Raw genomic sequence first — 44,215 nt, forward strand, 5'->3', positions numbered from 1 at the left:
TCTCGCTTGTGCCTATATCTGGCTGAAATTATGAATGTTCAACACGCCCTAATAAAAGATTAGAGTATTTTAGAATTATTAAGTTATAACAGATAAGTATCTGCCTGCTATCTCTAAAAAATACTGAGAGCAATTTAAAAAATATCAGAATAAAAAACTAGATATTAGTTTTGTACGTGTATCTTATTTGTACTGTCCAGTCATATTCGGGAAATAAAGCACTTTAATTGTTGTTTTAGTGTCAAAAAGGCATTAGTATTCATCTCAGGACACGACTTTTATAATCATAAAGTTATGCGCAGCAATGCTAAATATTGATTATTTAAGTAGTAAAACAACAAGGACGTTTGGAGATACACAATGCGCAATACTTTTCATTTAAAAACCCTTGCAGTAGCGATTGCCGCTTTTTCTGTAGCTAGCGTAACCAATGCTGCTGGTCTTGACCGTTCAGGTCAGGATGTCACAGCCTTCCTCCAAGATGGCACCTATGCTGAAGCTGTTTACACCTATATCGATGCTGATGTTAGTGGTTATGATAATGGCCGTGTCGCTACCGATGATGCAGGTTATGTTCAAGGCAATAAGACTGGCGATATCGCTGAGTATTACGATTTCTTCCGTTATGGCGTAAAAGCGGATGTCAACGATACGTTTAGTGTCGGTATTTTATATGATGAGCCATTTGGTGCAGCAGCAGCTTACACTGGAGATAGTAACTTTACAGGTGCTCCAACTGCAGCAATAGATGGGCTTATCGCCTCACAACTAAACGGAAAAGTTCCTGGGCAAACAATTACTAGCGCTGAAGGTCTCGATACATACGTTACAGGGGTTCAACAACAATTAGAGACGGGTAGAGAGCAAGTTAGACAAGCTGAAGCAGCCATTGCAGGAAACCCGGCTCTTGAACCAGTTTTACGTCCACAGATTGATGCCGGTAAAGCACAAATTGCAGCCGGTGAAGCACAGCTAGCTCCTTTAGAAGGGTTAAATGGTTATGCTGCTGGTCAGCTTGCTAATAATGAAGGCACGAACGTTGAAGTACGTTCTGAAAGTATCACGGCTATTTTAGGTGCCAAATTTGGTGCTAATAAAGAGTTCCAAGTTTATGGCGGCCCCGTTGCTCAGCGGATTCAAGCTGATGTCAAATTGCGTGGCAGTGCATATGGACCTGCCACTGGTTATACCTCACATATTAGTCCAGATCAAGACTATGGTTATATAGTAGGTGCATCATATAGCAAACCTGAAATTGCTTTAAAAGCGGCGTTGACCTATCGTTCAGAGATTGATCATAGTATGAAGATCGCTGAAACGTATCCGTTAGCAGGTTTATTAGCGGGTGACCCAGCAGCAGCCAGCCAAACTACGGCCATGGAAATCACTACACCGCAGTCAGTAAACTTTGATTTTCAAACCGGTATTAACCCAACAACCTTAGCCACTGCCAAAGTACGCTGGGTACCATGGAGCGACTTTTCTATTGTACCGCCGTTATATAATCAAGTAAGTAAAAACAACCCTACCTATGGTCCTGATGGATTAGCACTCGTAGAATATGATGATGATCAATGGCAAGTAGAGCTTGGTCTTGCCAAGCGTGTTGCGCCAGCGCTTGCAATTAGCGGTACCGTTGGTTGGGATAGTGGTGCTGGCAACCCTGTCACTTCGTTAGGTCCTATTGAAGGCTATTACAGCGCTGGTTTGGGTGCAAAGTATAACGTGACAGAAAACTGGGCAGTATCAGCGGGCGGCAAATACTTATGGTTTGGTGATGCAAAAGGTCAGTTACCGACTAAGCAGATAGTTGGTGATTTCCAAGATAATGATGGATATATTTTTGGTGTGAAATTATCTTACCAAGATAATTAATAGCTATTGATTGTCATTAATGATGGATAAATGAAAGAGCGACTCTCAGTGGGTCGCTTTTTTAATGGATGATCAAAATAGGAGTTGATAATAAATATTTTTGTTGATGCTATGAAAAGTCTGCTAGCAACAGACATAACCATAATTGCCATAAAATAACATCAAATCAAAAAAAATAAAGTGTTCATAAACTTTTAAGAGAAGTAACAGGTTCTTTTGACAGCTTTTTTTAGACGATTTCTAAGACGGCAGTGATTGGTTTCTTGCCCGCAATTAAACGATATTTGCCTCAAACATAAGCCACAACATCATTGAATTATTACGATCATAAGTATATTTCAGCTGAAATATACGCTTCTTGAAACACACTTAAGTCCAAGACTCATTGACCTCTCAGCGCTAACAGTATGTCTTCTTATAGGTGATCTTATACATCGATGTCTTTATGGCGCTCAGTACTTTGCCGATGCTAATAGACATTATAACGGCAATATCTCTAACTTATTAGCCGTACATTAGTAGTTATGCTTACCATCGCTTTTTATACCATTTTTCTTCAAGTTCAGACTGGGAAAGTCGACGCAGTTGCTATCTATTGGGGTTTTAATTACCCCAGGCTGTGAGCCTTCCTTTATTACCTCAGAATACTTTCTCATACAGCATCATGTTTTTTTAAAATATAACTGTATATTGAATGGTTATAATTTAATCATTTATTTACCTTCGAGATTTGAATTGCGTTATCAATTTATGTATTAGAGCTAATAGCTCTCAATAAAAAAACCTCGCCAATGATGGCGAGGTTTTTTTATAGTGATAATTATATCGATAAGCTTATTTATTTAAATTGAGTTCCATTTCTTTAAATTTCGCAGTAACAGAGGCTTTTGGACCGCCTGTCATGATACTTACCGCAAAAATGGCGATTGTACTTAAGATAAAGCCTGGAACGATAGCATATAACCAGCTATTGAGTGCCATGCCGTTCATCTGGAAAGGACCGTAAATCCATAGAATAACCGTCAATGCACCAACGACCATACCAGCAACTGCACCATTACGGTTCATACCGCGCCAGATTAGGCTGAAAATAACCAACGGTCCAAATGCGGCACCAAACCCTGCCCAAGCGTTAGAAACCAAATTCAATACTGAGCTTTCTGGATTAGACGCCAGTAAAATGGCAACAACGGCGACAATGATTACGGAAATGCGGCCGACCAATACTTGACGCGCCTCAGGTGCATCTTGATCAAAAAACAACTTATAGACATCTTTAGTCAATGAGCTTGATACCACCAATAGCTGTGATGAGATGGTACTCATAATCGCAGCTAAAATTGCCGCTAATAAGAAGCCTGAAACCAATGGATGGAATAAAAACTGCGTAAATACTAAAAAGATGGTTTCAGGATCATCTAAAGTCATCGCTGTCTTTTGCACATACGCACGACCAGCAAAACCTGTCATCAGTGCCCCGATAAGGCTGACAATCATCCAGCTCATACCGATGTTACGAGCAGTAGGGACATCTTTGACTGAGCGAATGGCCATAAAACGTACAATGATGTGTGGCTGACCAAAATAACCTAAACCCCATGCCATCAATGACACAATACCAAGGATACTCATACCATTAGTAATGTTAAGCAAGCTCGGATCGATATTTCTAACCGCTTGAGTGGTGGCTGAAATACCACCCAAATCAGTGAAAGCGACGACAGGAACAATGACCATCGCAAATAGCATGATGATACCCTGTACAAAGTCAGTCATTGAAACGGCTAAGAAACCACCGAATAACGTATAAGCAACGACAACGCCAGCGGTGACCCATAGACCAGTGCTATAAGAAAGATTGAGCGAGCTTTCGAAGAGTTTACCACCGCCTACTAGGCTTGCAGCAGTATAAACCGTGAAGAATAAAATGATAACCACGGCTGAGATAACACGCAGCATGTGCGACTTATCTTCGAAGCGGTTGGCGAAATAATCGGGTAGAGTGATGGCATTGTCAGCCACTTCGGTATAAACGCGAAGGCGCGGTGCCACGATAAGGTAGTTTAAAAATGCACCAAGTGTCAAACCAAGTGCGATCCATATACTCACGACACCGTCAGCATACATATAACCGGGCAAGCCAAGTAGTAACCAACCTGACATATCTGATGCACCTGCCGATAGTGCAGTGACTGCTGGACCTAAACTGCGTCCTCCTAACATATAGCCTTCAGTATCATTGGCTTGCTTAAAGTAAGCATAAATGCCAATACCAATCATCACTAAAAAATAGGCGCCAAGTGATACCAGCACGCCACTAGAAACTCCGTTCATATAAATTGTCCTTAACCAACATGGTTGGCGGTAATTATTTTAACTATAAAGATTAAGTGTTATAAGACGATGTCCCAAACAATATCTAAAGACGAAAAAAGCCATTAAGTAGGACATAATGGCTTTTATTCAATATCTGCTGTTAGTTTTATATGATTGATGCTGTTCTAGGGCTAATACGAATTCGCAGTGTTTAGAGGTCAATAAGAATGTCATATTACATCATATCGATTGCTCGCATTTGCGACTCATTTATCAGTATCGGCCACCTATATAACCAATCATTTAAAACCATTAAACCTACTATTAACCATCATATATTACTCGAAGTGTTCAATATATGACTATCAGTGTTCTTATAGTAAATTTTTGTTATAAAAACAACGTCAAGCGTATTATAACGCATGAGGGTCATAAATGCGAATAGCGTGCTTTTTAGATTCCATAGCACGCTCTAATCATCGTTTAGCGAGAGTCTTATTCAATAGGCGCTAACAAGTCTAACAAAGCTGTAACGCTGCTAGATTGCGTCAATTTCGGATTGATAACCACACCCAAATAGCGTTGTAACTCTATATTGTCTGCCATATCGATACGTTCTAAATCTTGACTGATCATCGTTTGCGGTAATACAGACCATCCCAGACCAACAGAAACCAACATGCGAATAGACTCAAGAGGATTGGTGCTCATCGTGGCATAGGGTTTCAGATTGTGCTTAGCAAATTCAGCCAAGGTAATTTGACTGGTAAAGGTGTTGGCAGACGGTAAAATAGCAGGATAGCGTGCCAATTGCTCTAGTGTCACATTAGATTTGGTCGCTAAAGGCGATAGCGTACCTGTCATAAAGTAAAGAGGGTCTGACCATAGCGTATGATAGGTCAAGCGCTTATCATAAACGGGCGGCAGTGTTAAAAATGCTAATGATAAATCGCCATCGAGTACGGCTTTGTGCGCTTTTTCTGAATCAACAAAATGTACTTCTAGTTGTACGGCAGGATAAGCTTGGATAAAATGCTTAAGTACAGGCGCTAAATGGTGCAAGCCAATATGATGACTGGTACCGATCACTAATTTGCCAGATACGATATGCTGAGAGTGTTGCAGATTAATCTTAAAATTCTCATAATCTTCTAGCCAACGCTTGGCGTGCGGCAGCATTTCATTGGCTGCTTGGGTCGGTACAATGCCGCGTCCCACCGTATCAAACAAAGTAATGTTGAATTCATCTTCCAAATTTTTGATGCGTTTACTGACGGCAGGCTGTGTGATAAACAGTTTTTCTGCGGCACCTGAGATGCTGCCAGTGTGCATAACGGTAACGAATGTCGTCAAGTTTGTGGTGTTCAAACGGATGTCCTTAGCTACTTTGCGAGCTATAAATAAAAGTTGGCTGACCCAATCACAATGTATTAGAAATAAAAGTTTGCGTCTGGGCAAAAATCATCAATTATTATTATAGGATTAGCCTGCTATAATCACAAGACATCAAGACGTATTGTGACATATTTATTCTATTAAATTGACTATTCGCAGCTCATCGCAGGTTTTAAGCGCTGATAATGGTCATCAATGTAAAATCACCAATATAAAAATATCGATTTTGATACAAGCGCCGCTGACGATGCCGCTGCGTATAAAATTTTTACCATAGACTATAGTCGAGTCAACTTAAAAGTAGTACAAGGCAACCGAGTGTAGATGTATATTTAATACTTCAAGCGAGGTTAACGCAGTAATACTTTTATAGTGGAATGACTATAAGCAAGTAAAAAAACCAGTAATTAGTAACTAATAAAGGATAGCAACATGGCAGGTCAAACGTTATATGACAAACTTTGGAATGCTCACGAAGTCACCAAGCGTGACGATGGTTCGAGCCTGATTTATATCGACCGCCATCTGTTGCATGAAGTGACCAGTCCGCAAGCATTTGAAGGCTTGGAATTAGCCAATAGAGCACCGTGGCGCCTGTCGGCTAATATCGCCAGTCCTGATCATAACGTACCCACAGTCACTAAAGAGCGTTTAGAAGGCGTGCCTGGAATTAAGGATAAAGTATCACGCTTGCAGGTAGTAACCTTGGATGAAAATTGCGCCAAATTTGATATCGCTGAGTTTACGATTAATGATGCTCGTCAAGGCATTTTACACGTCGTTGGCCCTGAGCAAGGTTTGGTGTTACCGGGTATGACGGTTGTTTGTGGTGATTCTCATACCGCTACTCATGGCGCGCTGGGCTGCTTAGCGCACGGTATCGGCACATCAGAGGTTGAGCATGTATTGGCAACGCAGTGCTTAATTCAAAAGAAATCAAAAAATATGCAAATTCGTGTCACTGGTAAGCTTGGTGCTGGCGTGACTTCAAAAGACGTGGTACTTGCTATCATTGCAAAGATTGGCACGGCTGGCGGGACAGGTCATGCTATCGAATTTGCTGGGCAAGTATTTGAAGACATGAGTATGGAAGGTCGCATGACCGTTTGTAACATGGCGATCGAAGCGGGTGCTCGCGTGGGTATGGTTGCGGTCGATGACACAACCATCGAGTATGTCAAAGGTCGTCCTTATGCGCCAACCTCTGAGCAATGGGCGCAAGCGGAAGCTTACTGGCGTACCTTATATTCAGATGATGACGCGGTATTTGATACTGTGGTTGAGTTGGATGGTAGCCAAATAGCGCCACAAGTCTCTTGGGGAACCTCTCCTGAAATGGTTGTTGATATCACGCAGTCAGTACCAACTCCTGACCAAGCCACTGATGAAGCGCAAGAAGAGGGCTGGTTACGTGCTTATACCTATATGGGTTTAGATGCTGGGCAAAAGATTACCGATATCCAGCTTGATCGTATTTTTATTGGTTCATGTACCAATTCGCGTATCGAAGATTTGCGTGATGCCGCCGCAGTCATTAAAGGTCGTAAAGTCGCTGACAATATCAAAGAAGCCATCGTTGTGGCAGGTTCTGGGCAAGTGAAGTTGCAGGCTGAAGCAGAAGGCTTAGATGCCTTGTTTACTGAGGCTGGATTTGAGTGGCGTGAGCCGGGTTGTTCGATGTGTCTTGCCATGAATGCGGATAAGCTTGAGCCACAAGAGCACTGCGCTTCAACGTCTAACCGTAACTTTGAGGGCCGTCAGGGCAATGGTGGTCGTACGCATTTAGTCAGTCCAGCGATGGCAGCAGCGGCAGCATTGGCGGGTCACTTTGTCGATGTAAGAACGTTTTAACTTTGCATTTCTATAGAGCATAAAAATGAAAATGCTGTTTGTTTTATTTTGCTTATTGGGTAGCTCTCAGCTAGCGATGGCTAGTGATTACTGTAATGGAAGATTTGCCTATTGTGTCGATGTGCCAAATCAACTGATATGGTTGCCTGAGGCAGATAATGGTGATGGTCGTCATTTTAAGTTACCCAATTCTAATGCCACTATTTTGGTCTTTGGGAGTAATACACCAACTGTTTTCTTTTATACCGATAGTGATTATCTAAAAGAGAAGCAGCATCGATATAAAACAGGAATGACAGTTACTTACGAGCTGTTAAAAGATAAAACCTATACAGCAAGCGGCTATAGAAAAGACGGTCAAGTTTTTTATCATGTTATTAAAGTTAAGGATGGTCAGGAAGCAGTATTACATCTGAATTATCCTGAAAGTGAAAAAACTAAAATGACAAGTATTGTTAAACAAATGGCACGCTCTTTTGAGATTCATTAGACCGTCAAAAAATTTTACGTTAGTAATTGATACTTTAAGGAAAACTCATGCAAGCTTATAACACTCAAACGGGTATCGTTTGCCCATTAGATCGTGCAAACGTCGATACCGATCAAATTATTGCCAAGCAGTTTTTAAAGTCTATTAAACGCACAGGTTTTGGCGTCAATCTTTTTGATGATTGGCGTTATCTTGACGAAGGCTATCCGGGTCAAGACAATAGCACCCGCGTTATCAATCCAGAATTTGTGCTAAATAAGCCGCGTTATCAAGGCGCGACGATTTTGCTGGCACGCCGCAACTTTGGTTGTGGTTCTAGTCGTGAGCATGCGCCTTGGGCGTTGTCTGAATATGGTTTTCGTACGGTGATTGCACCAAGCTTTGCCGATATTTTTTATAACAATTGCTTTAAAAATGGCATGCTACCAATTGTCTTGGACGAGGCAATTGTAGATACATTAATGAAAGACACGCTTGCTAATAAATGCTATGAGCTAACCGCAGATCTTGAACGCCAAGTCGTCGTCACCTCAACAGGTGAAGAATATGCATTTGACGTAGATGCTTTTCGCAAACATTGCTTGTTAAATGGGCTTGATGATATTGGTTTAACCTTGCAGCAAAGCGATGCCATTAAAGATTATGAGCATAAGATGATGCAAAAAACACCATGGATATTTAACGATGTACGAGCATAAATCATGAATCTGCAAGCCATTACTCATAAAACTGCTGAACAGTAATAATGTAACGTTGAGTTATGGCGGTGAACTGGCTAAAATGAAGGGTAGTTTTTTTACGATATTTTATTATTTCTCTCATAAATAGTAGCCGCCATTATGAATAAAAAACGTTATGTTTTATGGACAAGTACGGTTGTTGCCGCAAGCTTATTATTGTCAGGCTGTCAGCTATTGACTGGGTATCAGAAAATAGATGAGGCAGAAAACGCCAAAGCATGGGCAGGTAAGATTCAACCGATTGCGGGTGAAGTCAATATTGCCTGTATAGGAACTTATCATTGTGAAATCGCAAGGATAGATAAGACACGAGTGATAGGGGCTGATACGCATGAGCCTATCAATCCTGCCATGCTGGTCGCGATGAAAGATATGAGTGCAAAGGGCAAAAGTCATACCAGCAGTCATACCAACAATAAGCATGCACAAACATCAATGCATGCAAACATAGATATGACACCACTCGCTCATAAAAATGAGATTAAAATTGTACCTTTGTCTGCCTCAGGCATGCCGGGTCTAACCAATTATTATGCGCGGGTAAAACCTGCAAAACGCGAAGTACAGGTGAATTTCTATCCAGAAAACAATCTGGGCTATGTTGAGCGTTTTACTTTAATTCACGATTTTATTGAGGCGGATACTTATCAATTACGGGCTTATCAGAAAAAGTCTAACGATAATTCTGGCAGTTTATTAGACACCGCTTCACCACAGCCGCTATGTGTTGATCTGTATCAAGGCAACACTGTACAGCGCCGATTTTGTAAAGAGCTGTCTGCTGAGCATCAAGGAGAGTTTGTAGAAACTCGTATCGTGAAAGCATTGCCTGCATCATCGAAAGTAAAAGCCAAAGCTTAAAGCCTATTTGATTTTCAAAAATAGTAAATTGATCACGATTTTTTGTGCTATTGAAGGCACTAAAATCGTTTTTAGGAAAATATCGTAAATTTGTAGTATTAGGGTGAGTCCTCAATCCAATTGATTATCCTCTAAATGAGTTAAAAATGGCTAAATTTTGCCAAACATCGTTGAATAGCGTATCAATATCTCGATATTATTTGCGCTACTTTCCTTGTTTGACGGCAATTTTTATCACCATTTTTAAAATGAGGATATGCCCTAACATAAATAAAAAACTACCTACCCACAAGGATTAGTATGGCAACGATTTTAACATTAGCGGGCGATGGTATCGGTCCCGAAATCATGACTCAAGCCATTGACGTACTGAATGCGGTCAATAAGAAATTTGCGTTAGATTTGACACTTGAATCTGGATTGATTGGCGGTGTGGCCATTGACGCAACGGGTGAGCCTTTGCCAGATGAGACGCTAGACCGTGCCCGTGCAGCAGATGCGGTATTGTTAGGGGCGGTCGGTGGTCCTAAATGGGATGGTATTGAACGCAGCAAGCGCCCTGAACGTGGTTTACTTAAAATACGTGGTGAGCTTGGTTTGTTCGCTAATCTACGTGTGGCAAAGCTTTACCCGCAGTTGGTCAATGCGTCTAGTATCAAACCTGAGATTATTTCAGGCTTGGATTTGCTTATCGTTCGTGAGTTAACGGGTGGTATCTATTTTGGTGAGCCACGTGGAATCCGCACACTAGAGAATGGTGAACAGCAGGGCTACAACACCATGGTCTATAGCACAAGCGAGATTCAGCGTATCGGTAAAGTTGCTTTTGAATTGGCAAAAACGCGTGCGCAAGCAGCAGGCACAGCAGCGAAAGTTTGCTCAGTGGACAAGGCAAACGTATTAGAAGTCACCGAACTGTGGAAGCAAACGATGACCCAAATGCAGCAAGCAGATTATAGCGACGTGGCGTTATCGCACATGTATGCTGACAATGCTTGTATGCAATTGATCAAGAATCCTAAGCAGTTTGATGTCATGGTGACAGGCAATATGTTCGGTGATATCTTGTCTGATGAAGCTGCTATGCTCACTGGATCTATCGGTATGTTGCCATCTGCCAGTCTTGATGAAGCAGGCAAAGGCATGTATGAGCCCTGTCATGGTTCAGCGCCTGACATTGCTGGGCAGGACAAAGCCAACCCATTGGCGACTATTTTATCGGTTGCGATGATGCTGCGTTATACTTTTAAGCAAGAAGCAGCGGCACAAGCGATTGAGCAAGCAGTGAGTGATGTCCTTGATGACGGTTTGCGTACGCTTGATATCTTGGACAGTAGTGAAGCTGGATTGAAGCAAGTAGGGTGCCAAGAGATGGGTCAAGCAGTGTTGGCTAAATTACTCTAGTCCCACTATGGTGATATAGATTGAATTTTCCCCTGTTTTATTTCGATAGGGAAAAATTCTCATATTTGTCGTTTATCGTCGTTCTAAACCCATAGTTTGCTCAGCAAATTATGGGTTTTTTTATGTTTATTATTAATCGCTTTCCAGCGGTAACATACTAAACCAGATAGTTGTAAAAAAGTACTTGTTTTAACACAGACACCGCAGGACAAGGGCTTTATTAACATAAAGCTGTTATATGCTCACAAGGTAATATGACACTATTAACAGCTTACAAACCACTAGAATCTCAGACTTTCACGTTAGAAGAGAGCTGATGAAAAGGTGTTTGAGTAAAGTTGGTTATGAAGGCGTTACAACTCAAAATAACAAGCCTTGATGACAACATAACAAAATAAAACTTATTATTTTTATAAAAAATTAGGAGCATGAGGTGTATCAATTAAAAAAAATCAGCACAGCAGTAGCGATGATTGGTTTTTCTACGGCAGTTTTCATGGGGCAGAGCGTTGCAGCACCACTGGATAGTGTCAATGCTAACAATCAAGCAACGACCAATAACTCTGACAACCAAACACCGACCAATAACGATGAAGCCAGTATTAGCAAAAATAATGCTAATAATGCTAATAAGGCGAATGCTAATGCTATTGAAGAAGTCAGCCCTGTGACCAATGGCGTTAGCCAAAAGCTAGCACGTGATAGCAAAACCGCAAATGCTTCGAACAAATTCCTACCTACTATCAAGTATACGACAGACAATTTATCAGTTGCTGCGCAAAAGGTGAATGATGCCACTTGGAAAAAGGGGATGAATATCGACCGTGTCATTGGTACTAAATTGCAAGCCTTATTAAATTGGCATCACAATGGTGTAGGCCCTGTTGATGGTTATTGGGGCAAAAATACCCGCAAGGCCATGCAAGCGTTTCAACAAGCAAATGGTTTGGCAGTCACTGACACGCTAAACAATGAAACATGGCAAGCGCTGACAAAGAATGAAGAGCTCACGGTGCAGCCAGTGCTAGTCAGCTATCAGATAACTGATGCGGATGTTAATATTAAAATTACAGAAATACCAGCTGGTGCTGAAGCCAAATCCAAACTTGAGGGATTGTATTACGAGAGCATCATAGAAGGGCTAGCAGAAAAATTCCATATTAGTGAAAGCTATCTCAAAGCGTTAAACCCTAAGGCTAGCTTTACGGCGGGTGAAACCATCACAGTTTATAATCCCGGCAATCCAAATACCAAGCCTGTCAGTCGAGTCGTTGCTGATAAAGCCACTGAAACGCTATATGCCTATGATGATAAAGACAACTTAGTTGCCAGCTATCCGACCACAGTAGGTAGTACGGCAACACCGTCACCAACAGGGACACATACGGTAGAGGTGAAGGTACATGAGCCTAATTATACTTATACTGCTAAAGACGGTAGCAAATCTATTCTTCCACCTGGCCCTAATAATCCAGTGGGCTCGGTATGGATTGGGCTTAGTAAGCCTTCTTATGGTATTCATGGCTCACCAGATCCTGATCGTATTAGCCGTCAAGCCTCAGCGGGTTGTATACGCCTGACAAATTGGGATGCACTTGCTTTGCTAGGGGTGATTCAAAACGGTGCGACTGTTGAGTTTAAATAGTGCCTCACTACTTCTCAATCATGCTACTTATTAATCATGATTTGGAAATTTAAAAGTAAGTCAACTCATAAAATTTAGACAAAAAAATACCGCTGAAATTTAGCGGTATTTTTTATGATAAAAACAAATAACTAAGACTGAATCACTAAAATATTGATAGGCAATAATGAGCAGGTTAGCATTTTCATTATTATTATCAGTTAAACCACCCAAGCGTCTATACCAGCTATCAGCGAAAAGAAGCCATTTAGCAACCGGCTGTATTTATATAAATGCTTTTATAACCATTTTAGTTTATAAGAAATTAGTTTTTGCCACGATAAGTAATACGACCTTTTGATAGGTCATAAGGTGTCATTTCGACCTTAACTTTATCACCTGTCAAGATACGGATATAATGCTTACGCATCTTACCTGAGATGTGAGCAATGATTTCGTGTCCGTTTTCTAAACGAACTCTAAACAGGGTATTCGGAAGGGTGTCAATGACTTCGCCTTCAAATTCAATAATATCGTCTTTTGCCATAGTTGGTATCAATCAATTAAAAATAAGCCCATATTATACGTAAGTTAGCGGATTAAAGCAATACAGCACTAGGTTTTTACTTGACAGCCTGTAACCGTTATGTATGCCAACTTCTATTTATTCAGTCAGGTAAATTTAGCCAAATGGGGGTTAAAGGAGCATTTGGCAGTCGTTGTTGAAAATGTTCAGGATAGTAAGCATTGATAAAATATAGACCATCACCAGAGGCAGTAGGCGGTGCGATAGTACGATCTTTTTTGGCTAAAATATCTAAAAAGGCTTCTGGCTGCAACTCGTGTCGACCGATGGCATACAAGGTGCCCATTAAGTTACGAACCATATGATGCAAAAATCCATCTGCTTGAATATCAAAAACGATAAACTGACCATGGGCAAAGAGTCTTGCGTGACTGACTGAGCGTACCGGTTGATTAGACTGGCAAGCAGCGGCGCGGTAGCTACTAAAATCGTGAGTACCGACGATCTCAGCCGCCGCCAGTTGCATCGCTGCTAAATCGAGCGGTTCATAGATATGAGTGACTTGGTGATTCAAAATAGCAGGGCGCTGTGCTTGATTCAGCGTGATGTAGCGATAGCGACGGGCAATGGCACCAAAACGCGCATGAAAGTCGTCAGGCATAGGTTGAATCCAGCGCAGGGCGATATCATCAGGTAATAGGCTGTTTACTCCGCGCAGCCAGTTATGAGTAGGACGATAGGCACGTGTCGTAAAGTGGGCAATCATATTGCTGGCATGAACGCTTGCATCGGTACGACCAGCCGCGACGACCTCTACCGCCTCATTTGCGACTTTACCGATAGCGGTTTCTAATGCTTCTTGTACGCCTAATACTTCTCGTTGCCGCTGCCAGCCATGATAGCGCGTCCCCAAAAACTCAATTGCAATGGCTAATGTATAGGTTGGGGGCGTTTCAGCGTTGATGCTGTTAATCTCGGACATGTTAATCTCGGACATGGTTGGTATTGGACATTTTCGTATTGGCGCTTATAAAGTAAACATATTTAATGATAGTCTAACGTTTTTTGATAGTGGTGCTCGCCTGATTGACATTGTTCAACCAGCGTTGTCTGCGCCGAGTGGGATTGTCATAACGCAGCAATAGCCATAATAATCGTGCATAGATAGCGGGAATCGTTAAGCGTCCGCCAGCAATCACATGATACTCATATTGCCAACTACCAGCCGCATAGCTGTCACTGACACCACCAAATGGAGACTGGCTAGCGCATATCACCATGTGGCCGTTTTTATAAGCAAGCTCTAGTGCCTCTGCTAGCGCTTGAGAATAAGGAACATTACCTGCGCCAAATCCTAACAGGATAATGCCACATGGCGGCTGTGATAATAATGCCTGTAGCTGGCTAGTCATTACCTCAGTGTCGTTTGGCAAGCAATATAAAGCATGAATGCGTGCTTGCTCAGCTCGAGATCCGATATGGTCAATCATTGCTTGCTGATCATCGAGCCAATGCTGGCGGCGGGTATCCGGTAAGTTTTTGATATAACTATTGGCAGGATAGGCGGCTCTGGAGTGACCCGTAAATGCCATCAAATCATGGCTATGAATTTTTTGTACCGTTTGCGCAGGCCAAGACTCACCGCCAAAAGCAATCTTCACACCCGACTCACCAGCAGCAGCCAGTTTTAATGAATCGCTGAGATTATACCATGCGTCGCTATGGTCATCGATATCATAGGAATGTATCACCTCGCTGTCTAACAATGGGCGCATACTACCAGTGACGACTATACAAATATCACTGCCAGCAAATGCTTCTGCTAAAAACGCACCCAAATAACTCAAAGTATCTGTACCAGTGATGAGCACAAAACGCCTGTCGCCTTGTGCATAGGCTGCTAGCAAAAGCTGATAAAAATGTACAAAGTCGTTAGGGGTAAGTTGGCTACTGTCTTTAATTAAGGCATTATCCAGCCATGAGATTTGAGGCAAGTGGTTAGCGTTATCTTGGTCAGTCAATAGCTTTTGTAAAGTCGGTAAGAATATTTCTGCTGATAACGGTGCTAAGGGTCGTCCATAGCTACCAAAAGTACCGCCAGCATAAATGAGTTGGACAGGATTGGATAATGTATTTGTCATAGCAGAAAATGGCATAGTATGAGCCGTAATAAAGAAGTATGTGATAAAAAAGAGAGTTTAAGGTTGGATGCTAATAGCTAATAGCGCTCAGTAATAATAAATAGTATAAAGGTTAAATGCAAAAAAAATCAGCAAGTATTCTTAGTGTTATAGAATACTTGCTGACCAAAGAACGATGGGGCTTTTACGCAGTACGATCTAGTAATACTTTTGCTTGGTTCTGTTGATCAATAGTGCCCTGAATTAATACCTCGTTCAATAAGCGTTTGGCACTGTCGTATTCGCCCAATTGTAAATATTGGCCTGCCAAATCTAGCGTAACTTGAGTGCTATCTAATGATTTGACAAAGTCAAAGTCGGCCGCAAAGCGCGAGGAAAAGTCTTCTGCTGTTTCAGCAGCATCTTCGGCGGTAAGGGTACACTCGTCCTCAATTGGAGCAACTGGGCTGAGTGCTGTGGAAGAATGAGTATCAAATTCATTGTCTAATAAAGAGTTATCACCGAATAGCAACGGGGCTGTCGGTGTGACACTAGATTCTTCAGCAATAGCATATTCTGAATCATTATTATCAAGCGATTGTGCTTCGAGATTAATATTTTCAAAGCTTTCAGTCTCAAAGCTCTCAGTTTCGAAACGATCTTCTTCAATAATGAAGTTATCAATATCACTATTTTCTTCAAGTACAGGCGCTTCGCTTTCTGTTAATGTTTCTATGTTGTTTGGCGCATCGAGACTGTCTAAAGACAACGTGAAATCATTTTCTTCGTCATTCTGGACAGTGTTGATAGACAATGCTTCAGCAGTTTCTTCAACACCTTTATCGACATCAGTTGCTAGATCATCAAAGTCTAAGATGAACGCGTCATCTTCTAGCGTCATTTCCTCGTCAATACTATCAGGGCGTTCTGGAATGACAGAATCTGTTGCCTGCGCATCAGTTTCTTCAGATGAATCAAAGCTGAAGTCAAAATCACTAAGATCATTGAGATCATTATCTTCTGCGGACACCGCGACATCATTATCAGTTCTGTCGATATTGGCAGTGTTTAGGCTTTCATCATCTGTCATCTCTAATGATGACGTGACTGGTGCCGTATCAGTCGCCTCAGATGCGCTAATATTACTCTCTAAATCACTCAGCGTAAGATCAAAGCTATCTTCTACATCGTCGCTAGTAAGATTGGCCTCATAAGATGTGTTTGTCACTGCCGAATTAGACATGCTGTCATCTATCAGCGTACTAGGGTTATCTTCAGAGGTTGCTGGCTGATCAGATAGCGCGTTCTTACTATCGATTTGATTAATCGGTAAGTCAAAATCTATGCTTTCAAAATGGCTATTATCTTCTACGGGTGCCTCTTTTGCTGCGACTTGATTCTGCTCTTCCGAAAATAAAGCTTTTAACTCATCAGCTAGCGCAAGACTTTTTGAGTCGCTTTGCGTCTTGATGGCATCATAAACTTTGTTAAAGTTCTCTGGCTGATTAATAGTCGCGTAAATGCTGAGTAATTTAACAGACAATTGACCATCATTCGGTTTTTCGCTTAGGCCGCGACTGAGGGTTTCAATGGCTTTGTCATAACGCTGTTGATCCATGAAGCGCTGGGCAATCGTAATATGATCAAACTTATTGTCATCATCTTTGTGGCTTTGGGCAGGAGTGTTAAGATCCGTTTTTGGCATCGCAGCTGGCGTAGTGGTACTCATTCCCGGCTGCGCTGAGGGCTTTTGCGCTTTCTTTTTGTACAATAGTAAACCGGCTACTATTAGAATAAGTACCAATCCGGCGATGATATATAGCATATTGTCCATAGTTACTCCCACGCCTATGATCACAGCACACTGCGTTGATCAGTTAGGCAATTATTGATTGCGTAGTTTTTTGAGACGAGCTTGGAGCTCAGCCAGTTTTTGGTTTTGTAATTGAATTTTTCTTGTATAGCTATCAAGTGCACTGCTGGTTTTTGACAGCTGCTGAGCTTGAGCTGCTGTACTTTGCCTTGAGGCCTTGAGCGTGGCTAATATATCTGTGCTGAGACCATTACCTGTTACCGCTGCTGATGTTGCTTGGGTGCCATCTGCGTTGCCATTACGACCAGGTGCGAGCACTGAAAATTGTGCTTTTGGCAGCGTTTGTGTTTTAGTAATCATGGGTTTTTTACGCTGTTTAGCGACTTGATTTGTTTCAGACGGTTTTTTAGAGGGTGCTTTTGCGGCCTTTTTTACCACAGGTGTGTTTGCTCTGCGGCTATATTGTCTTTGCGCCTGAATCGCCGCTTCTAGTTTTTGTTGTGATGGTACAACATCGTAACTGGGCAAGCTAAGCTTGGCATCCGCTTTGAGTTGACCCGCGTCTTTATTAATAAAGGCATCAGGGTTTTGTGTCTGAATCTGCTTCATTACTGTTTGAATGTCTAAGTCATTTTCTTGCGCAATTTGCTGTGCAATAACCCATAGACTGTCGTTGCGCTGTACTTGATATTGGGACGCAGTAGTAGTGTTGGCAGCCGTACTGATAGAGGCGTTGTTGGTGACACTAGATGGGACAGTGGCGACAGCTGTATTGCTAGTGTCAAGACTGGCTTTTGGTGTACTCGCTTTGTTGTCACTCGGCGTTGGCATAATAGGAGAAGCAGTCATCATGCCAGCTTCTGATTTGCTACTTGGCTGTATCTGGCGAGTGACTTGAATATTCAAAATATCGAGCTGCTTATCAGTGACAGCTGTAGCTGATAGACTATTATCTATTGGCATGGTCTTGTTATTGACTAGGGCTGTATCATTCGCTACATTCTTAGCAGAATTGAGGTCGATATTGCTGTTACCCATTGTGGTAACGTTGCCATTTACACTCAAGCGACCATTGTCTAATCGACTGGTTGGATTACGAGCATTGTCGTTAGCGTTAAGAGTATTGTTAACGTTGTTTAAACGACCATTATCTAGCCGGCTAGGCGCATAAGCAAGATTGTTGCCTTGCGAAGTAGGAGTCGTTGTAGGTGCTTGGATATTAGGTGCTGGCAATTTAGACGCCACCAACTCGCTCGTTGACGAGTGAGTAGTCGCTAGTATAGGTGATAATGTTAATGGCGGCGGTGCACCTTCTCTAACGGTCAACGGTTTAGCCGTATTAGAGGACACACTGGGTAGATTGGGTTTCTTTGCGCCAGTAACGATATTTTTAGGCGCGTCAATGGGCAAACGGCTATTGAGCGGCATCAACAATGTCTTGGGAATGACGTTGCGTTGACCCTTATCATTTATGTTTAAAACCACATCAGCAAAAGGTGTGGATACAGGTTGTGAAGTAGTAATAAATACTTGACCGCTGGTCGCTGAGGTAGGTTTAAAACGTACGGTCATCGAATCAGTTTGGGCTAAGCCCATTTGCTGATAAATAGTAGAGTTTGCCAAACTTGCTGAAAAGTCAGCGGCTCGAATATCACTGACCACAATGCTCGCAGCTAGCGGCTCATGCTGGGCAGAGGTCACAACAGTCTTACCAATCGTTGCAGCTTGTGCACTCGATGCGAGAGCCGCATAGCCTACGGAACAAAGTAGTGCCATCGAGACCGCGCGATGTACCGTAGTCAACCGATGAGATAAATGACAAGACATGTGCAGACCTTTAAGATATAAGTTATCTGTGCTGTTATAACAAAATACCATTTAGTTTACCAGTTTATTTCAAAACTGTTGTGGACAATACAAAAAATGTTTGAGTATTGTCTAATCTCGCTTTCTGTCGAGCAGCATTGCATCGCCATAACTAAAGAAGCGATACTGTTCTTTAATCGCATGTTGATAAGCATGCTCAATGGCATCTTTACCCGAAAATGCCGACACCAGCATTAACAACGTTGATTTGGGTAAATGGAAATTGGTCAACAGTCGATCTATCACACCAAACTTAAACCCTGGGTAAATGAATATATCGGTGTCACCTGACCAGCTGGAGAGGGGCTGCCCATTAACGGCTGTTTTTTGATAAGCCGTTTCGAGCACGCGTGTGACCGTGGTGCCAATAGCGATGATTTGTTTACCATTCGCATGGGTTTGATTGATGAGCTCAGCAGTTGCTTGTGGTAAATGTGCATATTCACTATGCATGGTGTGATTGAGCAAGTTGTCCGTTTTTACTGGCGCAAATGTACCAGCGCCAACGTGTAAAGTCACAAAAGCCGTACGAATACCTTTTGCCGCAAGTTTGCTCAGTACCGATTCATCAAAGTGTAAGCTTGCAGTCGGTGCAGCCACGCTCGCAAGCTTGGTTGGATCATGAAAAACCGTTTGATAACGAGTATTGTCTGTCTCATCCGCATGACGTTCAAAGTAGGGGGGAATAGGCAGCTCACCATAAAGCTCTAAATGCGGCAAGATCGGCGCATCAAATGCTAAAATAAATAAGTTGTCTTGACGACCAATCATCACCGCCTTCATATGACCGTCAGCAAGCTGCAAGTGTTGTCCAAGTTTGAGCGCTTTACTGGCTTTAACATGGCAAAGTGCAATATGTTCTTGATTCAGGGGTTTGTCATTTGCAGCTTCTACAGATTTTTCAGCCTCTACATATAAAGTCGCTGTCTCTAAATCTGAGATATCAACCAAACGTTCAATCAATACTTCAAGCTTACCGCCAGTATCCTTTTGTCCGAAGAGGCGTGCTTTCATCACCTTTGTATCATTAAATACAATCAAATCACCTTCATTTAATAAGTCAGGTAACTCAGTGAATAAGCGATCTTCTACAAGCGTAGAGTCTTTTTGATTATTGGCGGGCAAATACAAAAGTTTTGAGGCAGAACGCTGTGAGAGAGGATAGCGTGCAATCAGGCTATCTGGCAGCTCATAATCATAGTCATCAACGCTCAAATAATTCAAATCATTGTTGTTTTTTTTGGCATCAATTGAGGCGGCAGTAGTAGAATCTATAGTGTGAAAATCGGTCATAATCAATCTTTAAATGAATGTAAATTTTGGCGTAATTGTAGCAGAAACGAGGTCATGAAAGGACAGTTTAGTAACGACTCATGCGCACAAAACGGTTTGTATATTAAATAGCCTAAGCATTAATTGTTAGAATGAATCATCAACAAAAGCGATAAGCGTCAGTATGTTATTCAAACAAATTTAACTGCGGCAACAATTGGGCGGCAGGTGCTAATGAAGAGAAAATAACACCGACTAAGCGGATAGGTAGCTCACGAGGGATGTCTAAAAACAGTTTGTCTAACCAATAATGGGCAGAATCAGCACTGTTAAAGGCAGTCGATAGCGTGTGTGAGCGGGTGATTTGAGTGAAGTCTGCGTATTTAACTTTTAGAGTAATGGTATAGGCGACCAGCTGTTTTTGTTGCAGTTGATGAAAAGCATCGGCATTCTGTTCATAAATTTGTATACGTAATTCATGGTTATCACTTAGATTGTCTTTGAATGTGGTCTCAGAACCCACAGATTTATGCGCGCGCTCAGATTTGACAGCACGCTCATCACGCCCATGGGCAATATCGTGATAAAACTGCCCACGCTTGCCGAACTCCTGCACCAAGACAGCCGCTTGCATTCGCTTGAGATCGGCGCCAGTACTTACACCCATCGCATGTAAACGCTTGGCAGTGGCTTTGCCAATACCATGAAAGCGCTCGATAGGTAGCGTACTGATAAAGGCATCAGCATCCGCTGGTGTGATAATTGCCGTACCATTAGGCTTATTGATATCAGAGGCAATTTTAGCCAGCATCTTGTTAAACGACACACCTGCTGAGGCCGTTAATCCAGTATGCGCTAGTATTTGTGCCCTTAGCCAGTTCGCCATCAAGGTCGCTGAGCCTTTATGAACATGTAGCCCTGTAACATCGAGATAGGCCTCATCTAGAGACAATGGTTCAACATGTGGCGTTAAGCGGTACATAATTTGGCGGATATCGCTACTAACTGCGCGATAAACCTCAAAACGTGGCCTAACAAAAATGACTTCTGGGCAACGTTTACGCGCCTCATAACAAGACATGGCAGAGCGTACACCAAATTTACGCACCTCATAGCTGGCTGCTGCGACCACACCGCGACCACTTGGATCGCCACCAACCACCAATGGCTTACCGCGCAGTTCAGGAAAGTCACGCTGCTCCACACTGGCATAAAAAGCATCCATGTCTATATGAATGATTTTACGGGGGCTAGCATTTATAGAAGTTGTCATACTCACTATTTTACCTGATTCAAGCGCTTTGATTGAGTATCAAAATTTAAATTTATCGATAGACTCCTTTGCTAGGTTAGTAGAACGCTAGCAATGATATATGAATAGTTTTATATGTCATAAATCTTATATATCATAGAGTTAGTTAATGATAAACAGAGGTGTTAATTCAAAAAAATCGTATTTAGCAAACATGTTTTTGCTCTTGAATGATCTAGGTCTACTGTAAATCAAACTCATTTGTACTCTTGCACCACCTGTCGTATCCACCTCACCGTTTGTCATAAATCTCACATTTAGATGTTACAGTTTTGATTCTGGTGTTTTACAATATAGTATCCGCGCTAATGGATGACTGTAAAACAGTAAGTAATGCCTTGTGCGCCTCTATGACCATGTAAAAAAGACATTGCTTATCGCTCATGCCAAGATCGAAAATGGAGTTTTGGTAAAATTAACTCTTTAAGGACTTGATATTAGAGAGTTTAGAATGACTAAGGAGCTGATGATGAATAATGAACTAAAAGGGAGCGATTTAACAAGAGCGATGCTAGCACGCGGCGATAAAAAAGTATGGTGTGCGGTTTGTGATGATAGTGATGAGCAAGCAATGATGGATCATTGTGGTAATGATTTTACGGCTTATATCGTATCATTCCGTGACGGACATTTTTATTGTAATGCTGGCATGCCGTGGGAGTTTGCCGTGCCCATTAGGATAATTGCGGTGCTGCAATCTGAAATAGAGAAGTAAGTATAGCAATAATATTACCGGCACAAAAAAACCTCCTAATGAGGAGGCTGATTTGTTACTAATATTGGTACCAGTGGTCGGACTCGAACCGACACGCTTATTAGGCAACGGATTTTGAATCCGTCATGTCTACCAATTCCATCACACTGGCATGTTAGAAGATAAGGTCTATTAGATAGAGATTATCGAATTGGGCTACAGGGTTAACTCTGTATAGGCTGCGTATTATAGCAGCCTATTTTTATCCGTCAAGAATTATTTGATATAATTTTCAATTAAATCAAAAAAAATGGTTTAACCTACAAAAGCGCGTTCAACGGCATAATCTGCTTGGACACCCATGCGTGGTGAAACGGTCAAACCAAAATCGTCCAAAATCGCTGAAACTTCAGCATTAAATGGCATGCTACCGCAGATCATGACACGGTCGTCTTCTTTATTCATCGGTGGTAAGCCAATGTCTTCAAAGAGCTTTCCTGAGGTCATTAAGTCAGTCACGCGACCTTGATTTTTGAAATCCTCACGAGTCACTGTTGGGTAGTAGATGAATTTTTCACGGTACCATTCACCAAAGATCTCGTCGTTAGGTAACTCATTTTCAAACATATCACGATACGCCAAATCATCGACATGGCGCACACCATGTACCAAGATGATTTTTTCAAAGCGTTCATAGACTTCAGGATCACGTGCCAACGATAAAAATGGCGCCAGTCCAGTGCCTGTAGAGAGCATATAAAGGTTTTTGCCGGGCAGTAAATCATCTAGTACCAAAGTGCCCGTTGGTTTTTTGCTGACCAACAGCTCGTCACCAACTTTAATATGCTGCAAGCGCGAGGTTAATGGACCATCTTGAACCTTAATAGAAAAGAATTCCAAGTGATCTTCGTAGTTCGGGCTAGCAATCGAATAAGCGCGCAATAGCGGTCTGCCATCGACAACGATTCCGATCATCGCAAATTCGCCATTACGAAAGCGCAGGCCATCGTCGCGAGTTGTCTTGATGCTAAATAGAGCGTCATTCCAGTGATGAACCTCTGTGACCGTTTCGGTGCGAAGTTTTGACATAAAGTCCTCGTTAATAAGTTGCTATCGGTTTTATTAAGTTTAAATGAGTGTTAAATTAAAATTTTCAATGAAAAAGGGTATAGAAGGGTAGTAAATTTTCAATCACTATTGGAACAGCTAATCGTTTAAAACCTCTATCATGCAAAGTAAGTAGCATAGCCGATGTTTTAACCAATGTGATGGGGCGATATTCTAACACCTTATTGAGCATTTAAAATCAGGAGAGGGACTGATAAGGTCTAAGGATAGATACGACTGAATCTGTCACCTGCCAAACCACGACAATGGCTGTTGCTGGCTTATAAGGGTTGAAAAATAAAGGCTCTCATCGAATTTATGGCTCATAATACCAAAATTTAAAATAAAAATCCGTCTGGCAGCGACGATGGGGCATGATAAAATGGAATATCGTTAGTGAGTAATTTTGTATCACTAGATAATATGTGCTAAACGCTCTCATAAAAGCAGATGCTTACTATTGAACGGTTTTTTGGAGAAACATGATGTCCGATGATAATATCTCTTTGGCGGGTTACCACCATGCGCCAATGATTGGCTACCATCGCGCGCCGCTATCACAGAAATTTGGTGCGCCACGCCAGCCGAACTTGGTTGCGCTCACCAGTATCATTGAGATGATAGCGCCTTATGACTCGCCAGCAGCATTTGCCGGTTTAGACGCGTTCAGCCATATCTGGATCAGTTGGCAGTTTCATCATAACTATACCAATAAAGACAGTCACATTGGCAAAAGCGGCACTGACTTTCGTGCGCAAGTCCGCCCACCAAGGCTCGGTGGCAATCAAAAAATAGGGGTGTTTGCCAGTCGCAGTATGTATCGACCCTCAGCGCTTGGGTTATCTGTCGTCAAGCTTGAAAGTATCGAGGTTTGTGATGGGCGCGTGTTACTTATTATTAGCGGTGCAGATATGATAGATGGTACGCCGATTATCGATATTAAGCCCTATGTCGCTTATAGCGATGCGCTCAGCAATGTAAAAAGCGGGTTTGCGCCAACTGCGCCAGATTTATTAGAGATAATTATCACGGAGTCTGCTTACGAGCAATTTATGACGTTGGTTGATGCTGGACGATGCGATAAAAATGACAATGAGACTGAAAATAAAAATAATAAGAAAGCTATTCATGCAAAAAATAATAGTGTAGCGACGCTTATTCGACAAATGCAAGAGCAATTGCTCATTGCTGATATCGAGACTATTAAAGCATTAATTGCGCAAGACCCGCGTCCAGCCTATCGTCGCGCGGAGATCAATACGCCGTTTGTCATGCGTTATAAGTCTGTCGATGTGAGCTTCCAGTTGATAGAATCAGGGCAATTGCAGATAATGGCTGTTGTGAAAGTGAGCTTGTAGCGCCCAGTGACGCCATTACTGCCGCATGAATTATCCATAAATCACTCCTCAATAAATAACGCATCAATAATAAAAGAAGAAAAATATGTCTGCTCAGAAATATTCAATCGTGATTGATTTACGTTGGTGCTTAGATGAACTATTGGCAGATAAGGTAATTGATCAGCGTGGCTACAATTTAGTGATGACGAGCCGCCGTGATAAAGCGCAGCATCCACTCCTGACCATCAGTGAATTTGGTCTGCCAAACGGTCATGCACTCGATAAAAACGTTGAGCATAAATTGACTTTGGTATGGTTGAATCAATGGTTGGCTGCCAAAGCAGGCATGGCACTTGTCCGTATTGATCCATTAAAAGTCGATGTCCCAGCCGTGACCCAACTGATGTCCTTTGAATATGCCCGCTCACAGCATATTTTGCCCATTGAAGTGACGAATGATGAAGTCGTCATCGGTACAGACCAGCCGTTTTGTACGGAGTGGCAGACAAGTATCGAAAAATTAATCAAGTCTAAAAGCTATCGTACGGTTTATATCAATCCTGAGCAAATCAATCGCTACCGTCAAGAGTTTTACCAAGTCACCCAAGCGATTGCAGGAGCAAATAGTGTCCATAAGCGGGCGGCGGCTGATGTCACCAATGTTGAGGCATTATTGCAACTGGGCGACAATACCAACCCTGATGCCAACGATCAACATATTGTCAGAGTTGTCGATTGGTTGTTGCAATATGCTTTTGAGCAGCGAGCCAGTGATATCCATTTAGAGCCTCGCCGTGAGACGGGTAAAGTCCGTTTTCGTATCGATGGCGTGCTACATACCGTCTATGAGATGCCTTTGGCAATCATTGTCGCGGTGACGGCGCGGATTAAAATATTAGGACGACTGAATGTGGCAGAAAAACGCAAACCACAAGATGGTAGGTTGAAAACCCGTACGCCAAAGGGTCTAGAAACTGAGCTGCGCCTATCGACGATGCCGACAGCCTTTGGCGAAAAGCTGGTGATGCGGGTATTTGACCCTGAAGTGCTGGTGCGCTCGTTTGCTCAGCTTGGTTTGTCAGGTAAACAGCTCGATACTTGGCATGAGCTGACAGCGCATCCCAACGGTATTATTTTGGTCACAGGGCCAACGGGTTCAGGTAAGACTACGACGTTGTACAGTACGCTTAAGCAGCTCGCCACAGAACAAGTTAACGTTTGTACGATTGAAGATCCTATCGAGATGATTGAACCAGCTTTCAACCAAATGCAGGTTAATCCAGGGGTTGATTTGCACTTTGCCGATGGTATTCGCTCTTTGATGCGCCAAGACCCAGATATCATTATGGTTGGTGAGATTCGCGATGCCGAAACCGCCAATATGGCAGTACAAGCATCACTCACTGGACATTTGGTACTCTCGACGTTGCATACCAATGATGCACCAAGCTCACTTACTCGCTTGCATGATTTGGGCATTCAGCCGTTTTTAACCTCAGCGACGATATTAGGCGTCATGGCGCAGCGTTTGCTACGCACCTTATGTCCGCATTGCAAAAAAGCTCTAGACGTAATCCCAGACAGTGAAATTGCTATTCAGTGGCAGGAATTGGTTCAGCCTTGGCGTGCGCCCGCTCCAGCGCAAATTTATACGGCGCAAGGCTGCGAGCATTGTCGCCATACGGGCTATCAAGGTCGCGTTGGTCTGTACGAGATCATGCCGTTGTCAAATGAGCTAAAAAAACTGGTCGCCGCCGATGCCAATTTAGATGTGCTTAAGCAGCAAGCGTACCGCGAAGGTGTGCAGCCATTGCGCTTATCGGGTGCAAAGCGTATTAGTGAAGGGCTGACGACCATAGAAGAAGTAATGCGAGTGGTGCCATTGCATTGACATCAAACGGCTAACGCTCGCTGTAGTAAAACGTTGCCTTGTAACTTAACTCTTTAACGCTCCCAGCGTACATTTTGGCGAATAATTTTGGCTGGTGTACCAGCAATCATGCAGTTGGGCGTCTCAACTGGTTTATTGACAAATGCCCCTGCTGCAATAATACAACCACTGGCGATAGAGACGTTCTTAGAAATGGTCAAATTGGCGGCAATCCAAATATGGTCTCCTAAACTGACGTCTGTATGTGCCTTATTCACTCGCGCGTTAGTGTCTATATCATAGACCTTGTGAACGTCAGTCGCTCGAATTTCGATACCACGTGATATCATGCATGATTGACCAATGGTCACACTTTTATCGCGCGCCAAAATATAGCAATCAATAGCGGTGGTATTATTGCCGATATAAATATGCAGATGATTACCGACAACCAATAATCGCCCCGAGAATTTAACGTGCTCTCCAATCGTGACTTGATTGTGATTGCCGTTGATGTCAATTTTTAACTGATTAAATTTGCCGCCTTTACCGATAGTAATTTGATTGTCATGACCTTTACGAATAGTGATGGTCGAATTGCCAATGATGCGTGCATCTTTGGCGATATTGATATGATTATTGAGCCCTTTGTCTTGTAATAAAAACCGCTTTTTATAGAGCTGTTTGGGTAATAATGTTTTTATAATCGGAGAAAGGCTGATGGTTTTTTTATGGTTCATAATGATGGGCTTATGAAAAGTGAGTAGAAGGTGTAATGTTTTTACTAGCGATGACTTTTATGATTGATTGGCTGTTTTAAATATGGTTGAGGAGCGTGTTGATAGTGTACCGCTAAACTTTGCTTGAAAACAGCTGCCTTTGGAGCAATCAATACTCTAAGGTTTTAAACCTAATATTTTTTATTCATTCATGTTTATTAACGAGATTACTTATGTTTACTGATAGCCATTGCCATCTTAATCGCTTAGATTTAACCAAGTATGATGGTCAATTGTCTGGCGCGATTGACGCGATGAAAGCTGCCAATGTCACTCGGGCAATGGCAATTATGTGTGATTTTGCCGAATATGATGAGATTGCTCATATTGTCAGCACCTATAGCGATGAGGCGCTAAATCTTGGCATGAGCGTCGGTATTCATCCTTGTGAGGACATTAGTGTCTTACAATCAGCGACGGTTGAGCGTTTGATCGAAACCGCTGATGCCGACCATGTATGGGCGATTGGGGAGACAGGATTAGATTATTACTGGTCAACGGAAAACAAAAAAGAGCAGCAAGCCAGTCTTGCTCGTCATATTCATGCCAGTCAAAGCCTGCAAAAGCCACTCGTCATTCATATGCGTGATGCTAAAGAAGATACGATTGATATCCTAAAATCAGAAGGCGCTGAACACGGTATTATTCACTGCTTTACCGAAGATTGGGAGACGGCCAAGCGTGCACTTGACTTAGGGTTTTATATATCATTTTCGGGCATTGTTAGCTTTAAAAGTGCTCAAATGATTAAAGATGCAGCAAAAAACATGCCTAGAGACAGACTGCTTATCGAAACTGACAGTCCTTATCTAGCACCGGTGCCTAAGCGTGGTAGACCGAATGAGCCTGCCTACGTACCGTATGTCGCCAGTTGTTTGGCAGAGATGTATGGCTGTAGTAGCGATGATGTTGGGGTATTAACTGCAAAAAACTTTGAGAATTTACTGGCACAGTATCACTAAAATGGTTATGCTATGACCACTCAGTCATTTATGATACAGTCCTGTTGCTTTAGGTTATTTGCACTTATGATGTGGAGCATAAGCCTATGATTATCAATGACTATTTAGCAAACATAAGCATATCTCCTTTGGTGGTTTTCGAGCAGACTTTGTATGACCTTATACGCTTGTCGCCGATGCATTCATCCACAAGATGGTCATATGCTTAATCTTGTCAGGTTTTAGGAGAGATTATGAGTCGTCAGCATCAGTTCAAGGCACGAGAAGAGAATATCTTAGCAATGGCAGAGCAATTGCTACTTGAGTCGGGCGATGGTGATATTACTTTAGACAGTTTGGCAGACCAGCTGGATCTGGCTAAAGGTACACTGTACAAGCATTTCTCCAGTAAAGATGAACTCTATTTGCGTATTATTATCCGCTATGAAGAACAACTGTTTGAGATTAATCGTATTGATGATTGTCCATCAGCAGGCGTTGCTCGTATGATCTTTCAGCAGTTATTTAATCCACAAAAAGCCATGTTGCTCAATCAAATCGAAGAGCGTTTGGCTGCATCAGTGACGGGTCTTAATCGTTTATTTGGTGAGCTATATGATATTCGCCGTCAGCGTATGAAACGCTTGATTGACATTATCAGTGCGTATTTACAAGAGCAGCACAGTAGTTTGAGCACGCGCGACTATTTGTCCTCGATTTGGGCGATGGGTCAGGGCGGTGCTGGACTATTAAATTCAAGCTTTTACCAGCGGTATTTGGGTCGCCGTGATACCCTGCGTTATGCCTTCGTTCAGCAAATGCTTGAGTTGCCGAGCCATTATCCTGCGGCCGACGATGAGGTGATGGATGAAGATATGCAGGAGTTGGTCGAGCAAATCGATACTGAGTCAGAAGAGCACCGTAATACCAGTTATTAATATCTTTGTTTAACTTATGGTCTTTTAACCCAATTTTTTTAAATTCGTGTTGCTATATTCGTTATCGCAGCACGGTGCATCCATGCTAAAAATGGATATATGCTTACCAGCTGTACCGCCCAATTATAGTTTTATTCTTTATACCACAACCTACTCATAGGTTTATAGGTGCAATATGCCGGTCACTGCCAAGATTCCTTCCAGCTCAGCGGTCACTTGCTATTCACACTTAAGTCATCAATATTTGCAGTATAAAAACACGGATAGATGTCTCTTACCTCTGGTTTATCAGCATAAATCCTTTCTAGTACGAAACGCTCACATTTCCCCTTATGAATCCTCAAACTTTGCTCAGGCACAGCAGGGCTTTACCCTTGTCGAAATTGTAGTGGTGGTCGTTATTCTGTCTATCTTTGCTGGCATGATGAGCTTGTCGGTGGGCAGTAGTGAGTCGCGTAAAAACCGTGCTTTTTATGAACATCTAACGGATTCGTTGAGCTATGTACGGTTGTTGTCTGCTGAGCGTATGCAGCCGATGGGTTTGAGCTTGCAAGCAGATAAACAAGGTCAAGTAGCTCCTGTGATTGTTACTTTATCAAATCCTTATATTGCCTATCAGACCAATGATACCCCGTCAAATAGCATGGACAGCACGCCTAAAAATTCGATGGAATTGTCTGCTGACCTGACAAATATGTCGGGGGCGATGGGAAAGCAACAGCCAGTACCTAGCTGGGAGATTGAGCCAGAAGTCAGTTTGCCAGAGTTACCTGCTGGGGTTAGTTTAAGGGTGCAAAGCTTGGAGGCTGGCAATCTATCAATGCCTGAACAGGGACAAACATTGCAGCCTTGGTTTGCCAATCAAGCAGTCCCACAGATATTATGGTTTGGTACAGGGCAAGCAACGCCCGTCACCATTGAGGTGCTGCACAATTCGCGTCTGGTGGGCGAGGTCATTACCATTATGCCTGATGGTAGTATGACGATCGGACAAGGACTGTAGCTGATGATAGATAAGGATGGTATTCTATCTGCTGATATAAACAAAAAGCCAATGCTATCAAAGCATGAAAGCGGCTTTACTCTGATTGAGGTAATGGTGGCGTTAGCGATTTTAGCGGTTGTTGCTGTGGCTGCTAGCCGTGCCAGTAGTGCCTATCTCAGCTCAGTGGATGTATTACGCACACGTACACTCGCACATTTTGTTGCACAGAATGCAGCCGCTGATTTGCGTATTCAAGAGACATGGCTGACGGCCAATCGTACGCAAACGATCAATGCTCAAGGGCGTGATTGGCAAGTCGTGATGACGGTCAATGATGCCATTACACCTGCTTTAAAAGAGGTGAATATCGCTGTCGCACCTATTATAGATGGACAGACGCGCACCGCCGTGACTGATATCAATGTAGTATTGAGCAATGCGGAGCAAGACATTGGTAGTTTGGACTTAAGCAGTTTGGGCGCTGATATTGCAGGGCAGTCTGGAGGCAATCCGTGAAGTCGCAGCGTGGATTTACGCTACTTGAATTGATGGTTGCCATGGCAATATTTGCGATGCTGGCGGTGGCTGGCTGGCAGGTGTTTGATAGCGTCAACCGCGTCCGAGAACGTGCACAATTTCATGCTGATAACTTAGCTGTTTTGCAATATGCTTATTTGCAGCTACAGCAAGATATGGGGCAAATCATCCCTTATCAAATACCAAATACTCAAAATATCAGTGTGACAAATAACAGTACAAATGCCAGTGATAGCACAAACAATAGCGCCCAAACCAATGAAACAGTGCCTGAGCCTTTTATGAGCTTGGATGGTGAGCATGTCAGCTTTGTTCGTTTTGCCGACCCCGATCCACGTTATCAAAGTAGCATGAGTGTCCAACATATCGAATACATTTTTGCCGATGAGCGTTTAATTCGCCGCCAATATACTAGCATCGATGGTGGGCGCGATAGTATCAGCCTAGACAGTGTATTGTTAGAAGGCGTCACCGCAGGGCGTTGGCAAGCATATTTACCTGAACTGAGCACCAAATTTCCCAATAAAGACAGCAGTAATAACGGCAATAGCAGTACAAATACAACCTCTGGGCAAACGGCCAATGCCATAAACGTCAAGCCAGAAGTGGTTTTATTGCCCAAAGGCATTGCTGTCAATTTTACTTATCAGGATATGCCTATCACTTGGCAGTGGGCGCTTGCTCCCCAACCAATACCAATTAACAATACCAGCAAAAGCAATAACAATGCTGCTAATAATGGCAATGGTAGCAATAACGATAGTAGTGATAATACTAATAATGACAACCCGAATAGCAATGTAAATAACAATGCAGGAAGTAATATTTAACATGTACCATTGGGTCAATAATAAAGGCGGCTTAAGTCAATGACAGCGCACTCTCAGCGCGGAGTAGCGCTGCTCACTATCTTACTATTGGTGGTCAGCATTACCGTGGTAGCGGGGGCGATGCTTGCCAGTCAAAAGATTGCTATTAGGCGTAGCGGCTTATTGTTTGATCAAAATCAGCTGTCACAAGATATCAATGCTGGTCAGCAATTGGCCATCACGATGATTCGTGCTGACGATAAGCTGAATGACACAGATAGTGAGCAAGACATTTGGGCGCAGCCATTACCGCCTTATCTTTTAGCCAATCATAGCATCAGTATCGAATTGCGCGATGAAGCCAGTCGTTTTAATATTAATAACTTATATCAGAATGGCGCGGTTGATAGCGCCGCCTTAGCCATATTTCAAAGACTGTTGACACAATTAAATCTGGAACCTGATATTGCCATTGCTGTTCTTGATTATCAAGATACGGATAGCGACGTTTATCAAGATGGTGGTGATGAGAGTGTGGTTTATTCTCAGCAATCAAGTGGCTCAGCGAGTAAGACTTTGCCCAATCAAGCATTGGTCAGTGTCGATCAATTGCAAGAGATTCGAGGGGTAAATGCTGAAGTACTAGCGGCACTACGTCCTTATATTACGGCGGTTCCTTATTATGTGCCTATTAATGTCAATACTGCCAGTCCAGTTTTGCTGGCTGCGCTGATAGATGGCGCAACCAGCCAACAGATGCAGGGATTGGTCGATATGCGGGCAAAGCAGGCGTTAGCCTCTATCGATGATGTGTGGAAATTGCCGATGTTGAGCAGCTTGAATGATGATCAGCGAAAGGCATTAAAACCACTGCTTGCAGTCGATAGCCAAGCCTTTATGGCGCTTATTACCGCAACGGATAGTGCAAGTCTTGGTCAACAAAGACAACGGTTTGCAACCGTATTGATTAGTAAAATTGCGACTGATGTTAGCGCGGCAGTAGGGAGTAATGCGAATAGCAGCACGCCTAACAATAATAATGGCAATAATGAGAATGGCAATAATAAAAAAGCCAAAGAAATTAAGGTGGTGACACAGCGTTTATGGGCATTTAGACCCAGTTTCTAACGTTGAGCCACCTAAAAAGAGTCTCAATCAGTGCCGAGGTAGAATAGCTGACATCACCTAATCTCCTAAGTGCGTCTCTTCCGTAGATTTCCAGTTATAAGCCCCATAAAACAGCATCTGTGCTTGGCGAGTACAATTATGGAGCATCAGCTGTTTATTTTCTTCAATCTCGTTCAGATCGATTTCATCATCATGGTCTTCAGTATAAGTCAGCTCCAACCAATCGATAATCCAAGAAAAGAACATATTTACCCCAGCTTCAGCCAGTAGGCGACGGTCATAGGCATTGATATGAGTAAAAGCAGGCTGTAGCGCTAAATCATCAGCCAAGCTTTGAGCATGTTTTTTGACAAGTTCATTAATGGCTTTGCGTACAGCTTCTGAGCCACCGTAGCGCTCACTGACTAAAAATTGCCAGTAATAAGGCTGATCACTGACCATATACAAGAACAGCTGAATGCTCTTAGCAATTTGGCGATCAAAGCTACGTTTACGCCCAATTTGCAAGCTATCGCTTAGGATCGCCAGCGTACCGCCTAGCTCTTCTACCACCAATGCTCGACCAAGCGATTCCATGTCATCGAAATGCCGATAAAATGCGGTCGGCACCACGCCAACCTCACGCGTTACTTGCCGGAGGCTGATTGAGCTAAAAGACTGCCCTGTCATACATAAATCAAGGACGGCGTTAAAAAAGGCGTGCCGAGTTTGAAGTTTCTTTTGTTCGCGACTGCTCATAATATTTCAAAATTGTCCAATAAGGGTTTATCATACTCATTTCAGCGTAAAAATACGACTGAAATACGCAACTTGTGTTAATTTACTAGACCTGCACGGGTCTTTTAAACCATCGTACCCCAATGGCCTTGTAACTCTTGTGCCAATCGATACGCCTCATGATCATTCATCCCAGTGATAAAGTCCAATATATTTAAGATATTGTGATAGACACTATCTGATAATACCCGCCGATGCTCATCGAGATGTGGCTGTAACAACATTATTAGGCGCTGCTGCTCAAAGGACATGGATTGAAGATCAGATGTTGCTCTACTACTTGTCCAAGCCAATGGCATAAAAGCATCTAATAAACGATGCAAGCATTGATTGGCCATTAGCTCCATTCGGACTTTGCTTGGGTGATTGAATATTTTCTCACGTGCCAATTGCTTGGCCTGCAAGATGCCATTTTGCACATTTGCATCACAATGGGTAAATAGACTGCCTTGTAGTGTACCCGCCAGCAATGCATCACTGTTGGCAACAAAAGCATCGGTCACGGTATTGACCAAGCGCATCATCGCACGGGCTCGCAATGACGCTAAGCTCTGCCTGACAGACATGTGTACGGGCAGATTGATACTGTTAGGGCGCTCACCAATCAGCTCATAAAATATGGCGGCAACCTCACTATAGGTCAGCATATTGAGATTGATACCATCTTCTAAATCGATCAAGGCATAGCAAATATCGTCTGCCGCTTCTAGTAAATAAGCCAGCGGATGACGCGCAAAACCGTCGTGTTGCTCTGAGCGCGGCAAATTTAAGCAAGCTGCCAGCTCTTCTAATTGTGCTGACTCACTATAAAAGCAGCCAAATTTTTGTACATTTTGATGGTGGTGTTTATCATTGACATCGTTGCTGTGAGAGGCAAGCCACGGATACTTCATAAAAGCGCCTAGCGTTGCACAAGTGAGACGCATACCACCTTTATCAGGGTGGTGCTCATTACGCGCCAACAGTCGAAACCCTTGTGCATTACCTTCGTAGGCCAGCAAGTCCAAGCGCTCGTTGCTACTTAACTTTTGTAATATCGCTTGAGGGTCAGGCTGCCTAAACCAATCTCGAATGGCGTATTCTCCTGCATGACCAAAAGGCGGGTTGCCAATATCGTGAGCGAGGCACGCTGCTTGTACAATGACACCGACATCGGCTGGCGATACGCCTGCTGGTAGACCGCTGGCCAATTTATCATGGAGCTTTTCTGCTGCCATCATTGCTAGAGAGCGTCCAATAGAGGAGACCTCAAGCGAATGAGTCAGACGTGTATGGATACCGAGCTGATTGGTTAATGGATGGACTTGGGTTTTTTGATTCAACTGCCGAAAGGAGTGAGAAAATACCAGTCTGTCGTAGTCTTTGTGAAACTGAGAGCGAGTACTCGTATTGGTGTTAAACTTTTTGGCAGCACCAAGACGCTGCGAGTTGAGGAGATGAGACCATTGTGTGGTAGGAGACGGCAAAGAGGTTGGAGTAGTTAGCATATTGAAACATCCGAAACCAAGGGAGCCTCTAGCATAGCAAAATAGCGCCCTTGCTTGGTACAGCTACTAAGATTTCTGGCAGTTAAAAAGCACCTCTTCCTCTTCGATAGCTACATTGCTGCCCAATGTTTTATTTCGCAACGTTGCCTTGTCACCATTTACTTGCCATATAATGCCATGGGTATTATCTAATCCGATATCACTAGTATAGATGGTTTTTTCAGTACTGGCGTCGCTATCAGAAGTAGCGGTCAAATCGTATTCGATACCATCGATGAGTAGGTGCACTGTCTGCAATGGAGCATCATCATGGTAGGACACGCCGATAGTAGCAGTAGGCTCACAAGAGAATGGTGTGCTGTTGCTGGCATGTTCTGCATGATCGTGGCCTGCGTGCGCGCTTTCTTCGTGGCTATGACTTTCATGATTGTGTCCTTCATGACCTTTTTCCATAGCACCGTGCTCTTCATGAGCATGTTCAGCGTGATCGTCTACGGGCGTTACTTCTTCAGATACTACCGTATCACTTTCCGTATTAGGCTGACAGCCCAATAGAGAGCATGTCATCACACTGCCTATGAGCGCAGCACTGGCAAATCTAGAAAAAGAGAAATAGTCAGTCATAGTATAAGTCCTCAAATAGTAAAATAAAGATATGTTATAATATAACAATTTTAAGATAAAATAAAGCCGATGATGGAGAATTTCCAACATCGGCTTATTAACTATCAGACAGGATGTACTGCTTAAAACTACACGTTAAATCTAAAGTGCATGATATCGCCATCTTGCACGATATAGGTTTTGCCTTCTAAGCGTGATTTGCCAGCGGCAGCTGCGCCTTTTTCACCGTTGTATTCGATAAAATCATCATACGCAATGACTTCGGCACGAATGAAGCCGCGCTCAAAATCGGTATGAATCACGCCAGCTGCTTGCGGTGCGGTTGCGCCAACTGCAACCGTCCAAGCACGCACTTCTTTAACACCAGCAGTAAAGTAAGTCTGCATATCTAGCAAATCATAACCACCACGAATGACTTGATCAAGTCCGGCTTCTTCCATATCCATCTCAGCTAAGAAGTCTTTTTTGTCGTCTTCATCAAGCTGAGCGATTTCAGATTCGATTTGGTTGCATAGAGCGATAACGATAGAATCTTCGCCAGTGGCATAGTTGCATACCGCATCAAGGTAAGGGTTGTTTTCAAAGCCATCTTCACTGACGTTAGCGATATACATGGTTGGTTTTAGGGTGATTAAACCATAACTTCTGATGAGCTTTTTCTCATCAGCATCTAGGTTCGCTGCGCGTGCCGCTTTACCTTCTGCTAATAAAGGCTCAACTTTTTTAAAGATATCAAGCAATGCTTGCGCATCTTTGTCGCCACCTTTAGCCTTCTTGGTTTGGTTGTGAATGGCACGCTCAACGGCCTCTAAATCTGCCAATGCCAATTCAGTATTAATGGTTTCGATATCATCGATTGGGCTGACGCGACCATCAACGTGGACGACGTTGTCATCATCAAAACAGCGCACGACATGAGCAATTGCATCAGTCTCACGAATGTTGGCTAGGAACTGGTTGCCCATGCCTTCGCCTTTTGAAGCACCAGCGACTAGACCTGCGATATCCACAAACTCCATCGTCGTTGGCAATACGCGCTCAGGCTTAACGATATCAGCCAGTTTCTTTAGGCGTGGGTCTGGGACTGGTACGATACCTGTGTTGGGATCTTTGGTACAAAATGGAAAGTTTTCAGCGGCGATTCCCGCTTTGGTCAACGCATTAAACAAGGTGGATTTACCCACGTTTGGTAGGCCGACGATGCCGCAATTAAAACCCATAACATTCTCTCAATATAATAATAAAATCAGTTGGTATAAAGATTGGTTAAATGATAAATCAAAATTGGGCACATTGTAGCAAATTTACCTGAATAGGGGTGAGGTTGTTATGTTGTATACTGAGATTTTGCGTTCGGTCATGACTGGTAATCTTGCTGTTTTATCGATTATGGTAAGCTGTGCTATAAAACGATAGTTTGGCTTGTAGGCGTATGACAGGTAAGCGCCTACGACTCGCTAAACTTGACGAGTAATCTTCATTATTAACACCAAGCGCTCTCAGTCAAATCTGCAAACCACTATGTATAAATGCGCCGTATTGATAAAGGCCGCTAAAATAAAACGAAAGGCAAAACCTTATAATGACTACCACGATCTTTGACACGCACCACTACAATTATCCGCAGAACTTCATCGAGATTAAGCCTAAGCTGGCACGACTTGAGCAGGCGATTAAAAAGCTAGAGGCAAATTTAATCGATGCTAATAATGCTGCAAATATTGAGCTGTTAACTGAAAGGCTGAATAGTGAATTAGGATTAAAAGTAGACTATGCCCGTGAACTAAATCCTGACCAGTTATTAGCAGCCACAACTATCGACGGCAAAGTGCTAGTCATTGCTGGTGCAGGCTCTGGCAAGACTAAAACGCTCACGTACCGTACCAGTTATTTATTAGAGAACGGGGTCACGCCCAAAAGTATCTTGCTACTGACTTTTACGCGTAAAGCAGCGAATGAAATCAAAGGTCGCGCCAAAACCTTACTTGCGAATACCTTATTTGATAAACAGTCTGATGAAGACTTGGTAAAGGATAAACTGCCAACCGATAAACGGCTCAACGATATCACCAGTGGTACTTTTCACTCTTTTTGCAATATGCTGCTGCGTCAATATTCAGGTTTATTGGGCATTAATCCACGATTTACGATTTTAGACACGGGCGATAGCGAAGATGCCATCGACTTAATTCACAAAGAAAAAAAGTATCCCGCGCAAAATAAGAGCCAAGCATTCCCGCGCAAAAAGACACTGCAAAATATCATCTCTAGCTCTCGGAATAGACGTCTTCACATCCGTGATTTAATCGAAAGCAGTTATCCTGACATCGCTGTGCATATTCCTATTATCGAGCAATTGGCAGTCGATTTCCATGAGTACAAGCGTGCCAATCATCTCTACGACTTTGACGATATTATCAGTCAGGTCGTGCGCCATTTGAAGACGAATGATACCTTTCGCCAAATGCTACAAAACCAATATCGCTACATTATGGTTGATGAATATCAAGATACCAATATTCCGCAAAAGCAGCTGATAGATTTGATTGGTGCATCTGAGTCGGTATCGCTGATGGTGGTAGGTGATGACAATCAAAGTATTTATGCTTTCCGCGGTGCCAATTACGAAAACATTCTGTTATTCGGTGAGACCTATCCCGATGCCAAGCTCATTAAGCTCGAACAAAACTATCGTAGTACGCCTGCTGTTTTGGATTATATCAATGCCTTATCCGCGCAAATCACGCTAGGCTATCAAAAAAAATTGTACTCTGGCGTATCGATAAGTGGGGATAAGCCAGTGTTTAGCCGCCTAAGCAATGAGACAAAAGAAGCAAAATATATCGCCGATAAAATCATCGAGCTAAAGTCGGATCATGACTACGATGATTTTGCGGTACTGTGCCGCACATCTTTTCAATCTAACTATGTCCAATTAGAGTTTATGGAGCGTCATATTCCATTCATTGTGGTGGGCGGTATCAAGTTCATTGAAAGGCGACATATCAAAGACGTTTTGGCATTCGTTAAAGTCCTCTACAACCCGAATGATACGATTGCTTGGCATCGCATTTTAACCTTATTCCAAGGCGTGGGAACAGTCACCGCTACGCGTTTGACCCAAACCATTAATGCCGATAACAACTCCTTTGAGCCACTACTCACGCCAAATTTTGCTAAAAAAAGCGCACAGCTTGAGCCTTTATATAATATGCTGACTAAGGCAAATCAGGCTGAATCCGTCGAGACGGTTATTGAGCTGATTTTAGAGTTCTATATTCCTGTCCTAAAAACGATTGAGGAAAATTGGCGAGAGCGCAACGAAGATTTTCGTGTGCTCAAAAATTTGGCAATAGAACATAGTAGCCTTGATAACTTCTTAGAAAATTTGGCACTCGATCCGCCTAATGATTCGGTCGCAGCCATGGATAAACCAGATGATGATACAGACAAAGTGACGATTTCGACCATTCACAGTGCGAAGGGGCTGGAGTGGCCAGTGGTGTTTGTCAATTCATTGGTCGATGGTATCACGCCACATCATCGCTCTTTGGATGACTTTGAAGAGCTAGAAGAGGAGCGCAAACTATTCTACGTCGCCTGTAGTCGCGCCAAGAACAGACTTTATCTTACCGCGCCTGATTACTTTGCTAGTTATTCAGGTTACTTTGATAAACCATCGAGATTTATTGCGGAGCTGTCTGCAGATGAAGTAACAGTCGAGACCATTAAAAGGCCTACAAGGGAAAGTGATGAGCCAGTGTGGTGGTAGTGTTTTGAGAACATTACCGCCATACTGGTATTGACTGAATCTTATATATTTAAGCGTCAGTTTCCGTCTCACTATTTATATTGACATCAATGTTAAGGTCAATATCTATCAGTGGCGCATCAACAGTATTGACGATTCTAGATTCAACATACGAGCTGCTATGTGCCCTGTCGGTAGTGATTGGATAAACCTCTAAGCGTTCCAATTCTGCTAATAAATCTTGGACGACTTCACTTTTACGAGTGACAAAAGTAGAGGCAAAGCAGCGCCAGAATTTCCAGCCAGCACGCTCCAAAATACGCTGACGTTGCATATCGCTGTCCCATTTATCAGGTCCATGATATCTATCACCGTCACATTCAATGGCTAGGCTGTTGTCGTTTTCACCTTCGACTACCATATCGATTCGGTAGGCACCTGCTTTAACCTGTGGAACCACTCGATAGCCTCTCTCCACCAGAAGATCAAAGACTTCCGTTTCAAAGGGAGACTCGCATTTTTCACGCAAATCAGAGACTTCTTCTTCGTCTTGCATGAATGGTGCTTGAAAGTGTTTAATAAGCTCCGCTCGATAGTGATCGGCTTGGCTTAGTTCATCCAGTTCAATACTGCGTACCAAATACATTCTATCGCGCGCTCTTGAGGCAGCGACATTCATTCGCTGGGCGAAAGTATCTCTTGTTTGTGCATGGGCAGCTCCGGGTACTACTACCAATGACAAAAACATGATATCGCGCTCTTTACCTTGAAAGGTTCGGGCATCACCGCAAGCAATATCAAAAGCAGTCATTATCGCTTCATCCAATTCTTTATTGAGTATTTCCATAATATTATGTGCTTGCTTGTTGCCTAGCAATGAGACCACACCGATGGTTTTACCTTTGTAAGCTCGGTCAGAGACGAGGGTTTTGATTTCATCGACGATAAATCTGACTTCTGAAGGATTAATATCAGAGCCATTCATACGATAGCCATCGGTGACATAAATATCAATCAATGGAGGATCCAAGCGCTCTGAGGGTTTGGCTTTACGCAAAGGTATCAGCTCATGATTGTAAAACTCACGTTTTGAGAACTCAATAATTGGCGCAACACTACGAAAGTGTTCTTTTAACATCACACTGCTATCTGCAAAAACGACTTTGAATAAATCATATATCGAACGATCAGGCGACATCTGTGAGCGATAGACAGGGACTTGATTGCTCAGATACTGTGCCATCAGATTACGAATTTTTTCGATATCGAGACCAACGCCTTCTGGCGACACTTGCTTATCGTCACCAACGATCAACACTTTCTTGGCTCTCATGATGGCTGGCAACGCCGTTAAATCAGACTGAGACGCTTCATCGATGATAACCAAGTCAAAACTGCCAAATTCTGCTGGCAAGGATTCAGAAATACGATAATGCGGCATAATCCAACACGGGATAGCAGCACTTGCTCCGGCAGAGGCTTCTCGCGCTTCACGGCGATAATAATGCGCGCCTTTGCCTGTTCCTTTACCGATACGCATAATGGCAGAGCGGTATTTTTCTAAAGACGCTCTCACATTTGGCGTTGCATTTTCTGCGACTTTTAGCCAAGCTCTTTTGGTGATCGCTTCTTGATAGAGTCTTGCTAAATTTACTTCTAAATTGCCACGAGTTTTTGCCAGTTGAACCAATTCCTTGCGACCATCGATGCTGTCTATAAAGCTGGTCAATCTACCAATTCGCCAAATTTGTTGCCAGTTATCCGATGCCAAGGTGTCTTGAGAGTTATGACAAGGTTCATAACGCAATTTTTTTGCCCAGAGTGGTGCGCCGTTATCTTCAATGAGTTGGGTAACGTCAGCGACTATCTGTAAGTCTGTTGCAAGGTTATTTACTCGTTGCAGCTCACTCAACAGTTCTTGATAGTCTGTTTGTAACTCATCGTCAGATAAACTCGGGTCACCAATATTTTGAGTGACAAAGGCTGTCATTTTCTCACTAATATCGCCTTTACAGTCGGCGAGGTTATTAAGTAATGTCTCTTTTAACGTGAGACTTTCAGCCAGATTATGTCTCTTTAAATGTTGTTTAAGAACACTTTCAATCTCAGTCAAAATCTCTTTGTCATAAGGTGCTGTAGTAATAACATCCCAATCTATGAATATAGTGCTTAACGCTTGCTTGATACTGTGCTGCAAGTTTTTACTAGCAACGATTTCATCGTATAGATGAACGGCTGAATGTAACGCAGACAGATTATTAGGCGATACCTCAAATATTGGCAGGGACAGCTCATTTGATAGAGCATTCCAGCGAAGGATAAGCGCTTGAGATTTTTTTCTAAACGCTATAAAGCTGGATATATACTGCCAGTCCTCTACGCTTGAAGCTGGTGATGAGATTATCATAATAGATTCAAGGCTTTTCTTTTCTGACGATTTACCGAAAATACCTGCTAAGCCAAAAGGCTTTTTGCCTTCAGATAAGTTTTTAACCGCGTCAACGAGCTCTGAATTTTCATCAAAATCATCAGCCATCGTAATAGGTTTGGTTAAATAAATGGTTCTCTCATCAAAAAGCGCTTTGATTTCATCGTTTAGTATAGTGAGATGAGCGATGATGTCTTGCTTAGTCTCATTAGCTAAATGCTGTTGAATATCCGTCGTCCAGCGCTGCCCAGCCGCTACAATTTTCTGCAGCAGATCAGTTAAACGAGATGTATGAGAAGTGACTTCGTGAGCAATATTTATTGTGCTAGCACTGTCATTGATTAAGCTTGGTAGTTCTCCTTGCTGCTCAGCTGCATGTGACTCATTGAGATAACTCAAATCTTTGTGAAGTTGTTTTATAGAATTGGTAGGTGGCAGGTCTGAAACAGCAGGAATCTTTTTATTAAGATAGTCCAAATCATTGCCGAGCTTGATTCTTGCATTTTTTAGCACTGTGATATCAGTATGAGTAAATCGAGGCTTAAATGTGTCTTCTATACCCAACTCATCGGGAAAGCTTTCTATCAACTGCCTGTTTTGAGCGACCTCAGTCGCGGCATCTATGGGCTTGATAGTCTCGTTATCGATAGTGATATCGTCAAGATTTAACCGTGCCCAAGCCTTGATTTTATGATCAGTGCTGGCTAACTGTGCATGAATAGTATCAATCTGATTGTCAAACATGACGATTTCTTTTTTGTAGGCATCACGATTGATGCTAGATACTTCACTCGAGATTTTTTTGATGGTATGTTCAAACTGCTTTAAACCCTCGTTCTCGCTGGTCAGTAGACTAACGGCGAGCGGGCGAATAGATTCAGGTAATTGTCCTTGCAGCACCTTTAGTGCAGGGTCTTTCATCGATGTGACCAGTACCCGCTTGCCAAGCGCTAAGTAATGACAAATGACATTGGCAATAGTATGGGTTTTGCCTGTACCAGGCGGGCCTTGAACGACCACCCCATCGTGGACATCTAGTTGCTGTATTATGTGTACTTGCTCATCGTTGAATGCTTTGGGGAAATATAGTTCGGCTGGCGTGCCAGTATAGCTGTCACTGCCGCTCACCGTTGATAAACCACGATAAGCAGGAAGTATGGTTTCTTTGTTTTCTGTGGCGGGTTCTGTCAGCATGGCCTTAAGGGCGCTCGGTAAATTGATGTCAGTGACCGTTTCTAACTGCATTGATAGGTTGTTCAAATCTTGCAAAAATATATTATTGCTTCTGGGACGCGCCATAATGACCCAAGTATCAGTGACGATTAGGTTGTACTGCGCTTTAGGTATTTTTCGCTCATCTGCACTAGTATGATTTGGCTGATAAACACCAGAGGAGTCAAGCAAAGTAACGGCTGATTTTAAAATAGGCTCATAGCTACTTGGCAAAAAAGGACTTAAGGACACATCTTCTGAATCATAAAACTCTTTACTATTTTTTAATAACTTAGCCAAACCTTGATTTTCCTCTATAGAAAAAGGTTCAGTTTCAAGCGTAGGAGCAGATAGGGTAGGCTTAATGAGTAACGCCATCGTTTTTTGATCTAAGGTGATTTCAACGGATTGCGTCAATAGGGGATACTTTATCTGCTTGCTGCTTTGCTCATTGTCATCGCTTTTTCGTAGGGCGATACCCACCCCCCATACCAACTCTAGCTGTGCATCGGCGAGATTGCCCTGAAGCTGTTGATTCAGCATAAATAGGCTGGAATACAGAGCAATGCTTTGGCGAACGAGCTTCTCTTTTGCTAGCCAAGGTTGCCAAATATCTTTGAGATACGTATTGAATTCATCTCGTACAGCGTCCCTTGCAGGAAAATCTTTTAAATAAATCTCTGCCTGTAATGGTTCATCTAACTCTAACGATTCATTTTTATGATTATTGTCAACTTCAAATGGAGTAACGACTTCTGTGGAAGACATCAGACCATCATGTATTAATAATTGTACCGATGTTTTTTCTTTTAGTGACGGTGGTTCGCTAAATTTGGCTGGAAATACTAACCAATGTGCTAACAATGAGCTGCTAGGTTTAGGCACTGGATTTTCACGCAATCGCTCTAAACGCAACCAAACATTCTCAGCGCTATCATCTATGATATTTAGGCTGATACCAGGCAGGTTTAATACTTGCTCTTCTGTACAAGTGAAGTCACTGTGCTTCGTAAAGTCTTGAGTAGGTGCTTTTTTCATCAAAGCACACTGTTTGATGAATTCAATCTGAGAGGCCAGTCTTTGTGCGTAAATACTCATTTATTAAATTTTCCCAATCATCAAAAAACCATCGATTAATATCACTGAAATTGTGCTAATTTTATCTTTTAAAATCATTTATTCTGGGCTAAAAGAAAAATAACTTTGAGAAAAAACCAAACTATAGCACAGAAATTAATGTCGATAAGTTGCATCTGTTATTTGCAATACTTATCGTTAGCAGCCTTTATTATTAGGGCGTGTTGAACATTCATAATTTCAGCCAGATATAGGCACAAGCGAGA

At 42.6% G+C, this 44,215-nt stretch carries 33 protein-coding genes and 1 tRNA gene; 17 read left to right on the plus strand and 17 right to left on the minus strand.

Translation table 11 applies throughout. The features are described from left to right. The first annotated feature begins 360 nt into the window (after positions 1–360). Positions 361–1,875, plus strand: a complete 1,515-nt coding sequence (locus tag I3257_RS09335) for an outer membrane protein transport protein (protein WP_238049556.1) — start codon at positions 361–363, stop codon at positions 1,873–1,875. 834 nt (positions 1,876–2,709) lie between these two features. Here I3257_RS09335 and putP read toward each other — a convergent pair. Next, complete coding sequence (putP, locus tag I3257_RS09340) at positions 2,710–4,209, minus strand: sodium/proline symporter PutP (protein ID WP_045446819.1); 1,500 nt, start codon at positions 4,207–4,209, stop codon at positions 2,710–2,712. 477 nt (positions 4,210–4,686) lie between these two features. Next, positions 4,687–5,559, minus strand: a complete 873-nt coding sequence (locus I3257_RS09345; protein ID WP_045446822.1) for a LysR family transcriptional regulator — start codon at positions 5,557–5,559, stop codon at positions 4,687–4,689. A gap of 459 nt (positions 5,560–6,018) precedes the next feature. Between I3257_RS09345 and leuC the strand changes: the two genes are divergently transcribed. The 6 genes from leuC to I3257_RS09375 all read left to right on the plus strand — a co-directional run bounded on the left by leuC (position 6,019) and on the right by I3257_RS09375 (position 12,577). Continuing rightward, positions 6,019–7,437 (plus strand): 3-isopropylmalate dehydratase large subunit, encoded by a 1,419-nt coding sequence (gene leuC, locus I3257_RS09350; RefSeq protein ID WP_238049557.1) that lies wholly within the window; start codon positions 6,019–6,021, stop codon positions 7,435–7,437. Positions 7,438–7,462: 25 nt separating this feature from the next. Beyond that, positions 7,463–7,927: a hypothetical protein gene (locus tag I3257_RS09355; RefSeq protein ID WP_238049559.1), complete on the plus strand. Its 465-nt coding sequence runs from the start codon at positions 7,463–7,465 to the stop codon at positions 7,925–7,927. A gap of 47 nt (positions 7,928–7,974) precedes the next feature. Beyond that, positions 7,975–8,625: a 3-isopropylmalate dehydratase small subunit gene (leuD, locus tag I3257_RS09360; protein WP_238049560.1), complete on the plus strand. Its 651-nt coding sequence runs from the start codon at positions 7,975–7,977 to the stop codon at positions 8,623–8,625. 141 nt (positions 8,626–8,766) lie between these two features. Continuing rightward, entirely contained in the window at positions 8,767–9,528 is a 762-nt protein-coding gene (locus I3257_RS09365) for a hypothetical protein (RefSeq protein ID WP_238049562.1), read from the plus strand. A gap of 300 nt (positions 9,529–9,828) precedes the next feature. Continuing rightward, positions 9,829–10,932 carry a 3-isopropylmalate dehydrogenase gene (leuB, locus tag I3257_RS09370; protein ID WP_055124339.1) on the plus strand — a complete coding sequence of 368 codons (1,104 nt, stop codon included), beginning with the start codon at positions 9,829–9,831 and terminating at the stop codon, positions 10,930–10,932. A gap of 433 nt (positions 10,933–11,365) precedes the next feature. Continuing rightward, complete coding sequence (locus I3257_RS09375) at positions 11,366–12,577, plus strand: L,D-transpeptidase family protein (protein ID WP_238049564.1); 1,212 nt, start codon at positions 11,366–11,368, stop codon at positions 12,575–12,577. Between the two features lie 304 nt (positions 12,578–12,881). Here the strand turns inward: I3257_RS09375 and infA are convergent, their stop codons facing one another. The 7 genes from infA to dinB all read right to left on the minus strand — a co-directional run bounded on the left by infA (position 12,882) and on the right by dinB (position 21,426). Continuing rightward, a complete protein-coding gene (gene infA, locus I3257_RS09380; RefSeq protein WP_045446828.1) occupies positions 12,882–13,103 on the minus strand; it encodes a translation initiation factor IF-1 in 222 nt (73 codons plus the stop codon). Between the two features lie 121 nt (positions 13,104–13,224). Continuing rightward, complete coding sequence (gene truA / locus I3257_RS09385; RefSeq protein ID WP_238049565.1) at positions 13,225–14,064, minus strand: tRNA pseudouridine(38-40) synthase TruA; 840 nt, start codon at positions 14,062–14,064, stop codon at positions 13,225–13,227. A gap of 73 nt (positions 14,065–14,137) precedes the next feature. Then, positions 14,138–15,238 carry an asparaginase gene (locus I3257_RS09390; RefSeq protein WP_238049566.1) on the minus strand — a complete coding sequence of 367 codons (1,101 nt, stop codon included), beginning with the start codon at positions 15,236–15,238 and terminating at the stop codon, positions 14,138–14,140. Between the two features lie 169 nt (positions 15,239–15,407). Further along, positions 15,408–17,036 (minus strand): FimV/HubP family polar landmark protein, encoded by a 1,629-nt coding sequence (locus I3257_RS09395; protein WP_238049568.1) that lies wholly within the window; start codon positions 17,034–17,036, stop codon positions 15,408–15,410. A gap of 51 nt (positions 17,037–17,087) precedes the next feature. Then, on the minus strand, positions 17,088–18,842 hold the full coding sequence (locus tag I3257_RS09400; RefSeq protein ID WP_238049570.1) for a peptigoglycan-binding protein LysM: 1,755 nt from the start codon (positions 18,840–18,842) through the stop codon (positions 17,088–17,090). Between the two features lie 111 nt (positions 18,843–18,953). Further along, on the minus strand, positions 18,954–20,174 hold the full coding sequence (gene queA, locus I3257_RS09405; protein WP_238049571.1) for a tRNA preQ1(34) S-adenosylmethionine ribosyltransferase-isomerase QueA: 1,221 nt from the start codon (positions 20,172–20,174) through the stop codon (positions 18,954–18,956). A gap of 166 nt (positions 20,175–20,340) precedes the next feature. Continuing rightward, a complete protein-coding gene (dinB, locus tag I3257_RS09410) occupies positions 20,341–21,426 on the minus strand; it encodes a DNA polymerase IV (protein ID WP_238049572.1) in 1,086 nt (361 codons plus the stop codon). 508 nt (positions 21,427–21,934) lie between these two features. On the opposite strand from dinB, the gene I3257_RS09415 reads away from it, so the two are divergent. Beyond that, on the plus strand, positions 21,935–22,180 hold the full coding sequence (locus tag I3257_RS09415) for a hypothetical protein (RefSeq protein WP_238049573.1): 246 nt from the start codon (positions 21,935–21,937) through the stop codon (positions 22,178–22,180). Positions 22,181–22,245: 65 nt separating this feature from the next. On the opposite strand, the gene I3257_RS09420 is transcribed toward I3257_RS09415, so the two are convergent. Both I3257_RS09420 and I3257_RS09425 read right to left on the minus strand, forming a co-directional pair. Further along, positions 22,246–22,331 (minus strand) — tRNA-Leu (locus I3257_RS09420). Positions 22,332–22,474: 143 nt separating this feature from the next. Then, positions 22,475–23,248 (minus strand): ferredoxin--NADP reductase, encoded by a 774-nt coding sequence (locus I3257_RS09425; protein ID WP_045452050.1) that lies wholly within the window; start codon positions 23,246–23,248, stop codon positions 22,475–22,477. A gap of 503 nt (positions 23,249–23,751) precedes the next feature. On the opposite strand from I3257_RS09425, the gene tsaA reads away from it, so the two are divergent. Next, positions 23,752–24,624: a tRNA (N6-threonylcarbamoyladenosine(37)-N6)-methyltransferase TrmO gene (gene tsaA, locus I3257_RS09430; protein WP_193009372.1), complete on the plus strand. Its 873-nt coding sequence runs from the start codon at positions 23,752–23,754 to the stop codon at positions 24,622–24,624. A gap of 85 nt (positions 24,625–24,709) precedes the next feature. Continuing rightward, positions 24,710–26,497, plus strand: coding sequence for a GspE/PulE family protein (locus tag I3257_RS09435; protein ID WP_193009371.1), 1,788 nt, complete (start codon positions 24,710–24,712; stop codon positions 26,495–26,497). 53 nt (positions 26,498–26,550) lie between these two features. On the opposite strand, the gene I3257_RS09440 is transcribed toward I3257_RS09435, so the two are convergent. Beyond that, positions 26,551–27,216 (minus strand): acyltransferase, encoded by a 666-nt coding sequence (locus I3257_RS09440; protein ID WP_238049574.1) that lies wholly within the window; start codon positions 27,214–27,216, stop codon positions 26,551–26,553. Between the two features lie 212 nt (positions 27,217–27,428). On the opposite strand from I3257_RS09440, the gene I3257_RS09445 reads away from it, so the two are divergent. From I3257_RS09445 to gspK, 6 genes are all read left to right on the plus strand, one after another. After that, positions 27,429–28,217 carry a TatD family hydrolase gene (locus tag I3257_RS09445; protein ID WP_193009369.1) on the plus strand — a complete coding sequence of 263 codons (789 nt, stop codon included), beginning with the start codon at positions 27,429–27,431 and terminating at the stop codon, positions 28,215–28,217. Between the two features lie 233 nt (positions 28,218–28,450). Continuing rightward, positions 28,451–29,134, plus strand: a complete 684-nt coding sequence (locus I3257_RS09450; protein ID WP_045446854.1) for a TetR/AcrR family transcriptional regulator — start codon at positions 28,451–28,453, stop codon at positions 29,132–29,134. A gap of 175 nt (positions 29,135–29,309) precedes the next feature. Beyond that, positions 29,310–30,137, plus strand: coding sequence for a prepilin-type N-terminal cleavage/methylation domain-containing protein (locus I3257_RS09455; protein ID WP_226950202.1), 828 nt, complete (start codon positions 29,310–29,312; stop codon positions 30,135–30,137). Positions 30,138–30,140: 3 nt separating this feature from the next. Next, complete coding sequence (gene gspI / locus I3257_RS09460; RefSeq protein WP_238049575.1) at positions 30,141–30,635, plus strand: type II secretion system minor pseudopilin GspI; 495 nt, start codon at positions 30,141–30,143, stop codon at positions 30,633–30,635. After that, positions 30,632–31,486, plus strand: coding sequence for a type II secretion system minor pseudopilin GspJ (gene gspJ, locus I3257_RS09465; RefSeq protein ID WP_238049576.1), 855 nt, complete (start codon positions 30,632–30,634; stop codon positions 31,484–31,486). The genes gspI and gspJ overlap by 4 nt, the downstream gene beginning before the upstream one ends. Positions 31,487–31,525: 39 nt before the next feature. After that, positions 31,526–32,593 (plus strand): type II secretion system minor pseudopilin GspK, encoded by a 1,068-nt coding sequence (gene gspK / locus I3257_RS09470; protein WP_238049577.1) that lies wholly within the window; start codon positions 31,526–31,528, stop codon positions 32,591–32,593. Between the two features lie 57 nt (positions 32,594–32,650). On the opposite strand, the gene I3257_RS09475 is transcribed toward gspK, so the two are convergent. The 4 genes from I3257_RS09475 to ychF form a co-directional block, all read right to left on the minus strand. Continuing rightward, on the minus strand, positions 32,651–33,331 hold the full coding sequence (locus I3257_RS09475; protein ID WP_045446867.1) for a TetR family transcriptional regulator: 681 nt from the start codon (positions 33,329–33,331) through the stop codon (positions 32,651–32,653). Positions 33,332–33,435: 104 nt separating this feature from the next. After that, the gene (locus I3257_RS09480; RefSeq protein WP_238049578.1) at positions 33,436–34,857 is read right to left on the minus strand and encodes a deoxyguanosinetriphosphate triphosphohydrolase; all 1,422 of its coding nucleotides are present in this window, start codon (positions 34,855–34,857) and stop codon (positions 33,436–33,438) included. Between the two features lie 66 nt (positions 34,858–34,923). After that, positions 34,924–35,481 (minus strand): DUF2796 domain-containing protein, encoded by a 558-nt coding sequence (locus tag I3257_RS09485; RefSeq protein WP_238049579.1) that lies wholly within the window; start codon positions 35,479–35,481, stop codon positions 34,924–34,926. 128 nt (positions 35,482–35,609) lie between these two features. Further along, positions 35,610–36,701, minus strand: coding sequence for a redox-regulated ATPase YchF (ychF, locus tag I3257_RS09490; protein WP_238049581.1), 1,092 nt, complete (start codon positions 36,699–36,701; stop codon positions 35,610–35,612). Positions 36,702–37,063: 362 nt separating this feature from the next. Here ychF and I3257_RS09495 point away from each other — a divergent pair, with 362 nt between their 5' ends. Then, the gene (locus tag I3257_RS09495; protein ID WP_238049582.1) at positions 37,064–39,253 is read left to right on the plus strand and encodes an ATP-dependent helicase; all 2,190 of its coding nucleotides are present in this window, start codon (positions 37,064–37,066) and stop codon (positions 39,251–39,253) included. 49 nt (positions 39,254–39,302) lie between these two features. Here the strand turns inward: I3257_RS09495 and I3257_RS09500 are convergent, their stop codons facing one another. After that, a complete protein-coding gene (locus I3257_RS09500) occupies positions 39,303–43,970 on the minus strand; it encodes an AAA domain-containing protein (protein ID WP_238049583.1) in 4,668 nt (1,555 codons plus the stop codon). Positions 43,971–44,215 lie beyond the last annotated feature (245 nt).

Origin of the sequence: Psychrobacter sp. Ps7, assembly GCF_022129225.1 — a bacterium.
GTDB classification, from domain to species: domain Bacteria; phylum Pseudomonadota; class Gammaproteobacteria; order Pseudomonadales; family Moraxellaceae; genus Psychrobacter; species Psychrobacter immobilis_A.

Bases quoted from the DNA above. Each gene is read 5' to 3' on its own strand.
- queA (WP_238049571.1), bottom strand. From the start codon at position 20,174: ATGACCGATTTTCACACTATAGATTCTACTACTGCCGCCTCAATTGAT.
- leuD (WP_238049560.1), top strand. From the start codon at position 7,975: ATGCAAGCTTATAACACTCAAACGGGTATCGTTTGCCCATTAGATCGT.
- infA (WP_045446828.1), bottom strand. From the start codon at position 13,103: ATGGCAAAAGACGATATTATTGAATTTGAAGGCGAAGTCATTGACACC.
- I3257_RS09500 (WP_238049583.1), bottom strand. From the start codon at position 43,970: ATGAGTATTTACGCACAAAGACTGGCCTCTCAGATTGAATTCATCAAA.
- gspI (WP_238049575.1), top strand. From the start codon at position 30,141: ATGATAGATAAGGATGGTATTCTATCTGCTGATATAAACAAAAAGCCA.
- I3257_RS09395 (WP_238049568.1), bottom strand. From the start codon at position 17,036: ATGGACAATATGCTATATATCATCGCCGGATTGGTACTTATTCTAATA.
- ychF (WP_238049581.1), bottom strand. From the start codon at position 36,701: ATGGGTTTTAATTGCGGCATCGTCGGCCTACCAAACGTGGGTAAATCC.
- I3257_RS09485 (WP_238049579.1), bottom strand. From the start codon at position 35,481: ATGACTGACTATTTCTCTTTTTCTAGATTTGCCAGTGCTGCGCTCATA.
- I3257_RS09335 (WP_238049556.1), top strand. From the start codon at position 361: ATGCGCAATACTTTTCATTTAAAAACCCTTGCAGTAGCGATTGCCGCT.
- putP (WP_045446819.1), bottom strand. From the start codon at position 4,209: ATGAACGGAGTTTCTAGTGGCGTGCTGGTATCACTTGGCGCCTATTTT.
- I3257_RS09415 (WP_238049573.1), top strand. From the start codon at position 21,935: ATGAATAATGAACTAAAAGGGAGCGATTTAACAAGAGCGATGCTAGCA.
- tsaA (WP_193009372.1), top strand. From the start codon at position 23,752: ATGTCCGATGATAATATCTCTTTGGCGGGTTACCACCATGCGCCAATG.
- I3257_RS09445 (WP_193009369.1), top strand. From the start codon at position 27,429: ATGTTTACTGATAGCCATTGCCATCTTAATCGCTTAGATTTAACCAAG.
- dinB (WP_238049572.1), bottom strand. From the start codon at position 21,426: ATGACAACTTCTATAAATGCTAGCCCCCGTAAAATCATTCATATAGAC.
- I3257_RS09440 (WP_238049574.1), bottom strand. From the start codon at position 27,216: ATGAACCATAAAAAAACCATCAGCCTTTCTCCGATTATAAAAACATTA.
- leuB (WP_055124339.1), top strand. From the start codon at position 9,829: ATGGCAACGATTTTAACATTAGCGGGCGATGGTATCGGTCCCGAAATC.
- I3257_RS09365 (WP_238049562.1), top strand. From the start codon at position 8,767: ATGAATAAAAAACGTTATGTTTTATGGACAAGTACGGTTGTTGCCGCA.
- leuC (WP_238049557.1), top strand. From the start codon at position 6,019: ATGGCAGGTCAAACGTTATATGACAAACTTTGGAATGCTCACGAAGTC.
- I3257_RS09495 (WP_238049582.1), top strand. From the start codon at position 37,064: ATGACTACCACGATCTTTGACACGCACCACTACAATTATCCGCAGAAC.
- I3257_RS09450 (WP_045446854.1), top strand. From the start codon at position 28,451: ATGAGTCGTCAGCATCAGTTCAAGGCACGAGAAGAGAATATCTTAGCA.
- gspK (WP_238049577.1), top strand. From the start codon at position 31,526: ATGACAGCGCACTCTCAGCGCGGAGTAGCGCTGCTCACTATCTTACTA.
- I3257_RS09475 (WP_045446867.1), bottom strand. From the start codon at position 33,331: ATGAGCAGTCGCGAACAAAAGAAACTTCAAACTCGGCACGCCTTTTTT.
- I3257_RS09435 (WP_193009371.1), top strand. From the start codon at position 24,710: ATGTCTGCTCAGAAATATTCAATCGTGATTGATTTACGTTGGTGCTTA.
- I3257_RS09480 (WP_238049578.1), bottom strand. From the start codon at position 34,857: ATGCTAACTACTCCAACCTCTTTGCCGTCTCCTACCACACAATGGTCT.
- I3257_RS09425 (WP_045452050.1), bottom strand. From the start codon at position 23,248: ATGTCAAAACTTCGCACCGAAACGGTCACAGAGGTTCATCACTGGAAT.
- I3257_RS09355 (WP_238049559.1), top strand. From the start codon at position 7,463: ATGAAAATGCTGTTTGTTTTATTTTGCTTATTGGGTAGCTCTCAGCTA.
- I3257_RS09455 (WP_226950202.1), top strand. From the start codon at position 29,310: ATGCCGGTCACTGCCAAGATTCCTTCCAGCTCAGCGGTCACTTGCTAT.
- I3257_RS09390 (WP_238049566.1), bottom strand. From the start codon at position 15,238: ATGCCATTTTCTGCTATGACAAATACATTATCCAATCCTGTCCAACTC.
- I3257_RS09400 (WP_238049570.1), bottom strand. From the start codon at position 18,842: ATGTCTTGTCATTTATCTCATCGGTTGACTACGGTACATCGCGCGGTC.
- truA (WP_238049565.1), bottom strand. From the start codon at position 14,064: ATGTCCGAGATTAACAGCATCAACGCTGAAACGCCCCCAACCTATACA.